This is a genomic window from Atribacterota bacterium (genome assembly GCA_028717805.1).
In the GTDB taxonomy this organism is placed as follows: Bacteria; Atribacterota; Phoenicimicrobiia; order Phoenicimicrobiales; family Stramentimicrobiaceae; genus Stramentimicrobium.
Window position 1 is genome coordinate 1 of the sequence record JAQUNC010000012.1, and the last position, 49,840, is coordinate 49,840.

The following is a 49,840-nucleotide window of genomic DNA, read 5'->3' on the forward strand; positions in this document are numbered from 1 at the left end:
TCTACGATCCTTTCTCTATTATTCTATTCTGGTTTTTCGTAATCCCCTCTTTAATATGTGTTAATATGTCTTCTAAAATATAACAGCAAGATAAAATGCCTCCTACTAGAACGGCTGAATAGACATAAGACATGCGAATATGTAGTGCGGGGCTTATCTGTCTAAGTGTTAGGTGAGACAAATAAACTCCATTAATAATCATTACATCAAAAATTAATATAAAAAGGAAAATATCCAGTGCAAATTGTAAACTCTGTTGCAATTTTGGAGGAAGTTTCTTAAAAAAAATATCAACTGTAAAATGTGATTTTCGTTTAATTCCAATTGCTGCTCCTAACAAAACAATCCATATTAGAAGAAATCTAGAGGCTTCTTCTGTCCAGGCAAGTGGAGAATTTAATAGATAGCGAAAGACAACCTGAAGCAGCACTATAACAGAGAGCAACGCTGCTTGCATGGCTATGATTGTTTCAATAATATTAGATTTCCTAAAAGCTTTTAAAATTTTTAAGATTGTTTCAATAATTATCATTTAAATGATTTTTCCTTCTAACATATATTTTCTAAATCAGTAAATACTTTTCGAAATAAAAACTTTTCTTTCTTAAAAAAGTGATTTATATTTTCCTTCCTTTTCATGTTAATGGACTATGTAGCAAGGTTTTATCTAAATTAAATACATCAATTAATGGCTTAAAGGAATAACAAAAAATACAATAATCTGAAATTACTCTACTGACATTACAAAATCGAAAAACTCATTTCCATATTCTTTGACAGCAGTTTCCCACATTGGAGTAACAGCATTCTTGAATTCTTCCTTATCAACCTCAGTAACGGTGGCACCTACTTTTTGTACCGCATCTTTTGCATCAACAGTCAATTTTGCCCAGGATTCACGTCCTGCCTCTATGAAAGCTGGTAATGTTTGCAACAATACTGTCTTATCAGCATCGGATAGTTTTTCCCAGGTTTTGGTGCTAACCAGTAATCCAGTTATATCAATAGTATGCACATCTAAAGCATAATAAGGTGCTCCCTCATAATGTTTCTGAGTATAATAAGCGCCGAAATCGTTCTCAGCCCCATCCAAGACTCCTGTTTGTAGAGCACTATAAACCTCACCGTAAGCCATAGGAACCGCTTTTGCTCCAACCATGTTCACCATATTAATATAGACATCATTTTCCATGACTCTGATTTTTAAATTAGCCAGATCCGCTATGCTATTTACCGGTTTTTTAGTATAGAAGCATCTTCCTCCTCCACATATCCAACCCAAGCTTAAAAAACCGACATTCTGTTCTTCAATATAGGCATTCATTTTGTATGATAATCCAGAATCAAGAACTCTAATAAGATGATCTACATCTTTAAATATATAGGGAAGGCTTAACACATTAATCTGTGGAGCAAAACTACCAAAAGGTCCCAAAGAGGTGGTACAAAAATCTATGGTACCCATCTGCACGCCTTCAATTAATTCTCTTTCGTATCCTAAAACTGCATTGGAATAAACTTCAAGTTTAATTTCCCCATTGCTTGCTTTATCTATTGCTTCTGCCCAGGCAGCGAAGGCTATATGATATGGGTATTCTTCAGTGCTGTCGTCACCAGAACGAAGTACCAGTCTCGGTTCTGCTAAGGCTGATAATGATACTAAAAATACCGCAACTAAACAAATTGATACTACTAATATTGATTTCTTAAAATTAATGTTAGCCATTTATGATATTGCCTCCTTATCGGACTGATATTTTTTAATTTTTAAGTTTAGTTAAACTTATTTTTAAAATACTAATGTTTTTTGTTATTGTAGTTTTTTGTTATTTTTTCAGTCTAAATTATTTTGCTTTTCCTGCTACATAGCCCATTTTAAGAAATACTTTTATTTAATTATAAAAATAGATATTTATTTAAGTATTTTAACCGATTCAATCACCCTCCTTAAAATTATATTTCAAAAATATTCAGGTATGCTATTTTCTATATAATAGAATTAATTTCTATATAATATAAGTTTATTGTATACCAGATGTCTTGGAATGTCAAATTTTACCCTGATAATTTATTGATAATATTAAAAGAATGCCTATTAATTGAGGAAACTTATTATGAACGGATTGATTACTCTTCCTTCTAAGTAAATTTATTCTCCTGATGATATAATGATGATTAGTTAATCAAAATATTGTAAACTGATATATTTTTTACAACTATCCCATAAATAAAGAAAAATTCCTCTCTTTTCCTACTATCTAGCTCTATCAAGATGGGAAAGGTCAAGACCGGTTATAAAATCAAGCACTACCGGAATCCCATCTTTATTCAGCTGCAAGGCTTTTTCCAGGGCAGGCCAAATATCCGAAGGATTGTTTACTCTTTGACCGTAACAATTACAAGCTTCAGCCCATTTTACGAAATCGGGCTGAACTTTAAATGTAGCGATATCGTTACCTTTATACTTTCTCTGGTTGTATTTAACCCAGCCAAAAGCAGAATTGTTCAGGATTACCCAAGTACAACCGGCTCGATATTGTGCTGCAGTGGGTAACTCCTTCATATACATCTGGAATGCTCCGTCCCCAGTGATGCATACCACTTTTTTCTCTGGTTTGGTGAGCTTAGCAGCGATAGCTCCTACCACTCCCATACCCATACAGGTCTGCTCGGCAACGGGTATACTGAAAGATCCTTCTTGAACTTTGTAATAAGGATAGCAATAAGACCAGGTATCCTGGGAACCATTTTCGTTTACCAATATAGTATCATTTCCAAAGACCTTACTCACCTCATGGACAATCCTTTTTGCAGGAATGGGAAGATCTTTTATCTGACACTCCTGCTCTATCTCTTCCTCATATTCTTGCTTATCGCTTATTAATTTTTTGATTCTTGATCTTTCCTTATAAATTAGATCTTCTGTCAACCAATCTTTTATGGTATAAGAAAGCTGCCTTAGCACCAATTTAGCATCTCCTATAATTGCCACATCAGGGAACCAGTTTCTGCCTATTTCAAAAGGTGCTATATCTATCTGGATGAATTTGGCTTTGGGTGGGAAGTCTTCCCAGTCATGAGTTTGAAAACTTTCATTCCTGCTACCCAGGGAGATAAGTAGGTCAGCTTGATTATAGTAGTCCTTGGCTATCTTGGTCCTGTAGATACCGCTTACTCCCAGAGCAAGAGGATGATTTTCACTAAGAATACCCCTGCCTCCCGGAGTGGTTAAAAAGGGTATACCTAATAATTCTATAAACTCTCTAAACTCCTCACTGGCTTGAGAGAGTGTTACACCATGACCGGCTATTATTACCGGTTGGCTGGCTGAAAGCAACAGTTTGGCAGCAGCTTGAATTAATTCCGGATCTCCTGCTGTTTTGATTCTTTTAATTGTTTGGTATTCAACAATTGGCTCTGCTTCAAGTTCAAAACCACTAGCTATCCTGCCTCCTACATCAAGAGGTATTTCTAAAAAGACTGGGCCTGGTTGTCCATTTAGAGCCAGGGAAAAGGCACGATTAAGGTACCAAGGAATCCTTTCCACACCAGGTATTCTGGCACTCCATTTAGTAATTGGCTCCATCATCCTTCTCTGATCACATTCTTGAAATTCTCCCATACCCTCTGTCTTTTGATTGACCGAGGGGGCAAAAATAAGCAGGGGTACACATCCTGAATATGCCTCCAGCACACCTGGTATTAGATTGGCCACTCCGGGACCCGAACTGGCACTGCATACTCCCGGTTTACCGGTTAAGCGAGAATAAGCCATAGCCATAAAAGGAGCAGAGCCTTCATACCTTAAATTAATGCCCTTAAGACCTTTTGTTTGATGGGAATACCAGTGTAAGTCAGTATCCCCTATACCATAAACATGTTCAACGCCCTGCTCCTTGATTATATTAGTAACCAGTTCCCAAGATTTCATGTTTAACATCCTCCATTTTGTATTTCATTTTAACCAGCAAAAAACAAACCCGCACGCTAGCCGGTGACTTAAAACCCTTTAAATGTGGCCAATTTTTACTTTTTATTAACTAATTTTTCTATGTTCACTTCATTTCTTAACTAGCATTATAGTTAATCTGTGAAGAAAATTTCACCACTTACTTCGGGATTCATTCAAAAATATCAAGTTTGGGTACATTTTAATCCTTATGGCTCAGTCATTTTATTCAAGCAAGATTCTTCTCAATGATGTTCTTCCCATATTTACTCAATATCTGATTTCTTCCTAAAATTATTAATCCATTTTCTGATTTTGTTTATTCATTATCTAAAATTTAAAAATATAATGGCAAGTAATTCTAATTTTATAAGATTTATCCAATCTTATCAAATATTCAATCCGTTTAAAGTTTTCATAGTCATTTCTGTAGCAGCATCCTGTTCAGGTAAAGGAAGTATTTCTGCTGAAATATGGTCATGATATTCTATGTCTTTCAATGTTAGTACTATTTCAGAAAAATCAAGATGACCGAAACCTGGTGCCCAACGATTACTGTCCGCAACATGAATATGGGTAATATATTTTTTAGCTTGTGTTAAACTTTTAATAGCGAGGATCTCTGACTGCCAATTCAACCCCATCAAAACCAAGTTGAGCAATTTTTTTAATATTTTTCTCCAAATCCTCTTGAAAGGCCAGAGCTGAAAATTTAGTCTGTTGTGTGGAGACAACAATGCTTTTTTTCATAATCCAATCCTCCAGGGTATATTAACAATTGATATTATGCAAAATAATATATCCAATTTCCTATTCTATTTAAAATAATATTGAATTGACTTAATCCAACGACTATCTAATCTACTCATTAAATATCCATGCAAATCAGTATGAGATTGCTTCGTTGCTGCGCTCCTCGCAACGACAAAAAAGAGTTCGTAATACTCAATATACACGACTGAATATTATAGACTATTTATCTGTCCAATATAGGGTAATTCAAAGACTGATTTCCAGCCTTTACTCATAGGTTCTCTCAAGAATGGTTCTATATCTTTGGGATCTCTTAAGCTAATCTTTTCCACTGGTGGCAATTTGCCAGCTGGATAGTTTTCTAAAATTTCATCATGTACCAGAGTTAGGTATTTCAAAATTGCCGCTACAGGTCTTTTGGCTTTCTCAGCAGTTGCTCTGGTTGGTTTACCTACTACACCTTCGGGAACAGCTGCTCTTTCGATAGCAGAATGGCCTTCTCCCTGTTGCCACTGCTGCGGACGACGATAGGGATCAACAGAGGTATCAAAATGTCCACCAGGTAATAAAGATTCTCCCTCGGTATCAACAGCATACTTCATATCTAACATATCCGGAAAGAGTAATAATCCCACAGAGGCTTCCGCTTCATCAGCATGAATGAAGTCAGTGGATAAACTATCTTTCCTTTTAATCGGGATAAAGAATTCTCTGATTGCTCGATGCCAATCAATCACCCGATAAATACCTGGCAATTGATAGCGCTTACAAAATTCCTGCAAAGCTGATTCTAATACCCATAATTGTCCATGATTGTTAATCCAGATTTGTTTTCTAAGGCCATCATTCCAGAGTCCTAACATAACATTAATCATGGTCTCTCGAACTACATCTTCAGGCATAATGATAGTACCAGCCATACCGCAATGATGATAGGGATGGGCACCATAATTTAAGGGAGTAAAGGCTAAACTTACCGGTTTCCCCTTCTTTTTGGTATACCTCCTGAGAGCCTCACAGATTTGAGTTACCATGAAGGTATCCAGACCAGAATTTGCATAATCACCATGACATTCGGTGCATCCTACCGGAACAAGGACAATGTCATTCTTTCTCCGCTCCTCCATAACATGCTTTCTGGGTGTATTTTGAATATAACTTCCTGCTTTCCCCAATTCCGATGGAGAAGGAATGTCATAATCCTTTAAAATTTTCTCAATTTCACTCATAGGTGCATCAAAGATCTCTTTCTTCAACTGACCTACATTGTTATTTTCAAAGAAAATATTGGGATATTCTGTTGTTAACCATTGATTTTCCATATTTTTCTCCTTAATATATATTTAGTTGACTTTTTTCACAAAAATATCAGATTACAACTAATCAAATATACAGGTAATCTTGGCTTCCTCTCTAGAGGTCCTGAGCATTATTATATGTTCTGGAACTTCTTCTAATTTTATCCTTTTAGTAATAATGGGGATCATATTCATCCCGGTAGCCATTGAACTAATTACTCTGGGGAATGTCCCGTGACCTGAATGTCCCTGGGAACCGACAATTTCTGCTCTCCTAACCTGAAATACCTCTCCGGTTAAAGGAATTTTCTTATCAGCCCGGGCTACAATAACTACGGTGCTGTTAACCATCTTTCCTTCCCAGATGCATTCTTCTATTCCTGGCCATACTTTATCCGGCAATCCAGTGGCCTCTAAATAAAGTTTGGCACCCAATCCTCCGGTAATCTCTAAAACACTCTGAGCAAAGTTCTCTCCTATCGGATTAATAATAAAGTCAGCACCCATCATTTTGGCTATCTTAGCCCTATCTACAGAAGGCTCTGAGAGAATTACCCTGGCTGCACCAGCTCTCTTTAATATCGCTACAGCGGCAAGTCCAATTGGTCCTCCACCCAGAATAACCACATTATCTCCCGGTCTGATTCCCCCACCTCTTTCGATTACTGCATTATAGGCTACTGAGGTAGGCTCTGTTAAACTACCTGCCAGGAATAAATCATCCCCTTGGTGCACTTCCCTGAGTTCTTCCAGGCTCCAGGTATACTTAGCATCAACTTTTACATATTCGGCAAAGGCACCATCAATGCTAAACCCAATTTCCTGTAATTTCTCACAATGATTGGGATACCCATCAACACAGGGCCGGCAGGTTCCACACCAGAACATCTCTTCTGCAGTTACTGCTTCCCCTTCTTCATATCTCTTACCGGTTCGTTTATTAAAGGCATTTTCTCCAGCTTTCACTACAATACCGGAAAACTCATGACCTAAAACAGCAGGAAAAGCTGTTAAACCAGGATACCAGATATAGCCATCTTCATCCAGTTGCGCCATATGCACATCGCTACCACAGATACCACAGGCTTTTACCTTGATTAGCACATCGGTTGGTCCAATTTCAGGAATATCTTTTTCCACAATCTTAAGTTGTGGGTTACGCCATACTTTACTACCCAAGTATGTTAATTTCCCTTCTATATCCTTGGAACCAATCTTAAAATCGGGCTTTGGATCCCAGGTTGCTTCCAGTACTACTGTTTTCATTTTTTTTGCCATTTTTCTTATCTCCTTTACTTCTGAAATTATTTTAGTCTATTTCTCGACATGATTTTCTTTTAATTAATTCTGGTTTTATAAGTATATTAGGATGATTCGCTTTGCGCTCTATTCTTTCTAATAGTTTGATAATTGCTAATGAGCCCATTTCTACCATAGGCTGTCGAATTGTAGTCAGAGGTAGTGATAGGTAAGATGCTAACTTAATATCATCAAATCCGACAATGGAAAAATCAGAAGGGACTTCGAAATTATGCTCACGAATTGCTTCTATGGCACCTACTGCCAGTAAATCATTGGCAGTAAATACTGCAGTAGGGGGAACTTCTAATTGCAAGAATTGTTTCATTACCTGATAACCACCTTTAATTCTAAAATCACCTTCCCCTAGGTAAAATCTTTGAAAAGGAATGCCATATTTCTGTAGCGCTTTTTGGTATCCCTTGATTCTATCCAAGGCAGCTGTAGTATTATAAGGTCCAGCAATATGAGCTATTTTTTGATGCCCCAAGCTGATTAAATACTCTGTAGCGAGATATCCTCCGGCAATATCATCAATAGAAATTGAATTTTCTTGCACTCCTTTAATATTACGAGAAAGAAGTATATAAGGACACCTAGTCCGTCCTAACTCTATAATGCTTTTATCTCTGATTTTAGCAGTTGCCATAATTACACCTTCTACACATTTTTCTGTTAGTAATCTTAAATAGTTAGCTTCTTTTTCCAAACAATCATCAGTATTACATAGAATCACATTATAACCATACTTATTAGCAGTATCCTCCACGCCTCTGGCCAAACCAGCAAAAAAGGGATTGGAAATATCAGGAATCAACATAGCTAACGTCTGGATCTTCTTAGTTTTGAGACCCCTGGCTAAGGCATTAGGAGTATAATTCAAATCTTCGATCGTAGAAAAAACCTTCTTTGCAGTCTTTTCACTGATATTAGGATTACCATTGATCACCCGGGACACTGTGGAAGGATGAACTCCCACTGCTTTGGCAATATCTTTCATTGTAGTTCTCATGGTAAAAATCTTCCTGAAATGATTTTAAAGATATTCAATAGGACCAATTATGGTCAGCAATAGTAATGAATTCTTTTTTCGACAATGATTCTTTGGCAGCATATCCCATGACCACCGCCATCTTGCCGTCAAATCCACTTACAGAAGGTTCTTTATCTTCTTTAATACATTGAATGAAATGTTTCATTTCATCAATATAGGATTCGTTGTATCTCTCTAAAAAGAAATATACCGGCTTATCGCTTTTGATATCCTCGACACCACTCACAAAAACTTCAGTTGGTTTTTTATTCCCCACCTGAATACAGCCTTGGGAACCAAATACCTCTATTCGCTGATCATAACCATAAACGGCTTGTCTACTGTTGTCAATGGTTCCCCAAGCACCATTTCTATATTGAAAAGTGACCAGGGCAGTATCGATATCATTATATTTACCTATCTCCGGATTTACCAGAGTGCTTCCCACTGCTATAAGCTCTTTTACCTCATCATCCAGAAGAAAACGTATCATATCAAAATCATGAATCATCATATCCAGGAAAATGCCGCCTGACACTTTAATGTATTCTATGGGAGGAGGGGCAGGATCGCGACTGGTAATCCTAACAATATGTGGACTACCAATCTTGCCTTCTTTCACCAGGTCTTTAGCCTTCCTAAAGCTGGGATCAAAACGCCTATTAAAACCAATTTGTAGTTTCATCCCTGCTCTCTTTACCTCTACCAATGCTTTATCAATTTGATCTATATCAAGGGCAATCGGTTTTTCACAAAAGATATTTTTCCCTGCCTGCGCCGCCTCAGTGATTATTTGAGCATGGGTATCCGTTGAGGAACAGATGATTACGGCATCGATATCCTTATTATCTAATAACATACGATAGTCACCAGTAACTACTGGTATCCCTAACTGGGAGGCAATTTCCTGTGCACTCTTTTCCAATACATCAGCAACTGCGAATAACCTTGTTCCTGGAACCCGGTATTTCAAATTCATTGCGTGCAACCTGCCAATTCTACCTGCACCAATTAATCCAATATTAACTTTTTCCATACCTCTACTACCTCCTTTTTAATGCTGTCTGCTTCATTTTTTCTTGCTATTCCTTTAAACGATTCATTGTTGAATATAATGCAATCGATAGATGCATTTTTTCTTTTATTGTTAAAATCTGAATTCCCTCACTGTTTGAAACATCGCTATCAGGTTTTCAATGGGAACTTTAGATTGAATATTATGAATGGTGTTAAAGACAAAGCCTCCGCCCTTTCCAAATATCTGGCAGCGCTCGGTGACTTCTTCTTTTACCTCTTCAGGTGTTCCAAAGGGAAGTGTTCTCTGGGTATCTATTCCACCTCCCCAGAAGACTAACTGTTCTCCATACTTTTCCTTCAACCTTTTGGAATCCATATCCTTTGCGGAGGTCTGAACAGGGTTTAAAATATCTACTCCTGCTGCTATAAAATCATCTAAAAATGCAGCAATGGATCCACAACTATGATAGAAAGTCTTCCAGGATGTGTTTTTGTGTATCCAGTCATTGATTCTCTTATGAAAGGGTTTGTAAAATTCACGGTACATATCAGGAGAAATAAAAGGGCTGTTCTGGGTTCCAAAATCGGTGCCACTGACATAAATGACGTCAATTTTATTACCAACTGCTTCATGGGCAAGTTGCAGGTTTTTCAGTGCTATTTCACATTGCAGTTCAAAGATTCCCTTGATATAATCGGGATATTCAATATGAGCCATAATCCATTTTTCTGGATCTCTGATACCTTTGGGATGTTTTACAGCCGGGCCTGGTACCTGAGAGATATCTCCAAAACTGGCATCAACAAATTCTCCAACGATGCAAAGATTGCTATTCTGATATAGGTTTTCAGCTTTCTTTTCTAAATACCGGAGTGTTTCTTCCGAAAAAATGGAGAATTGCTGATTAACCCAATCCTCAGGATTCAGATTTTGCTCATCAATCGATTCCTGACGAACTAAGAGATCAAAATAATAGCCGTCTTTGGGCATCTTTGCAACAGGAGCCACTGAGGTTTCTCCCTGGGGATAGAGAAACACATTTCCATCCTGATCATGTTCGGTGGTAAATTTTCCCGGAACCATAATCCTCGTACCATCCGAGAGGATCCATGGTTTCCAATTTTCGTTTTTAAATCCAAATGCATTGGTAGGAAGCCATAGACCGATAATATCAATCCCTAATTTCTCAATTACTTCCATTTCAACCTCTGCCAGCATCTGAAAGGGATCTACAACTCTGACTGTTTCAGCCCTCAGATTCAATGCTTGCCTTAGTTTTACGTAAGTACTAGCCTGAATACCGGTTACCAATGTGGAACCTAAGTCAATAGGAATACGATCCGTTTCCTGATGGTTAAGTGCCTTTCTTACCCGTTCTCGAGAATTCATTCAACTATCTCCTAAAAATAAAAAATAATTGCGAATTTTAAGAAAAATTCATGCTTTTTCCTCTTGTTCCATCTTCCCAGAAGCAATAATTTCGATAATATCTTCCGGACTGGAATCTTTTTTATAAACCTCTCCAATTTTAATCCCTTTATCCAGCATAACAAATCTTTCCGCAACAGGATATACATGGTACACATTATGTGTGATGAAGATGACTGAAATTCCTGACTCTCTAGTATTCTCCACCTGCCTCAATACTTCCCTGGTCTCCCTGACTGATAAAGCAACAAGCGGCTCGTCAAGAATCAGAAGTTTGACCTTGAAATGCATCGCTCTCCCAATAGAAATAGCCTGTCTTTCTCCACCAGACAAAATGGAAACAAACTCATCTGCCGATCTTACTCTAACTCCTAATCCAGTAACCGCTTTGTGGCATTCTGTATCCATTTTTTCCCGATCAAGCAAACAAATAGGACCTATTCTTTTGATTGGCTCCCGACCTAAAAAGAAATTCCTGGAAATACTCATGATATCTACCAAAGACATGGCCTGATGAACGGTTTCAATCCCTATTGTCCTGGCATCTTTGGGAGAAGAAAAATTTACCTTCTTACCTTCAAAATAAATTTCACCTTTATCAGGAGGAAAAACTCCGGCCAGAATTTTGATTAGAGTAGACTTACCTGCTCCGTTATCTCCTAACAAACCCAATACTTCCCCTTTATGGATTTCGAGATCTACCTTTTTCAAAGCCTGAAATGCTTTATAATATTTTTCAATTGCTACCATCTTTGCTAAGGGAGTAACTTCCTTCATAGAACAAGATCCTCCTTTACCGTCTATCATCGCAAACTCAAAATGATCAAAGAAAGCATTTTTAACATGATGATTTTGCATATCACTCACTTACATGTCCAAATGCCTTAATTTCAGATTAATAGTCGCAGCGATGATTAAAATGGCACCTACAAATGCCTGATACCAATAGGCAGGAGCACCCATCATGACCAGACCAGTTCTCATCATTCCCATTAAAAATGCTCCAAAGAATACCCCGATAATTGTTCCATAGCCTCCAGTTAAAAAAGTGCCTCCAATAACAGCAGAGGCAATAGCCTCCAATTCCATTCCTGTTCCGAAAGATGCATTTGCCAAATTAAATCTACTGATTACAATGCAACCAGATAATGCCGCCATCAGAGCAGAACACATAAAATTAATTAGTTTTACTTTATCAGTATTCACTCCCATTGCTCTGGCAACAACACGATTCCCACCGGTCGCAAATACCCAGTTACCGTAACGTGTTTTGGTGAGCACGATTGAAAAAATCAGAGTCAGTGCAAGGAACCAGATGTGAGAAGGCCGAAAACCAAAAGCTATAAAGCGAGTTAACATAGTTGGCATAATAGAATCGCTGGAATAGCTAACTGATTCACCACCGGTTAATGCTAAAAGTGATCCTCTCAACAGTAATTGCATACCTAAAGTAGCAATAAAAGAGGGAATCCGCATGCGCAAAGTGATTAGTCCGTTGCAAATTCCAATCAAAGCTGCTATTGCCAGAGTTAACACAAAGGATAATGGTGAATTATATTGATTAGCCAGGGTCACAAAGAGAAAGCCTGAAAAAGCGTAAATGCTACTCACCGAGAGGTCAAATTCTCCGGAAATCATTAAAAACGCCACACCAATAGCCATGATTCCTAATTCTGAAACAATAGTAAGAATTCCAGTTACATTCCGCAAGGATAAAAAATTTGACGAAAAAACTGAAAAAATAATTAATAAAACTAGGAAGGCAAGCATCACTCCGAATTCAGGTAATCTACGTATCTGAGAGAAATTAAAAGTTTGACCTTGGATTTTAACCCCTTCTTCACTCTTTATTTTTTTTATCAACTCTTCCTCCCACTAAAGCTTCCCTAATAGTCTTTTTTGTATTTGTCATACTTAGCCTATTGGGTGGCACCATTCTCAAGATACCACCCAATATATCTAATAATTACTTTCTTCAGTCACCAGAACTTATCTGAATCCATCTTTAACCAAATCCGCCAGGGCAGGAATATTTTCTGCCGTAATAACTGCCGGTCCTGTGGATACCGGAGCTGGGGGAGGTGCAAATCCATACTTGGCATTTAAATAGGCAAATACGACACCAAGATAACCCTGCAGATATTGCTGCTGATCCATGGTAAACATGACTTTACCTTCCTGAATATATTCCAGTATCTTGGAAGAGCTATCCATCTGAGCTATCTTTACATCTTTTCCGACCTTTACTCCGTCTGCTTCTAAACGCGGGATAATGGTCTCTGTACGCATGGTATTTGAGCAGAAGATTGCATCAGTGTCGGGATGTGTCTTTAAATAAGCCGCTACCATCTCAGCTCCTCTAACCGCGTCATCCGTAATATCCAGGGCTTCCACCATTACGCCGTTTTCTTTCATGGTATCGATATAGCCTCTTCCCCTTGCTTCAATATTGGTTGCACCAGGGTGATGATTCGCAAAGATTGCCCGTTTGGGAGTAAACCTTTTCAATGTCTCCAGAGCTGCCTGTTTACCAATGAAGTAACTGTCTTCGCCAACATAGGTCAGAACGGGTATCCGGTCCGCTTCGGGTTCTCTAAGATCAGGTGCATTGATGGCTACTACCGGTAAACCTCCCGCAATAGCTGCCCGGAGAGATTCATCCATCCCCTCAGGTGCAGTAAGAGTACAAACTAAACCATCAGGATTACTTGCCAATGCCGCCTCTATATAAGCCATAAATTCCTCCAGCTTAAATTCTGTTGGCCCGGTATATATAACCTCCAAATCATCATAAAGAGTCCCTGCATCCAGTGCTCCCTTCTCACAAACCTTCCAGAATGGATCTGCAATACCACCATGAACGACTACATAAATTTTATATTCTTTTTCTGCCGCAAAAGAAATCAGAGCAAAACTAAAGAACAAAAAAATTACAACAAATATCAACAAACCTGTTTTTAAATTAGATTTCATTCTTACCTCCATTAAATATTTAAATTTTTTAAAACACATATAAAAAATATTTACCCGATACCTCACCTCCCCTTATTGACTTCCTGTTATGCCAAAAAACTTCTTTCTCAACACATTTCTCCAGGTAATTTTCTGTTTTTCAAGAAGCCAAAGTTAGTAATTTGACATTCCTATGTAACTATGAAATGATTTTTAGTTATTTCTAAATAATAAATAACTGAAGCATATACTTCATTGAATCAAGCTTTTTATATTTGATTAAAAAAATAATAAATATCAGTAAAACTTTTTGGTAATCCCAAAAATGAATATTTGTAAATCAATTCATCACATATTTTTTAGTAAAAGCTTCCATAATATAACAAAACAAATTGACTGTTAAAACATTGAAAGACTTCTTTTCCTCTCTCTACATCTGAAATCTAAAGGAAACGGAATAATGAAGACTGAAACATTGTCAGAATAATCAATTGATAAGACTCTATCGGTTGGACAGCAAGTTTTCATTGTCAAAGAACAAAATTAAATTTGCTGAAACACTGCTACATCTATACCAAATTGACTAAAATTGATTAATAGGTACTGTCTATTTCATTATACTTCTGGCAGATTCGTGCAATCGGTTGCATCAATAATAATATCATATAGAATATTTTTCTTCAATGAAATTTATATCAGTAAGCCATTCTGATATGAAAAAATCAACTCAATGAAAGACAACTTCTACCGTAACTCGCTTTTGACGTAGGACAAATAGATAATCCCCAACAGAATAATAAAAAAGCCGCTGATCTGGAAGAAATCGGGAATCTCCTGTAATATAAACCAGGCAAGAATTATGGAAATAGCTGGGTAAACAGAGATAATGGCAGTCGCCTTGGATAGATTAATACGCTTAATGGATTCATAGAAGGTATAATAAGTTAATCCATAAATAACAACTCCGTAGAAAATAAGAATACCGAGAATATTCAAATCTTTTAGGTGCTCAAATTGATTTACTCCAACCAGCTGACTTAATATAAAAAGAAAAATACCACCAAATAATGTCCTTCCTGCTGCAATAAAAAGAGGGCTTATTTCTGTTTGATTCAGCAGTTGTTTACTAAAAAGATGACCAGCCTGGTAACAGAGTGGGGTTAACAGAACCAGGATATCACCCCAATTCAATTTAAAAGTTCCCTGATAAATAACCAGCGATGTTCCGAAAATGATTAGCAGGGTGGAAATCATTTGTCGTAGAGTCACTCTTTCTTGAAGCAGAAGGTATCCTATAATCAAAGCATAAATAGGTTCTACTTGTAACAAAATAGCAGAATTTATGCCACTGGTTAATCTAACACCATAAAAAAATAGAATATTAGAGAGGGTGGTCCCAAAAAATCCAATAGATAGTAGAGAAAGAAAATATCTTCTTTCCATCAATAAAAAAAGTGATTTCCTTTTCAATAAAATAATTAAAATGAGACTTGCTGCGGCAATGAGATTGGTTAAACTGGCAAAAAAAAGTGGCTGCACTAAAGAAACCCCATACTTTCCTAAGATAGGCTGGGTGCCATGAATAAATACACAGATCATTACCAGAAGAACGCCTTCTTTTTCTTTTCTATCCATAAGCACTCTCTTCCCCCAGTTTTTATTAGTAATTAATATCTTTCTGGCTCAATAGGAGGTAATTCCAAACCATCAGGTTTAATTCTTATTCGCCCCAGCTCAATTTTAGCTAAATTATCAAGTGAAATAGGAATTGGTAAATAAGCAGTAATCTTCTTCCTCTCAAAATCAATATGCTTGATTATCCCTAAACCATTGCTCAGTCCTTCTGAATTAGTAAACGACACTAACAGGTGTTGGAACCAATTAGGAAGAATAACAAGAACCTGCTTTACCTGAAAATGTTTTTTTATCCTGGCCAAAGTATCTTTATTGGAAATACTTTGTGGTTTTGATAATAACATGAACAATCTACTATCGATTACTTCAGCCGAGATTGTCTCCAACTGAAACTCTTTCCAACATAAGCTAACTATATTTTTTTCTAAAAATAAACTAAAGCCAAAATTAAAATCTTTTATCTCTATTGCTGAGAAATCAATATCTCTTAACTGTGAATCTTTAAAATATATACTGAATTGTCTTCTCCTCCTTGCTTTCCTCTCCTTCCAATTTTTAGTGATAATGTTCTGATATGGTTTAATACGGTATGTTTTAATGGAAGGTTGGGCTTCTAATTCCAATAAAATTGGTTCTAACTCTTCATCAAATTGAAGTGCCACTAAAATAGCAGGATTAACCTTCTTAATCAAATTATTCTTTAAGTATACTCCGATTCTTCCCATTACCAATCCAGTAGTATCAATTAAAAGAGTATCTACTTTTATCTTTTGAGCAATAATATAGAGCTGACAAATTTTCTCCAGAAATATAGTAATACACTGCTCAGGAGATATAGCCCCAATGAAAAGCATACAGTCAATCGGGACAATACCATCTTCTACTCTTTTTTTATCAACAATACACATTCCAATGGTACCGGGAGGACCCAGGATTGATTGTCCAATATCAACATCAATTAGACCAATCTTTCTATTTCTCCTGCCAAGATAATGAATTAACAATTTAATAAAACTTGTTTTTCCGGAATCTGTTTTTCCTAAAACCATTACCGTCCCATCTTGACTCTGGATCTTCTGGACAATGGGCATCCAGTCTCCGGGCATGATTAATTCATTATCAGTTAAATTCAAGTTAGCTATCATTTGTTCCTCAGTCTAATTTAATAAAGGTTTAATAATTATGTTATAATAATGTTATCACAAATAATGGTAAAGAAAAATTATGTTATCTTTAAGCCATTACTCAAATTGTAAAAGACTATATAGACAAATAAAGCTTTTTATAATAATTGTGAGTATATTTATATTAAACTCTTCTATCAACCTGGTTTCTTCACAATCTTCCTCGGCAATTTATTCTTTAAAATTAGAGGGGACTATAAATCCCATTACCGCCCAATACATTATAGAGGGAATTAAAAAGGCAGAGGCAAATCAAATAGAATGTGTCGTCATTCAGATAGACACTCCTGGTGGTCTGGATGATTCTATGCGCAAGATTATTAAAGAGATGCTCAATACCCATATCCCAGTTATAATATATATTGCACCACAGGGGGCTCGGGCAGCTTCAGCTGGGGCTTTTATTACCATAGCCGCTAATATTGCCGCCATGGCTCCCGGAACCAATATAGGAGCTGCTCACCCCGTTGCTATGGGTGAGGAGCAGATTGATGAAGAAACAAAATCAAAAATAGTGAATGATGCTGCCGCCTATATCAAAACTTTAGCTAATAATAGAAACAGAAACGAAGCAATGGCTGAGAAATTCGTCAGAGATAGTATCTCTATAACCGAACAGGAAGCGCTGGAGAATAATATTATTGAATTTATTGCCCCAAGTCTGGAAGATTTAATTTTTATGATTGATGGGGTCAAAGTAACTACTGCCGAGGGGGACAAAAAATTAAATACCCTGGGCAAGGAAATCATTGAATATAAAATGTCCCTCAAGGATTTATTTCTTCATAATCTTAGCAATCCCAATATCGCTTATATCCTTTTATTTTTAGGTATTTATGGTATCCTGGGAGAATTCAGTAATCCAGGAACATTATTCCCCGGCATATTTGGTGGTATCTGCCTGATACTCGCCTTCGTTGCCTTTCAGATGATACCCATTAATTTTGCTGGTTTTATTTTAATCGCTTTAGGAATTATCCTTTTAATTTTTGAAATTTATACTCCCACCTTCGGTTTACTGACCCTGGGTGGAATAACCTCTTTAACCCTCGGTTCCTTTATGTTAACCAAGGATATGGCTCCCTTTTTAAAAATTTCAACTGGTATTATTCTTTCCATGGTTGTTGCCACGGGAGCCTTTTTCGTTTTTGCTGTAACCAAAGGCATCAGAATACAATGGAAAAAACCTATTTCCGGCAAAGAGAGTATGATTGGGATGATTGGTGTCGCCAGAACAAATTTAAATCCTGATGGACAAATCTTTATACACGGGGAAATCTGGCAAGCTACTATTTTAGATGAAAAACCCATTAAGAAGGGAGAAAAGGTCATTGTTGAATCTTTAGATGGACTTCGTCTAATCGTTAAAAAAACTGATAAAAAGGGGGAATAAAAATGAATCTTATCACGTCAACGAGTCTCTATCTGGGAATCCTGATTATAATATTTATCATACTATCTCAAGCAATAAGAATTGTAAGAGAATATGAAAGAGGTGTTGTCTTCCGTTTAGGAAGAGTAGTCGGAGCAAAAGGACCTGGTCTTATTTTGCTTATACCGATTGTAGATCATATGGTTAAAGTAAGTCTGAGAACAATCAATATGGATGTACCGGCACAGGAGGTAATAACCAGGGATACGGTTCCTATAAAGGTCAATGCAGTAATTTATTTTCGGGTAATTGATCCGGTAAAAGCAGTTATATCGGTAGAAAACTACATCTCTGCTACCTCTCAAATTGCCCAAACTACCCTGAGAAGTGTCTTGGGAGAAAGGGATCTGGATACCTTTTTATCTCAAAGAGAAAAAATAAATCAAACATTACAACAAATTGTTGATGAACAGACTGATCCTTGGGGAATTAAAGTTACTACTGTAGAAACAAAAGATGTGGAATTACCTGAAAATATGAGACGAGCAATGGCCAAGCAAGCAGAAGCAGAAAGAGAAAGAAGGGCAAAGGTAATACATGCAGAGGGTGAATTCCAGGCATCAGAAAAACTGGTGCAGGCAGCAGAAAAAATGAGTAAGCAACCGCTATCCCTGCAATTACGTTACTTGCAAACTCTGGGAATTATTGCTGCTGATAAAAATACCACTACTGTCTTCCCCTTCCCTCTGGAATTGGTTAAACCATTTGTGGATTTTTATGAAAAACAAAAAGAAAAAGTTTCTAAAACACCCGAAGAAAAGACCAAAAAATAGGATAATCAGGGGAAGTACCCCTGATTATCCTCCTTATTATTATAATAACTCCTCAATTTTATCCAAAGCAGATTTAATAAAAAATATTTCTGGTTTTTGTATAAGTTAGGCCATAAAAAGGATTGATATCACCTTATTATTTATTGATTATCTTATATACTTCGTCCCCGTCTCTCACTCTCTCTTTTATCCTGATACCGACAGAATCTCCGGCCTGTGCTGAATTTACTGGTTCCCTGTCAATTTGCATTGATTCAATTTCTTGCTCAAAATCGGTAGTATGACCACTAAAATATAGCGTATCTCCTACTTTAATTTCTCCTGAATCAATATCAATAGCAGCCACACCAATTTTGGCAAAATAATCAATAACGCGGCCAATTAATATCTTTTCCATTTTTAAAATCCTCCTTTTCTAACTAATTTTTTCTTTATTATAAAATACAAAAATAGAATTCCTCCAATTTCTGCAATCATGTATTATGCTAATAAGCCCTGCCAAAATATGCTATAGTTGAAGATTCTGTGCCACAAAAGATGCATTTCCCTTTTTCCTCATTTTGTTCCAGCGGTATACATCGAATAGTGGCTTTAGTATCTTTTTTAATCTGATTTTCACATTCCTCATTTCCACACCAATAAGCTGTTATAAAACCACGTTTCTCTTCTATTATCTGTTTAAAATCTTCATAATTTTCAGTAAATCTAATATTTTCCTCTAAGCGTGATCTGGCTTGCATGTATAGATTGTTTTGAATATCGGGCATCCATCTCTCCAAAGTAGAAACTAATTCCTTCTCTGATATAAATACTTTTTCCCCTTTATCCCTTCTTATCGCTGTAATTTGATTCTGAGCAAGGTCGCGTGGTCCGATTTCTAATCGAACAGGAACTCCTTTCATCTCCCATTCATTAAATTTCCATCCCGGCGTATAAGCATCCCGGTCATCCAGTTCAACCTTAAATTTTTCTTCCAACAATTTCTTGTATTCTTGAGCTTTATTCATTACTTCCTGTTTAGATTTATCAAAGAAAATGGGAACAATGACGATATGTATTGGGGCAACTTTGGGAGGTAATTTCAAGCCTCTTTCATCTCCATGAACCATAATTATCCCTCCAACCAGCCTAGTAGTAGTTCCCCAGGAGGTAGTCCAGGCCAACTGCTCTTGCTGATTTTCATCTAGAAAATGAATATCAAAAGCCTTAGCAAAATTTTGACCTAGATTATGGGAAGTGCCTGCCTGTAAGGCTTTACCATCACCCATTAAAGCTTCCAAAGCATAGGTATGCACGGCACCAGCAAACTTTTCCTTATTGCTTTTTCTCCCAATAATTACCGGAATAGCGAGGTCCTGTTCTATATAATCCTTATAGACAGTCAATATTTTTAAAGTCTCCTCTTCAGCCTCTTCCTTACTTTTATGTGCTGTGTGTCCTTCTTGCCATAAAAACTCTGTAGTTCTTAAAAAAGGACGGGTTACCTTTTCCCATCGAACGATGTTAGCCCACTGGTTGATTAAAATCGGTAAATCTCGCCACGATCGAATCCATTTAGAATAAAGACTACCAATAATGGCTTCCGAAGTTGGTCTTACCGCCAATCGTTCTTCCAATTTTTGATTACCGCCATGGGTAACCCAGGCAACTTCAGGGGCAAATCCTTCTACATGTTCTGCTTCCTTCTTTAATAAGCTCTCGGGAATAAAGAGAGGGAAATAAGCATTTTTATGACCGGTAGCCTTAATTCTTCGATCTAAACATTGCTGCATATTTTCCCATAATGCATATCCGTAAGGTTTAATAACCATACATCCTTTTACTAGTGTATAGTCTGCTAAATCTGCCTTCAAGACTATATCGATATACCACTGAGAAAAAGCTTCTTCCTTAGATGCGATTTCCTTTACAAATTTTGTCTCATCCATAACTATTCTCCTCTGTCACAAAGCATAAATAAGATAAATCAATTGCCAAAATTCTATCACATTTTACTCAAATTGTCTAAAGGTTAAACCCTACAAACAGGTAAGGGTATAATGGTCATATTAATGAAATATTTAAAAAGTTTTATCTACTTGAAAATATTCAAATTAGTTGTCTATACCTCAAATCTAGTATATATCAGTCAATCTCTAATTATCAACGTCTCAACAAAAAATATACTAACTAGACCACCACCATAATCCTTACCAACAATTTTTTATCTTAAAAATGGGATGCTTGCACAACTATTGGTAATATTCTATAATATTAATCATGAATATAAACAGATCGATTATGCCAATTTTAACTATCGTTTTTTTTATTACCTGTGTTATTTTCTCTTCTGCTCAGAATGAACCAAAAATAGGTTTAGCTCTAGGAGCCGGGGGACCTCGTGGATTTGCCCATATCGGCGTATTAAAAGTACTGGAAAGGGAAGGAATTAAAATCGATTACATTGCCGGAACCAGTGTGGGTAGTTTAGTTGGAGCCTTTTATGCCCTCGGTTTTGATTTAAAGGACATAGAGGATTACATTTTAGAAGAGAATTTTACAAAATACCTATCTTTTAAAAATATTACCTTTGAATTAGAAGAGTATCAGGATAAGAAAATATTGGGAATTTCAATAAATCTACCCAAAATGATAGCCGATGCAGCCTGGCCTAGAGGCTTGCTTTCTACTATTGCCATAAGAGACAAATTTGACCAGCTTTCTAATTGGGCACATTTTGAACATGATTTAAAGATTCCCTACAAAGCAGTGGCTACGGACTTAATAACCGGAGAGAAGATTATTATAGATAAAGGAAAGGTCTCTAATGCTGTAGCTGCCTCCATTTCTATTCCTGGCTTATTTTACCCCTTTGAATGTGAAGATGGAATTTTAGTTGACGGTGGTTTAAAGGACCCTGTTCCGGTGGATGTGGTACGGCAGATGGGTGCTGATATTGTAATTGCCGTAAGCTTACAGGAAATGACTGGAGAAAAGAAAGACCCTAATAATGTTATTTCTATTGTTGAAAGAAGCATGGATATTATGATAGAAGATTTAACTAATCTCTCTCTAAGAGGTGCTGATTTGATTCTCAAACCCCAATATCAAGGTGAGGTATCTTACTTTCTAAAGAAAAAAGAGCGAGTAGCAATTATTAGACAAGGAGAAATTGAGACAGAAAATAAAATTAATGAATTAAAAGAAATGATTAGAACTTTTTAGATACCCTGAATCAAACACATTAATTTCTTGACAAAAAAATATTTATTACTTAGTATTATTATACTAACAAAAATTCGCACATTTAATAATTAAATAAAAAAATCTAAATCAATGGCAAAGTAGGTTGAGTCAAGTATTTCAGAGAAAGGTATAGCAGGTGTAATTACCTTAATTGACTTTTAACCCAAATAGAGTCCATTGGTAATAAAAAAGGTTGGTTGCCTTTAAAATTACAATGAGTGGGAAAAATGATTCTTCGTTTTTCCAATCAGGGTGGCACCACGGGAGCATTATCTCGCCCCTCTTTCTTGATAGATTCAATATCAAAAAGAGGTAGCGAGATTTTTTATTTTTGCCTGCTTGTTATAAAATATAATTAGAATTGCATGAACTACAGGAGTATGTCATTATCATGGATCAATTATATATAATCTGGAAGGGTATACCCTCCCTATTGACAGGAACACTGGTTACCATTAATCTAACCTTATATTTTTTAGCACTGGGTTTTATACTGGGAATTATTTTAGCACTGGGGCGTGTTTATAGCCCTCCTGGCTTACAATTATTAATTATTTTACCCTTTGAACGTTTTTTTAGAGCTGTTCCAGCTCTTGTCCTATTATTTTTATTCTATTTTGGTTCCTCATTCTTTCATATTAATATAAGTGCTTTTATGGCTGCTGTCCTGGCTATGGGTTTACGCTCTGCTGCCTATCAATCTGAAATATTTAGAGGAGCAATTCAATCCATTGGGGAAGAACAGATGAAAGCAGCTCGTTCATTAGGTATGAATACACTGCAGTCAATCAGGTATGTAATATTACCTCAAGCTTTAAGGCTTTCTATCCCTTCCTGGTCTAATGAATATGCTGTTGTTCTAAAAGACAGCTCCTTAGCTTATGCGGTAGGAGTAACAGAGCTTTTAAGACAGGGTCGATACATTGTTGCACGTACCTTCGGTAATGCTCTGCTGGTTTATACCGTCTGTGCTCTAATATATTTTATCCTGGTTTTTAGTGGAAACCAGCTCTTAAGGATTTTGGAAGAAAAATACAAAATCCCCGGTTATGAAATAAAACAAAGTAGAAAGCAATCTGTCTTGGAAAGGATTTAACATGCCTAAAGTTATTCTAAAAGTAGAAAATTTACACAAAAGCTATGGAAAGTTAACAGTTTTAAAAGGTATCTCATTTCAGGTCAACCAGGGAGAAACTACTGTTATTATCGGTCCCTCCGGTACCGGTAAAAGCACCTTACTGACCTGTATTAATAAACTTACTCCACCTGACAAAGGTCGTATCTGGTTAGAAGAAATTGAAATAACCAATCCTAATACGGATATTAATATAATCCGTTCCTCTATTGGTATGGTCTTTCAACATTTCAATCTTTTTACCCACCTCACCGTTTTAGATAATGTTCGCTTAGGATTAACAGTGGTGAAAAAAATACCAAAAGATAAGGCAACTAATATTGGTATAGAAAAATTGAATCTGGTAGGATTGGCAGACAAACTAAATTCCTATCCTGCTGAACTATCCGGTGGACAGCAGCAACGTGTTTCTATTGCTCGTGCCCTGGCAATGAATCCCAAACTCATCTTATTTGATGAACCGACCTCTGCCCTGGATCCCGAATTAATTGGAGAGGTTTTAAATGTAATGATTAAACTTGCAGAAAGTGGAATGACCATGGTGGTGGTTTCTCATGAAATGGGATTTGCCCGATCAGTAGCTAACGACATTATTTTTATGGAAAATGGTGTAATTGTGGAAGAGGGTAAACCTGATACTATGTTCCACCATTCCCAGAATCCCAGAACCAGAGAATTTTTATACAAAATTACCGAACTTTATGGAGGAAGGTCAGAGTGAGGTTTTTAGAACTAACCTGGAATATTTTGCCAAAATTATTGGGAGGTACCGTCATCACTATAGAACTTACCATTATTGCCATCACCACAGGTGTCTTACTGGGAATCCCGGTTGCTCTGGGAAGAGTATATGGCTCTAAGTTAGTTTATACTATTTCTACATTTTTTGTGGAAATTATTCGTGGTACACCTTTACTTACTCAGCTTTTTATTCTCTATTTTGGTCTACCCTCTGTGGGTATAATGCTCTCACCATTGGTAGCAGCTATGATCGGAATGGGTATAAATAGTGCTGCCTATCAAGCCGAATATTTTAGAGGAGCGATTCAGGCTATCAGGAAGGAACAATTAATAGCTGCTTATTCTCTGGGGATGAAACAAATTCAGGTTATTAAACATATTGTCTTGCCACAGATGTTCCGATTGGCAATCCCTTCCTGGTCTAATGAACTGATCTATTTATTAAAATACTCTTCTATGGCATATATGATTCAGGCACCAGAAATTATGTCTCAAGGAAGGTTAATCGCCTCACGAAATTTCAGAACTTTTGAAGTTTTTATTGTAGTTGCCCTAATTTACCTTATTTTAGTTTTAGTTCTTTCCAAACTACTAGACCTGATGGAAAAAAGATTTCACATTCCAGGTCTATAAACTATGGAATACTGGGGGGGATGAAAACAAGCATTAACTGTTAAAAATGGAAATTTGTAAAAATTGTTAAAAAATATTCCTTAAGGAGGAAACAAAAATATGATTAAACAATTAGCTAAAAAAACAATTAGTTTCTTATTTATTCTTATTATGTTAGTAGCAGTCAATATGTTATCTTCTTCGGCTGCCTCAGAGAAAATTATTGTAGGAACTTCGGCAGACTGGCCACCTTTTGAATGGGTTGATGCAAACAATAATTTTGTGGGATTTGATATGGACTTAATGAAAGTAATCGCCAAAATTCAGGATTATGAAATAGAAATACAGGATATCGGTTTTGATTCACTTATTCCTGCCCTTCAATCTGATAGAATTGACCTAATGGCTGCTGGTGCAACCTTAACCAAAGAACGTCTAGAAGTTGCTGATGCCTCTAACACTTATTGGTCAGGTAGCCAAGGGGTAATGGTTAAAGAAGATTCAAAATTAAATATTGCAACTGCCTTGACTGGCGGAAATGCAATTGGGGCTCAAAGAGGAACAACACAGGCTGATTGGTTGGAAGAAAACGTGGTTCAAGCAAATGTAGATATTAAATTAGAGTTATATGAAACAAATGACTTGGGAATCATGGATTTAGTCAATGGACGTATTGATGTTTTTGTTGCTGATACTCCAGCAGCCGAAGCATTTGTCAAAAATAATCCCATCAAAATCGTCGGTACTATTAATACTGAAGAAGAGTATGTTTTCTATGTCCAAAAAGGTGATCCAAAAGGAATTCTTCCGGTAATCAATGAAGGATTAGCAAAAATTCAACAGACTCCAATCTGGGATAATTTAGTCAATGCTTACTTCATGGGAGATTTAAACAAAATTTCTGATTGTTATGCCCAATTTGGTTCATTGTTAGAGAAAGATGTAGAGGCTTTTGCTCAAAACTTGGCTGAATGCATGATGTCTGATTAAAAAAATTTCATGGTAAAGAGATTAAAAAATTATTAAGATGTTGAAAATGATTACACTCACTTCGGAATCGTTAAATCTATTTCAAAGTGAGTGTAATTTTATAAAAAAGAGTACTATAATTTCTGATAACTATCAGGTTAATTCCTCTACCAGCCAGTCTAAATCCAATTCAATCAGTTTTCCTATACTTGGTTTCCCTTCTTTGTTCCATCCCATTAATTCATAGCGTAATTTTTTGGCCTCTTCAAAATCCTTTCGCTGTAATGCTCCTTTGCCCTTAAGAGGTCCATCGGGGAAATTAGAAAAAAATATTTCTGGTAAAGTGTCATCATCTGCAGTAAATCCTTCTCTAATATTATATACTCTAGCCATATTTATAGTTCTTTCTCCTAATTTCATCAGTTCATACCAGGTAGTCTGCCAGCTGGTTGTAGCACGAACAATCGCCAGTAATTCATCCATAGTGCCCAGACTTCTAGGTACATAACCAAAGTCACATATACCTAAAATATCAAAAATAGTCCAGTAAATATCCAGCATCTTAAACAGAGCTACCTTTCGATAACTCAAATCCGTTGCGTCCAGCGGTTTTAAGATACCAAGACCGCTCATTTCCTTTAAACCAATGGAGTCTTTGCTGGAAAAGAAAGGATCATGCGGAGCTTTCATGTGATCTGCTCCATAATCAGAAAAAGCAAACTGTAGGGCAAGACTAGCTTTGGCTCTCGGATCGTGCATAGGAACTTCCTGTCCTTTAACCTCTTTTAAATATTTCTCAGAGCCCCGGCCAATTTGGCGGGATAATATACGTGAACCCTGGGCTAACAACTTGCCAAATCCCTCTTTTTTAGCAATCTTTTCAATTAAAATAAGCAAGGCTTCTTTATTGCCAAAATGCAAATCTATACCATCTGCATCTTCCCTATTTAATATTCCCTCTTCATAACATTGCATAGCGAAAGCAATAGTCATTCCTGCTGAGATGGTATCTATACCCCATTTGTTACATAATTCGTTGGCTTTAGCCACATAGGGCAAATCAGCAATACCACAAATAGAACCAAGGGCTACAACAGTTTCGTATTCTGGTCCCCCATAAACAGGATTTATTTCTATTTCTCCATTATTAAACTCTACTACTCTTTTACAGCGAATCGGGCAGGCATAACAGCTATCCCTCCCTTTTAGAATTGTTTTATTATAAATTTCAGCAGTAAGATTTTCACCATCCCGAAAATAACCGGTAGTCCAGTTTAAAGATGGAAGTGAGCCTGATTCGTAAAACCCCCTTACTGTAGCAGGGGTACCATATTCCCTTAAAGCTCTGCTCAAAGGATTTTCCATAACTCTTCGGGCAATATTCGCAGATATTTCTTTCACTCTTTCTTTATCATAAAGGGTAACAGGATTGTTACCTCTTACCACAATGGCTTTAAGTCTTTTAGAACCCATCACAGCGCCTAATCCGTTTCTACCATTAAAATGAGTTAACTCATTAACAATATTGGCATATAAGACCTGATTCTCTCCAGCCAGGCCAATCTGACATATTCTGATATTTTTATCTCCCAGTTCTTCCTTGATTATTTGTTCTACTTGATAGGTTTCCTTACCCCAGAGATTGGTGGCATCTTTAAATTCGACCTGTCCGTCTTTAATCCAGATATAGCATGGTTGTTCAGCAATGCCTCGAATAACTATGGCATCAAAACCAGCCTTTTTTAGTTCCGGTCCCCAATAACCGCCTGCTTCAGATTCTCCCTGTGCTCCAGTTAAAGGAGATTTAGTACAAACTGTATAACGGGGCATTGCCGGAGCTGCATTCCCTAAAATAACACTGGTAGAAAAAATAAGTAAATTATCCCCTGAAAAAGGATCCACACCTGGTTTCATTTCTTTTAACATATAGTAAAGTCCAAATCCTCGGCCCCCCCAGTAGGTACGATAAAAAATTTCATCAGGCTGTTCAATCTGATAACTTTTTTTATCGAGGTCAATTCTTAAAATCTTACTGTTATATCCAAATGGCATTAATAAGCTCCTTCCTATTAATATTTTATATTCTAAATTTTTTGTTTTTATTTTTCTTCCTGCTGAATAGGATACTAAATACTATTCTCTATATTAATGAACAAATTTGATTTTAGCAAATAATATCTGGATAATTACTTAGCACGAATTACTATTTATTTTTGCAGAATTTTGTTATAATGGAAAAGTTTAAAAAATGGTAAACGGATCTGAGCATGAATAATAGAAAAGTTGTTTTTATACCCTGTAAAACATATCAGCAAAATGAGGTAAACAGAGCAATCCAGCAATTGTTTACCGAGTTAGGTGGTCTCAATCAATATATCCAGCCTGGGCAAAAGGTACTGTTAAAAGTCAATCTATTGATGAAAAAATCTCCAGAAGCAGCGGTTACCACTCATCCTGCTTTAGTAGAAGCCATTGTTAATCAAATTCATACTCTTGGTGCAAGGGCTATAATAGCTGATAGTCCCGGCGGACCTTTCACCAAATCCTGGTTAAAAGGTATTTATCGGGAAACCGGTATGGAAGAAGTTGCTGCTAAAACAGGTGCTCAATTAAACTGGAATTTCCAGCAACAGGAATTCTCTAATCCAGAAGGAAAAATTCTTAAACAGATTACCGTAGCAAAGATCATTAAAGAAGTTGATGTGGTTATTTCTCTGGCTAAACTAAAAACACACGGTTTTACCATCTATACTGGTGCGGTAAAAAATCTTTTTGGCACCATACCGGGTCTCTTAAAAGCGGACTATCATTTAAGAATGAGCGACGTCAGGGATTTTTCCAATATGCTGGTTGATGTTACCGAATTTGTAAAACCACAATTATCAATTATGGATGCAGTAATAGCTATGGAAGGTACCGGTCCGTCAGCCGGTGATCCAAAGCAGGTTGGTCTTCTGGGTGCTTCGACTAATCCTCATGCCCTTGATCTTGCTTGTTGTTATCTAATTGACCTGGCTGCTGAGCGAATATTTACTTTACAGAAGGCCATAGAGAGAGGACTGATACCAACAAATATCCAGGAGCTTGATATTAAGGGAATAAATAGAGAAAAGTTTGAGCCAATCCCCTTTAAAGTTCCGACAACGTCACGGAGCAGACATATTCCCATTCCCTTACCTCCTCGCCTGGATGACTTCTTTTACAAAATATTACGTCCTAAACCTGATTTTAGACACAAAAAATGTGTGGGTTGTGGCTTATGCGCCCGGCATTGTCCTGCCAAATGTATTGAAATGATTGAAAATAGACCGAAAGCCGATCTTACTCGCTGTATTCGATGCTTCTGCTGCCAGGAGTTATGCCCTTATCAGGCAGTTGAAATAAAAAGAAGTAGATTATCACAATTAATATTCCGATAATCAATCTTTTTTCTAAATATTAATAATAAACATTGGGTATCGCTTTTTTCCATCCGATCTAATTTTTTAATTACCGGCCTACCATTCTCTCACCGGGCAGGAATTTATTTGAAACCTTTTTGATAAATCTTTACTTTTTTTCTGTTAGATAGAACTATGTATCTATTGCTGGCTCTATAGTTTATAATAAGGATTATTTTATTAGCCATTAAGGGGTTGCTTTGAAAAGCACCTTTCTAATTATTTTATAAAAATGGAGACCAGGCTCTTGTTTTATTTTAGAATAGTGTTACAATTATTAAAAAAGTAACACGATTTCTAATAAAAATGGGGGTTTCAATGTTTATTAAAAACAAATTATTTATTGTTTTTTGGAGTCTACTACTTGTCAGTATCTTTACTTCCTATTGTTTGGCGTCTGATATTCAAATAACCGATACCTTAGGTAGGGAAGTGGGTATACCACAGGAGATCAACCGAATTCTGGCAGTAGGGTGTTCTCTTAGGGAGGTTCTTTCTTTTGATGTAGTAGATAAGATTGTGGGGATTGAGTACCGGGAGAAAGCCAAAACAGATGAAAAGGGAGCTCCCCAGGGCTCTGATTTGCCCTATATGCTTGCTTTCCCTGAATTGTATAATTTACCGGTAGTCAATATAGGAGCAGGTGGAAGCGGATATAACCATGAAGTGATTATACAATTAAATCCCGATATTATATTCATGGGTGCAACTGATACTCAGAAAGTTGATGATTTACAGAATAAGACCAGGATCCCGGTTATTGCAGTATATACTAATCCTATTGGGACACTCAAACAAGACGAAATGTTTTACCAATCTTTAAAAATTATTGGTGAAGCATTAGGTAAAAAAGACCGAGCCGAGGAGTTAATCAATGCAATTGAAACTTATAAAAAAGACCTCAGTAATCGAACAAAAGATATTTCTGATGAGCAAAAATTAACTGCCTATATTGCTGGAAGGGCTTTTTATGGTTCTCATGGCTTAACTTCTACTGATCCGCAATGGCCTCCCTTTAATTGGCTCAATATACTGAATGTTGCCTATGAATTGTCTGAGTTGAGTTCCGGAGTTAATATCGATAAAGAAGCACTGATCGGTTGGAATCCTGAGGTGATTTTTATATCTCCTGTTTCATTGTCTATTATAGAAAACGAGTTACAAACCAGTCCCTTCAAAGAGCTTAAGGCAATCCAGGAAAATAAAGTATACTATGTCTTACCTTTTTGCTGGTATTCCTATAACAAGGAAAACGCAATCATTGACGCCTATTATGTGGGGAAGACGATCTATCCAGATATATTTCAGGATATAAATATTGATCAAAAAGGAGTAGAGGTCTTTAAGAAATTTTACGGAGGGAGCGGTGAAAGTGCTTATTATACTCTAAAAGATAGATTTAAAGCGTTCAGTCAATAATGGAGTATTATATATTATAATACATCATATTTACTAATTGGTGAAAAAATTTGAATAAAAATGTAGTCCAAAAATATACTCAATTGAATAGAAAAAAAATAGTTATGGGAGGTATCCTAATTATCTTTTTACTCTTGTTTGGTCTATTTTCCCTATCCATAGGTGGACATAAGCTCTCTTTATCCACAATTTATCAAGCCTTAATAGGCAAAGGAGGGAACACAGCGGAGTTAATCATTTGGAATATTCGTCTTCCTAGAATATTAGCAGCTATCATTGCCGGTATTTCCCTGGCAGTTTCCGGAGCAGTGATGCAATGTACCTTAAGAAATCCACTGGCTTCCCCTTATACCATAGGAATATCGCATGGGGCAATGTTTGGAGCTGCTGTTGCTATTATCCTGTTTGGTATTGGTGGTGCTGAGAGTACCGGAAAAATATTTATTAACAGCCCCTATCTGATAACTGTTTTTGCCTTTTTAGGTTCCTTTGTGGCTGTTTTAGTGATCCTGCTACTGGCAAAGTTAAAAAATTTTGCTCCAGAAACCATTATACTGGCTGGAGTAACTATGAGTTCTTTATTCACTGCCGGAACTATGGTCATGCAATATTTTGCAAATGACCTGCAATTAGCAGCTATGGTTTACTGGTCTTTTGGAGATCTGGGAAGACCACATTGGGTAGAGGTAGGTATAATGGCAGTATTTATGATTTTATCTGTTGCTTATTTTATTTACAAACGCTGGGATTATAATGCTTTAGAAAGTGGAGAGGAAAGTGCCAAATCATTAGGAGTCAATACCAAAAAAACCAGATTATTAGGAATGTTGGTTGCCTCCCTCCTGGTATCGGTCAATGTGGCCTTTTTGGGTATTATCGGTTTTGTTGGATTAATATGCCCTCATCTGGTAAGAATATTAATAGGTGGAGATTATCGCTTTATCATCCCTATCTCTGCCTTAATTGGAGCATTATTATTACTCATTTCCGATACTGTTGCCCGTACTATTATTTCACCTATTATATTGCCGGTAGGAATATTAACCTCTTTTCTGGGAGCCCCGGTCTTTCTTTACTTGCTTATTAAAAGATATCGGTGATAAAATAAATTCTAAAGATTAAGAGGTAATAAAGCTTATTATTTTTACCTGAAGCCCGAGAATTGGTAATATTCAATTCATTAAGAGGATTCAGTAAAAAATGGAAAGGGATGAATAGAAAAAGAAGAATAAGGGAGATAACAAATGATTCTTCAAGTAGATGGAATGGAATTCTCTTACCCGAGTAAAAGTGTTTTAAAAAATATAGTATTTCAGGTAAATAAAGGAGAGGTTGTTTCTGTCCTGGGAATAAACGGAGCAGGCAAATCTACCCTGTTAAGGTGTATCAATAAGATATTGAAGCCACAAAAAGGAACTGTATTAATTGATAGATTTAATTTAAAACAATTAGATGATGTGGGGATTGCCCAAAAAATGGCTTATGTTCCTCAAAATACTATCAGTAATTATATGACCGTTTTTGATACAGTGCTCTTAGGTAGAAAACCTTATATTAAATGGGAAGCCTCTAAAAGGGATCTTGAAATTACCAGCAATATTTTAAAGCTAATGCAGTTAGAAAAATATGCCTTGCGCAACACCAATGAGTTAAGTGGTGGTGAACTGCAAAAAGTTATTATTGCCAGGGCTCTGGTTCAGGAACCTAAAGTTCTTTTGTTAGATGAACCGGCTAACAATCTAGATTTAAAAAATCAGATAGAAGTGATGAAAATCATTAGAGATATTTCCAGAACTCAAAATATTTCTGCTATTGTAGTTATGCATGACTTAAACCTAACTTTGAGATTCTCCGATAAATTTATTATGTTAAAAGATGGAAAAATCTTCTCAGAAGGGGGTAGCAAAGTAATTAACTCCAGAAATATCCGGGAAGTTTTTGATGTAAACGCCTATGTAGATAATTATAATGGTATTCCCATTGTAGTATTAGAGTAATGTGGTGGTTAAAATATTTTTACTTAATCTATATAAATTATTAATTGCCTTTTTTACCAATATCAATGGTTGAATAAATAATTTTACCAAAAAGATTGAGTTAGAAACGCCTGCCATTTGTATATTTAGTGAAGTCCTAACTTGACAAATCGGATAGACAAAATATAATACTAGGTAAAAAGAGAATAGAAAAAAATAAATAGAGTTTTAACATTCATGGTTCAGAAGTGATTAAAAAGGAAAACGGTGCAAGACCGTTGCTGTCGTCGCATCTGTAATCAGCATAACCCGGTATTATTCACTGCCCAGCAGGTGGGAAGGATAATACTAAAAGGAGCTGGGAGCCAGAAGACTTGCCATGATTGTCTGCTTGGGAGACCTCCGACATAGAGGGAGAGCAGGAGTAAACAAATAGTGGTAAGTTTATTAAGCTGCCTTCTTGGAAAGAGGAGGCAGTTTTTTTATTTACCAGGGGGAAGGAAGGGGGGAACAACTGTAAAATATTTTATTTGATAAGAGCATTAATAATAGAAAGGGAACGAATAATAATGTCCAAAAAATTTTATTTTATTCTTATAGCACTACTTATTTTCGTAAATATACCTTTGCTTTGTACTAATATTTTTGCAACCGAATTGCAGGATTCTCTTTTTACATTGGAAGAAATTGTGGTTATTGCCTCAAAATACCCGCAAGAATTACTTACCTCAATAGCTAGCGTTGAAATTATTAACAAAAAAGATATAGAGATCTCTAAATCTGAGAATTTATCGGGAATAATAAAAAATATTGCTGGGCTTGAAATAACAGATTATGGTTCTCCCGGTGATATTAAATCGGTTAGCATTCGCGGTTCTTCTCCTGAACAAGTCTTAATCATGATAGACGGGAAGGTTGTTAACGATCCCCAAACCGGTAAAATAGATCTGGGCTTAATCCCGGTCGGTATGATTGAAAAAATCGAAATTTATCGAGGACCGGCATCAGCCCTCTATGGAGCAAATGCCTTAGGTGGGGTTATTAATATAATAACTCAAGGTGGGGGAGAGGAAAAAAAAGGAACGGCAGGAGTTTATTTCGGGAGCTATCATACCCAAAAATACCAGGCTTCTTATCAAAATCGAAGCAATGATTTTGACTATTTTTTTACTGGTGAATATTACCAAACAGAAGGTGACCGAGAAAACAGTCAATTGGATAAGATTTCTTTGCTGGGCAAGATTTCCAAGGAGATAGATCAAAAAACTGATTTGGATTTATCTATTCGTTATCATGATTATCAAAGAGGATTGCCCGGTTCTTTGGATTACCCTACTCCCAATGCCCAGCAAAATGACCGGAATTTCAATCTGAATTTAAAATGGCAGAAAAGAGAAGAGAATAAAGATATCAATATAATAGCCTGGTATGATTTTCACCGTCTTTATTATAACAATCCGGATGAATGGGAACACACCGGTGCCAGTATTCATAAAACCTATACTGCCGGGTTATCTTTTGATAGCACCCATTATAACTTCAGTTTTGATGATGACCATATAGAAAGTGACCATACTCTAACTTGGGGTGGAGATATTAAATACCATTGGATAGATAGTACAGATATCGGAAAACAACAAGATCTAAACAGTGCAGTATTTATTCAGGATGTCTGGCAGCCGGCAGAATTAGAAAAGCTAAGTATAACAGCTGGAGTACGTTATGATTACCATCAAATCTTTGGTGGACAGTTTAACCCTCGGGTAGGGATTTCCTATCGTTTGCAAGATGAGCTCAGTTTTCATGCTTCTGTAGGCCGTGCTTATCGTGCACCCACTTATGATGATCTTTACTGGCCGGAAGATGGCTATGTTGGCGGTAACCCGGATTTGTTACCAGAAATCGCCTGGGCTTATGAAGCAGGATTACGCTTTATAAATGAAAAAGGAGACGCTCAGGCTGAGTTAAATGTCTTTCAAAAAAATGTAAATGACTTAATTAATTGGACAGCTGATCCTGACGGGGTATGGAGACCTTCTAATATTGGCTCAGCACGTATTGTTGGAACAGAGGTTATCCTAAAGAGAGAATTTAATGACCACTTTATTGGAAATCTGAATTATACCTATGTAAATGCCACTGACCTTGATACAGGCAATCCATTAAAACCAAGACATAAGTATGGGCTTGGTTTGGCTTACTTAAATCAGTTTGGAGTAAATAAGGATGACTTTACAATAGGATTGAATGGATACATAGTCACAGGCCGACCTGATAATTTAGATAATTATTATCTTTTTGAAGCAAATATTGATAGAGATTTTACTGTTAATAAAGAAAAGGACCAGAAAATTAAATTAAGCCTCTCCATCAAAAATTTATTTGATCAAAGACCTGAATTAGTCAGTGGATATCCAGTTCAGGGAAGAACATTTCTATTGGGAATTAGTGCTGATTTTTAAAATAGAAAATAATAGGGATGGACAAACAAAATATAGTACATCCCTATTATTTCCCTAGCTAGAAAGAGTATAAAGAAAAAATGAATAATAAATTTTTTATTATTGCCTTAATTATTTCAATATTTTTTCACTATTGGATTATTAATATTTTTTCTGACCAATCTGATAAGTGGAAATATCCGGAAGAAAAAAAAGAAACAGTTATTTCTGCCAGGCTGGAATTTCTTGCATCCGATTCTTTTTCTCTGCTTATAGAAGAAAATCCTAATCAAAATTTAGATAAGCATAATACGCCTCTAGAGACTATTTCTACAGAGAAAGAGATGATTACACAAAAAGACCTTCCCTCAGAAAATATCAGCAAAGAAGAGCAATATGGTATTGAATATAATTTATCAGAAATGAAAGAAATAATAGATGAACAATTACCTTCTTATAAGTATAAATCAACAGAACAAAATGGTACATCAAATAGTCAAGAAATAGAAAATAGGCAGAAAACACCTGATAACATTTTAACTGACAATAAGGTTGATCAAGATAAAGAATACTACAAAGAAGTTACAAATCAGGATTCTCTTCTGTTAAGAGAAGAAAGGGGGATTAAATCCATTCAGAAATATTTTCCTCTCGACTTAACAAATTCTAATCTAATAGATAATCTGGTAACCATGCCGCAAATTATTTCTTATCATCCACCAGAATATCCTGATAATTTAAGAAAAAGAAATATTGAAGGACAGGTCCAATTAAAAGTATTGGTTGACAAAGAAGGTAATGTTAGTGAAGTGCTTATAGATACTTTCTCCGGTTATCGAGGTTTTGATCAGGCTGCTTTCGAGTCAATCTTTCACTGGAAATTTAAACCAGCAAAATATGATGATGAGGAAAAAGATAGCTGGGTATTGATCCCTATCATTTTCAAACTGAAATAAATTTAGAAAGAGGTATAAAAATGAGAATATTAATTGAGCAAGGGGGAGTTGTTATTTATCCTCTTTTGGCTGTTTCCGTTATTGCTTTAGCTATAATTATGGAACGGTTTTTTTATTTTAGTAGAATTAGACGGGAAGTCCCGGAAAATATTATTCAGCAAGTCAAAGAGAGTCTAAAGCAAGGAAAAACCCAGGAAGCTCTAAAAATATTAAAGAAACCATACAATCCTATATATAGTGTATTGTATAAGGGAATTCTGGTCTGGGAAGAAGGTTATATAGAAACAGAAAGAGCAATGGAAGAGTTAAAGATGATTCTATTTCCCAGAATGGAAAGACATCTGGGGATGCTCCATTTTATCGGAAAGATAAGTCCTTCATTAGGATTATTGGGAACAGTTACCGGAATGATAAAGACTTTCCATTTTTTATCTTTGAATGTTGAATCACAACAATTAGCTCAGGGCATATCTGAAGCACTAATAACAACTGCCTTTGGACTTAGTATATCAATTCCTGCCCTGGCTACTTACTATTATTTTATGAATAAGCTGGAGCATGTGGTAAAACATACTGAAAAAAGGGAATTAGAATTAATTCATTATATTCAGAAATTAGGTGACCAGCATGCGCAAATACAAGATTAAAAAACTTGATATGGAAATAAATATCGCTCCGCTCATTGATGTTGTATTCCTTTTATTACTTTTCTTTATGCTTGCCTCTACCTTGGATACAAATGAGATTAGAGCAACAATTCAGTTACCACAAGCAGAAGGGGAAATAAGCAGAGAAAAAGATAAATCCATTGCTTTATATTTAGATAAAAATGGGATGATTTATGTAGGAAAGAATAATATTCCCTGGGATATATTGCCATATTATTTAAAAGAAAAATATAAAGATTTTTCAGATGGCATCGAAGTATACGCTGATAAAGAAGTTGATTTCGAATATATTGCTAAAATGATGGTAGTGGGAACTAGATTAGAGATTGATATAATTTCTTTTCTTTTAGAACATGAATATTTAAATTAAAAATTTTTCTCATCATAATAATGTTCAAAAATAATTCATATTCATCCACATTAGGTGGTTGGCAATATACTATGTTCACTATTTTAACTTTCCTGACATTCCTATCCCCAGAATATTTTCCCCACAGAAAGGACAATTACCATCTTTTATCATATTCTCCGTAGAAAAATATTTGCGATGAATTACAGTTTTACCACAGGAAGGACAATTGGTGTTCTCTCCCTCTCCTACATTACCCTGATATACATAGTGTAGTCCTTTTTCCCGTCCAATTTGATAAGCTTTCTCTAAAGTAGACAATGGCGTGGGAGGTGCATCATTTAACTGATAAGTAGGATAAAATGCCGTAATATGCCATGGTATATTTTTATCAATATCAGCAATAAATTCGGCTATTTTCCCTAATTCATCCTCACCATCATTATATCCTGGAATAATCAGGGTAGTTATTTCAATCCAAATACCTAATTCAAAGTATTCTTTGATCCTTTCTAACACCGGTTTTAACTTAGCACCACAAATCCGTTTATAAAATGCATCGCTTATCGCTTTTAAATCAATATTAGCCGCATCCAAATAGGAAGCAATGTAATGGAGAGCTTCCGAACTGATGTAACCATTGGTAACAAAAATATTCTTTAATCCCTTTTGTTGGGCAATCCGAGAAACCTCTAAAGCTGTTTCAAAGTAAATAGTGGGCTCAGTATAAGTATAAGAAATGGACAAACAGCCACTGTTTAATGCGTTTTGAACTACCTTCTCGGGAGTAGTAATCTCTCCATCTATAATATCTCTTCTTGCCTGGGAAATAGACCAATTCTGGCAGTGCAAACAATGAAAGTTGCACCCCATTGCTGCAATGGAATAGGATTGTGAACCGGGATAAAAATGAAACAAAGGCTTTTTCTCAATAGGATCTATATGAGCAGCAATTAATCGTCGATAATTCAAACTGTACAAAACACCTTCCTTATTTTCCCTTACCCGACATATTCCCTTGTTACTTGATGATATTTTACAGTGATGAGAACAAAGCAAACATTCTACTTTATAATCTTCTAATTTCTTATAAAATAATGCCTCTTGAGTCATTACCATCACCTATGATTTTTTATTAAATCCCTATTGCCAATCGTTCTGCTAAAAACTTAGGAAGGCCAGCTTTAATTATCTTAGCCTGGGCTTTACTAATAGGGTAACTTACCCGCCTGATAAAAACCATCTCTTTTTCAGTATCAAAAATGATAAAACTTGCCTGAGGATTACCATCTCGGGGCTGACCAATACTACCGCTATTAATGATATAGCTATGATTGTTTTCTAAAATAATCTCAGCTCCGACAGTTGCATCAAAATAACGAACTAACTTATTTTCCCGATGAAAGGTAAAATATCCGGCAACATGGCTATGTCCAACAAAATAAACTTTGAAATCAAACTCAATAAATATTTCTTCTGCAGTCTGTTTGTCCAGAATATATTCCCACAGAGGTTGACGAGGACTACCGTGCACTCCCAATATATCTTTAGCAATAGTAATTCTTCTCCGTAAACCATTGAGGTAATTAAAGTTTTGCTCATTTAACTGTTTCTTAGTCCATTGAAGGGATTGTTTTGCATCTTCATTAAAATAATACAAATCTAATTCCCCAGTTATGGCGCCCTCATGATTTCCCTTTAAGCACAACCAATCCAATTCTCTCATCTTTTCAATACAGTAAACCGGATCAGCCCCATACCCTATGATATCTCCTAAACAAAAAATGCGCTCTACATTTTTTAACTCATTTAGTACTGCATTTAAAGCCTCGGCATTGCCATGAATATCAGAGATGATTCCCATTTTCAAGGTAGACAAACCTCTCTCTCTGGAAAACAATAGAATATTCAAGGGGAATTCTTCCTCTTGAGAACCCCTGAAATACCTCTTTTAAATTGAGAAGGTAAGCAACATAGTAATGTTATTTTTATGATCCTGAGGAATCATAAATATAGTAATCAAATATTTTATATTTAAAATCTAATTTAACACCATCTTCCTTGTTTAATAATTATTCATCATTAAGAGGTTAGGGAGTAAACTCCCCTTTAGCCTATTTATCAATGTCTGGTTAAATAAAGCTAAAGCAGGTAGGAAAAGAATTGCTCCAGCAGATTACTATGCCAACCCTTACATATTAATTGATGATTGGCTATTGATTTGTCCAAAAAGTCAAGAACTGGTCTTTTTAGTAAAATCTGTAATTGTGTACGACACATATTTGGTGATTCTAAATTACTTATCAATTCTCCTTCTGAAATAAAATATCTTTCTATATTCCCATCCATTTTAAAAATGGTCACTGGACCTTCTTGAACCTTACCGCTCACAGCAATTCCCATACCAGATTCAAAATGACTTTTCCAATGAAAGCTTTTACACATGTTAAGCGGAATAGTGCAATGAGAAAAGATTACCTCATTTTTTTTCTCGTCAATACAGGAAGGATTAGCCATAAAAACCGGTTCATCAGTTAAATGATGTAGAAGAATCATTGAAATTAACGCAGGTAAGTCACCTTCACACCCAGCAAGTAAACCTTCCCGATTCAATAAAGACAAGGATAGACACCCTGTATTTTGATAGAAATCTAATAATTCAAAACAACGAACAGTGATGGCATTAAAATTATATTCCATCATTAAATTCTTTAAACCTTGATATATTCGCAGTGATTGATTAAGAGTATTACGGTCAAATCCTGAAACAGCTACTATATTAAGGGGAATATCTATGTCTTTAACCTGATCTATGTGTCTAACCATTTCTTCTATAGGGATATCATATATTTTCATTCCCAGTTTTTTTCTAATGGCATTATAGTCTGCTTTACTGGCAATTAACCACTCAGATGGCTCACCTAAAACACCAATGCAGTATTTGCTACAGATTTTTTTTGTTTCAATTACTTTTTTTATCAACTTTAACCTTTGGGCAATCCACGCTTCTGAACCATGTAAGATCTCTACCTTTTCACTTCTTCTTTGTAAATAGGTCTTAATCTCCAAAGCTGCGGGTAAAGAATTATACAAGCAACTAGTCAAAAGCAAATATGGTGGAGGGAATTGCTGATAAATCCGCTTAAATTTTTCTTCTACTCCACCAGATTTAATTAGAATGACTGGCAGGATATCTCCCTTCTTAACTTCTGCAGGGCTAATAGATAATATTTTTTCTCCCAGGTATTTTTCAACCGATGTTAAAAAGGGCTGAAGAGAAAAGTCAATATTCTGTTTTTCCATAATATTGGAAACTAAATGATAACAGCCTATTTTCAATATCATCCACCACTAATAAAAACATTTTTACCATTCAAATTATAAATATTCTATTAACCACCCATCACCGCTATGGCAGTGCCACCTCTACCTATGTGTACACTGAGAGCAGGTGATCCCTCCGCAATATATATTTCAGCTTGAGGAAAACGATTTTTTAATTCCTTCTGGTACCATTTTGCCAAATTAATATCCTGAATGTGAGCAATAGCAAAATAGGGATTCTTCTCTCCTAAAGCAAATTGACTAGCTAATTCTAAAGTCTTATCCCATAAACGACGCAAACCAACCACTTTAGCCGCTTCTTCAAAGGCGCCCTCCTGATCTAAGGTAATTACTGGCTTTAAATGTATCATAGAACCTATGAATCCCTTTATTCTATCCAGACGCCCACTTCTAATTAGATATTTTAAGGTTGGAATACTAACAAATATTTTACAATGCTGAATATGATTATTTATTCTTTCTATTAACTGATTGAGTGGAATCCCATTCTCAACCAGGCGAGCAACCTGCAACACAATTAATCCCAGACCAACTGAACTGGTCTTAGCATCAATTACCTGAATTTTATCCTGATATTTACTTTGTTTACTAGCAACACATGCTGCCTGAAAAGTACCACTTAACTTTCCTGATATATGAATAGAAATAATAGCCTCATTTTCTTCCCCAACTTTCTGGTAAATATCCTCAAAATACTGGTAAGGGGGTTGAGAAGTTGTTACATGTTGCTCGGGGTTTTCTAGAAAATCCAAGACTTCTGTGGTAGAAATATTAACCCGATCTAAAAAACTCTGTTCATTAACCTGAACAGCTATAGGTACTATTTTAATATTATATTTTTCAATTAATTCATCTGGCAAATCACAGGTTGAATCAGTAACTAGGGCAATCTTTGGTAATTTTATGCTTCCCTTAATATCTCCTGTCTGCTCCCACATATCATCTACTTTGGTTTGCACAATTGTACCAAAAGAACCTATCTCAGAGAAAACTAAATCAGGTTGATTAGTATGAATATGGATTTTCAACTGTTCATCAGATCCAGCTACTACCTGGGAATCACCCAAACTGGTTAATCTATCTCTGATAAGATTTCTGTTTAAATTATTTCCTTCTAGTAGGCATTCAGTGCAAAAACGAAATCTTGATTTTTCCAGGGAACGAAGAAAAGACTGCTCTTGTGAACTAATTGAGGATCTTTTTTCATCGTGTTTCATCATCCTTAATCGGCCAAATTCAATAAAATCAACAATTCCTTCCAATAAATTTACAAATCCTTCTGCACCAGCATCCACTACACCGGCTTGTTTCAAAATTGCCAATTTTTCTGGGGTTTCTAATAATGAAACTCTGGCCTTTTTTAGAGATTTTTTAAATAATTCTACAAAATCGGGTGTTCTATGAGCCAATTGATTGACATGATTCGCCCAATCTCTCATAACAGTAATAATTGTGCCTTCACAGGGTTCAGCAATAGCCATAGCTGCCTGCTCCACTGCTTTTACAGCTGCTTGAGAAAAGGCTACCGTCGTTAGGCGATTCATACCCCGAGTTGCCTCAGCTAATCCCTGGAAAAACTGAGCTAGAATAGCACCAGAATTACCCCTGGCACCCTTAAGAGCAGATTTAGCAATGCGCTGAATCATAAGCTCAAAAGAAGTCTGGCGAAAATCCTGAACCCCTTCTACAATATTATTCATAGTTATAGCTAAATTAGTACCGGTATCTCCATCAGCGACTGGAAAGACATTAATATCATTGAGATGATCTTTAGTCTGACCAATTCGCTGAGCTGAGGTCATTATAAATCTCTTAAAACGAATTCCGTTAATATACTTAATCTGTATTTTCATAACTTCACTCACCTTATGATCAATAATTAAATACTACAGGGTAATGGGGTAGGGAATTTCTTCCCCTTGATAACTCCTTTATAATATAAATATACCGTATATGGTATTGTTTTATACTTAAAGTTTATTGTCTTCTTGATCAAGCTAGTAATGGTATGAATGAAACATTCTTAAAATCTAATTTAGCATATCATACGTTTTCTTTATTAAAAATATTATTTTAATCTTATTATATATCTAATAACAGGTTTTTTCTAATCTTTATTGGAATTATATAGCTATTATATAAAAAACAGGCAGGATAAAGCTTTTATTGTATTATATTAAGCTTTCCTGCCTGTAGCTTTATTTTTAATTCCAATGTAACCTTATTAGTAATTAGCAAGGTATTGTTCTAACTCCCAGGGAGACACTTGTAGGCTATACAACTCCCACTCCTTATATTTTGCCCTTAAATAATTAGTGATAATATGATCAGTAAGCCCTTGGTGCAATACTTTATCCTTTTGGAATTCTTCTAAAGCCTCTTTTAAATTGGTTGGTAAACATTCAATACCGTATTTTTTTAATTTTTGGTCATCCATAGCGTATATATTTTCATTGATAGGGTCAGGTGGCATAATCTTTTTTTGAATTCCATCTATACCTGCAGTAAGAATAACGGCAAATGTCAGATAGGGATTACAGGATGGATCAGGACAACGAAATTCTATCCTGGTATTGCCATCTCTCACCACCGGTATTCTGATTAAAGGGCTCCGATTACGATGTGACCAGGCAATATAAACTGGAGCCTCATACCCTGAGATTAAGCGCTTATAAGAATTTACTAGTGGATTAGTGATAGCAGCCAGTCCTTTGGCATGTTTCATTATACCACCAATAAAATAAAGTGCCTCTTTGCTCAAGTCATATTTAATATCAGGATCATAAAAGGCATTCTTGCCATTTTTAAAGAGGGAAATATTGGTATGCATTCCTGATCCCGCAATACCATAGACTGGTTTGGGCATAAAGGTTACATGCAGATTGTGCCACATTGCAATAGTCTTACTGGTTAATTTTAATACCATAATGCGGTCAGCCGTAGTAATGCCATCAGAATATCGGAAATCTATCTCGTGCTGACCCGGTCCTACTTCGTGATGAGAAGCTTCTACTTCAAAACCCAATTTTTCTAAGGTGATAGCCATATCTCTGCGTAGTTCTTCTCCCAAATCTATGGGAGAAAGATCGAAATAACTAGCCTGGTCATTAGTTTTAGTTGTGGGTTTGTTTTGTTCATCCCTACCAAAGATGTAGAATTCCATTTCTGGTCCAAAATTAGCAGTATAGCCCATTTTTTTCAGATCAGCTAATACCCTTTTCAGATTAGTTCTAGCACAGCCAGCAAAAGGTGTCTTATCTGGATTAACAATATCACAGATAATCCTGGCTACATACTGTTCTTCTTCCCAGGGATTAACCATAAAGGTATCCAAATCAGGCTGTAGATACATATCTGATTCCTCAATCCGACAAAAACCCTGTACCGATGAACCATCAAACATAATGTTTCCATCTAACACTTTTTCCAGGTCTCGTATTGGTACCTCTATGTTCTTGGGAATCCCCATAATATCAGTAAACTTAAGCCGTACAAACCTTATCTTTAATTCCTCTGCCTTTTGTAATATCATTTTTTTTGTTGTCTCAGACATATATTACATCTCCCTCATTCTTAGTTTATTAAAATAGAACCTTACAAAAAAATAATTTAACTATACAAGTAATTTTTTTAGCTTTTTGGAAACCAATTTTTTTAATTTTTTTATTAGGGATTTATTCGTAATAGAACTGGTACTTCTGCCTTATCTTTCTGCGCATTTTTGAAACCATAGTATGTGAAATACCAAGCTCTTTGGCAATTTCGCGATCAGTAAGGCCTTTCATACGGAAATCCAGCAATACCTTCTCTTTTATAGATAATTCTTTGCTAAATTCATCCAAGTATAAATACTCATCCAAGATATAATTATTGCCATACTTGTTTATTAGTTTTGTTTCATCCTTTATTTCCCGACTTAGTGCTTCACGATCGGGATAAACTTTATTCGGATATTCAGTTACAGTTTTAAGGTTTTTTCTGATATAATTTTTTAGATAATAATAACAACCCTGTAAGATATAACTATCATTTTTATCTTTTAACTGTCCCTTTTCTTTCTCTTGCCACAAGTATAATAGGATTTCTTGGTACAGATCATCACTATCTATATACTGATAATTGATATTTATCTTCCGAATAATAGCTCTAATCTGGTATTTTATGCTATTAACTATTTCGCTTAGTTCTCTTTCTTTTTTCATAAGCCATTTATATTATTTTTATCGTCAGTAAATATATTTATAATAATAAAAATATCCTTTGATAGATATAATTTATACTATTTAGGAATTATCCCTGGCGGTAAGAATCAAGTACTTTCAAATAGTTAGCCCTCTCCCAGAGAGCTGCCTGAGGAGTTGTTCTATGACTCATAATGCCATGAATCTCTTGTAATGACTGATATTTGTTATTTTCCAACCATTTTTCTATCTCTACCAATAAAGACTGGAGATAACCAATTCCTCTTTCCAGTAATACAGAAGCAATCATGGTTACCTTAGCACCAGCCATGATACTTTTGATAACATCCTCTGTAGCATGTATTCCTCCAGTAATAGCAATGTCTGTCTCAATTTTGCTAAATAAAATTGCTGTCCATCTTATTCTTAGCAATAATTCTTCAGAGGTACTTAACTTAATCATTGGTTCGATTTTCATCTTTTCCAGGTCAATATCAGGCTGATAAAAACGATTAAAGAATACCAGGGCACTGGCACCAGCATGTACTAATTTGCTACTCATATTTGGTATGGAACTAAGATAGGGATGAATCTTCACAGCTACGGGTATAGCAACACTTCCGGTAATTTCATCAACCAGTTTTAGATAATGTTCTTCTATTTGACGACCATCCATTTCAGGATCGGTCGGCAGAAAATAAATATTTAATTCTAAGGCATCGGCACCGGCTTCTTCCATCGCAATAGCATTATTTATCCAACCACCGACTGAGATGCCATTAAGACTTCCGATTACAGGTATATTTACTTTACTCTTAGCCTCTTTAATAAAACTCATATATTTTTCAGGAGTTAACTTGTTACGAGCTACGTCAAAATAGTAATCGAGATATTTACGATAACCATCCTTTTCATATAATAAGGAATAGCTGAGCTCACTCTGAATTGCTTGTTCTTCAAAAAACGAAGGCAATACAACAGCTGCAGCTCCATTCTCTTCTAATAACCTCATCCTTTCAATGTTCTCTCCCAGGGGAGAGGAAGCAATAACAAGAGGGTTTTTTAATTTCAGACCCATATAGTTTACCCGTAAATCAACCATATAAATTTCCTCCTTGAAAAGTTATCAATAATTACTCTAAAATATAGTTAAAATTTACCCTTACCTCAAATCTTCCGAACGATCAGATAATATTCGATAAATTTCTAAGATTTCTTGATGGCTGTCTTGTGCCTGAGCTCTGTTAATAACTACTTGCCTATTGTATTGATCTTCCAGAATAATAAATGGTTCCTCACAACTCTCAATTCTTTCAACCAGATCCCGCATATTCCATATTTTTTCCCCATTTACCCGATCCACTACCCAGTTACCTATATTTTGATAACCCTGGTTCACATCTGCAGCCAGTGCTTTTAATAAAACTACAACCTGTTGGTCTTCTCTTTCGGGAATATTATTTAAGATACAACATACTAGCTCTCTGGGAGCAGATTGATACCATTGTGCACCCCAAATATTCAATAAATCTTTAGTTAAGGGGCAGAATACCAAACCACCATATATATAATAAGTGGGAAGAGTTTCATATTGTTCCATAGGTACTAGACGATCTTTAATTAATGAACGAAAGAGATTAGCTCTTCTTTCTATTTTTTCTCCTTCCCGCAAAATAGTTAAGTTTAGATCTTCGCCAATCTGCTTTTGTTGAATAACATAATTTAAGTGCGTTCTTTCATTAAGGCGAAATTCGACAGTTCCATCATTGCCAATGGAAAAATCTTCAACTGAAAGCAATACATCGCCAATTTCTAAATTACCATCAGCTGGAGAACCAGGAACAATCTGGTTAATGAGAACTCCGCTTATGCCATCCTCCATTTGATAGTATCTTCTTAAACCTTCATTCTCCATATCCTGTATACTTATACCCAAACTGGGGTATCCATCCAGAGTACCATCTTCTAAATCAGCAAAGAAATGGCGAATAACAGGAATAGGCACCATATAACCAATATTCTGAGCAGAGGAAATTCCCTGCATTACCACTCCCACAATTTTATCATCTACTAATACCGGACCACCGCTATTACCAGGATTAATTGCTGCATCAATTTGTCCCGCTAAAAAAACAGAGGAACTGTGTACATAGGGTTGATGTTCAATACGGGAAATCACTCCTTTAGTAATGCTTAACATATCCCCACCTATGGGAAATCCATAAACCATTACTTCCTGTTGTGTTTCTGGTAGTTCACCAAAAGATAGAGCCGGTGTTCCGATAAAAAATTCGGATTCTTCTACAGTTAATAAGGCTAAATCAGTTAAATGAGAAACAGCCGCCACTTGTGCCCGATACCGTTGTGTATCTCCATATTTTCGCACTTGCAGAAAAGTTTGATTACTTACCACATGGGCATTAGTCAAAATTAGATTATGTTCTATTATACATCCTGAACCAGAACTGGCTCGTGGTCCCTGCATACTCCAAGGATTGTAATAATCCGGATAATTGCTAACCGTATAAACCTTAACAATGGCCTCACGAACATCTGTAGCCGCCAGAGAAATATAGTATGGCGAAATAAACATTAAAAAAACAATAATCAATATCTTAATGAGCAGTTTTCTCTTATTACTATTTCTTAATAAACTTCCTCTAAACATTATTTTCTACCTCACTTCAAACTTTATATAATCATTTTACACTATAAATCAATCTTATCATCAATAGTAACTCTAGAAAGTTGCAGAAATTCTGTGCAGTAGCAGTAACTAAGTTAATAATCTGTTTACCAAGGCGGGCTCATTGCATAAGAAACAGTTTTAGGTATTATCTTCAATACCGATATAAAAACTACCATTACCAATCGGATGATTTCTTGCTACCAGAAGAATATTTCTTACCTGATGCAGTTTTTTCCTGCTAATGAATAAAGAAGATATTATCAATTTTGGTCAGGTAACTTCAGGAAATCTATTTACCAGAAGAAATATAAAATACTGTAACTAAGACCAGGAGAATCAATCCTTCTTGACAGTGCCAGTTTCTACACCAATATTTACCCATAACATCTTTCCATCATCAAATATTGGTTTTATCATATGCTTATCGTTTAAATAACTCAAATGAGCTGCAACGGTAATATGGGTTAAGACAAACTGAACACTGGAAAGCTGTAGATGATAATCATTGACCAAAAGCTGTAATATTCTTTCTCTAGAGACCGGCTGGTAACAGTAAGTTATAATTTTCTTATTAATTTGCTCTACCTGATCTCTATTTACCCGAATCAAATCACCAATATCTCCTGTAGGCTGAGCATGGGCAGGGATAAATAATTTTGCTGAAAGTTTTTCTAACCAGGAGAAGGTATTAAGAGCTTGTTCAATATTGCTCTTTACGGTTAAGCCATATTTGTTAATTATTTCGAGTGAAAATAGACTATCAGCAATAAACAATACATCATCAGGAGTCTTTATGCCAATCATCTGAATGAAATGTCCTTTCAGTGGGAAAGCCTGTAAAGGTGTATCCTTAATCATTCCTTCGGTATTGATAATATGAGTTACTTCAGAAGGCTGTGCCTGTAAAAATTTATTTCTCATTGCCTTAAAGGGAAATGCACCCCACAATAAAAAAGGTTCTAACCATGGCTCACTAATAAAGATCGATTCTACGGCTGTAGCTAAAATATCACAACCGGTCTTTTTCTGTAAATAGGCATTTCCGCCAATATGGTCAGCATTGGAATGTGTATTAATAATTTTACTCAATTGCCATCCTTTCTCTTCCAGAAGTCGGAATATTTTTCTACCAGCTGACTCATCATTCCCGCTATCAATTAAGATAGCCTTTTTATCTTCCACAAAAAGACCAAGATTGGTCGGTCCAGGGATATAGTAAGTATTCTCAGTAACTTGCCTTAATTCCATATTGCACTCCAATAAATTATTTATTATCCCAGCAGATTTATTTGAAGAATCATTTCATCAGACAGTTATTTTCATTTGGTCATATGCCAAAATACTTTCAGGATATAATCTGGGAAAATCATTTTCTCTATTCATAGTATCCTTACCAATATGAGTAAAAATAATGTTGTTAATTCCATATTTTTTACACCAGTTAATCTGAGTTGGTATTTTGGTATGCCCAAGAAGTATTTTCCCTTCTCTTCTTAACAGGTTTGCCTTTGCTGTTGAGCCATCACCAATGTAATAATCAGATCCTGGTAAAATTTGTTCCTTAGCAATTATATCAACCAGGTCAGGATTATATATCAGAACTTTATAGTCTGGCAACCGAATTTTAAATCCAACTGCAGGACAACAAATGGAATGAATTACTCTATATGGTAATATCTGAAAAGGACCTAAAGATAATCTTTGATAAGGAATAAAAATGCAGGAATTAACAGGACTAAATTTGCCATAATCAAGCGTTTCCTGAGTCAGATATATCGGAATAGCAGAATTAGCTTCTTCCAAAGTCCAGAGATAATGATCAGTATGAGCATGGGTAATTAGTATAGCATCGGGTTTCAGAATGCTCAAATCATAAGCATGGATATGACCATAATCGATAAGTAGACGAAAGGGATGGGCATCAAAGACCTGCAATAATAAAGAAGAATGGTAAAAGTGTTTTTCGGTTCTTTCTTCCACCTCTGCTCGGGTACCTAAAAATGTCAACCTAGTCATATTAATTCCTTAACTGCTTCTTAATACAGGATTATTAAGGGGAATCCTTCCCCTTGATAATCCCCTAATTAGTATATAGTATACCAGTATAAAGTATACCGTATAACGTCGTAGAGCGTTGAGCGTATTGCGTAAATCATAGGCCACAGTTCAATAGCATATTTTATAAGAAATAGAAAGAATTTAAATATTTATCTTTAATACCTGCTGATAAAACTGTAAAATCTGCTCATAGGCAGAATCCGAGCTGCTAATACTGGAAGTTAATTTCTCTAAGGGACATTGGTCAGTCTGGTTACGATTTTTAATATAGGGAACACATTGCCCAAATTGATAAAAAACAGAATTATTATCCAATATTTCTCTGGCATTCTCACTAATTGTCCCAGCATATACTGCTTTCACTTGATAATTAGCCACTAAAAGAGCTGCGGCTCGACCAATCACCTTATCAGCTATAATTGCCTTATTAAGGACTTGATCATCACCATTGATAACTTCCAATAAAGGAAGAACACCTTTTTTATAGGATGTTTTTATTAATTTACCTCTTTTTATTAATACAAAAGTATACTTTTCTTTCTGTAAGATTTCTTTTGCTTTGTTCAAATCATCCATATTTGTCATACTTTTTACTTCTTTGGCATATTTTCCTTCTCATCTATTGTTCATATTATATACATCTTTTTACTCACTTATCAAGTTGTTAGAATTTTATTTATCATATGGTAATGCATAACCAAAATTGCACTAAATTTGTTCTTTGACAATGAAATTCTGTTGATTCAGAAACCTCCTTAATAGGATAACAAGGTTCTCATTACGGTGGTTGAATCCCCATTCTACTTCTTTTAAGTAAAATGGGAAATAGACACTTGAGATGCCACGGTAATGGTACAACCAATGCTTGGCAAAAGACCAGAA

General features: G+C 35.8%; 44 protein-coding genes and 1 riboswitch. Of the genes, 15 read left to right on the forward strand and 29 right to left on the reverse strand.

Annotated elements, in window-relative coordinates:
* Position 1 precedes the first annotated feature (1 nt).
* The 15 genes from PHD84_04030 to PHD84_04100 all read right to left on the reverse strand — a co-directional run bounded on the left by PHD84_04030 (position 2) and on the right by PHD84_04100 (position 16,510).
* Positions 2–532, reverse strand: coding sequence for a TRAP transporter small permease (locus PHD84_04030; protein MDD5636975.1), 531 nt, complete (start codon positions 530–532; stop codon positions 2–4).
* 195 nt (positions 533–727) lie between these two features.
* Positions 728–1,726: a TRAP transporter substrate-binding protein gene (locus PHD84_04035; protein MDD5636976.1), complete on the reverse strand. Its 999-nt coding sequence runs from the start codon at positions 1,724–1,726 to the stop codon at positions 728–730.
* Positions 1,727–2,254: 528 nt separating this feature from the next.
* Positions 2,255–3,931 carry a thiamine pyrophosphate-binding protein gene (locus tag PHD84_04040; protein ID MDD5636977.1) on the reverse strand — a complete coding sequence of 559 codons (1,677 nt, stop codon included), beginning with the start codon at positions 3,929–3,931 and terminating at the stop codon, positions 2,255–2,257.
* A 407-nt stretch (positions 3,932–4,338) separates the two neighbouring features.
* On the reverse strand, positions 4,339–4,587 hold the full coding sequence (locus PHD84_04045) for a hypothetical protein (GenBank protein MDD5636978.1): 249 nt from the start codon (positions 4,585–4,587) through the stop codon (positions 4,339–4,341).
* Positions 4,556–4,699: a hypothetical protein gene (locus PHD84_04050; GenBank protein ID MDD5636979.1), complete on the reverse strand. Its 144-nt coding sequence runs from the start codon at positions 4,697–4,699 to the stop codon at positions 4,556–4,558. The genes PHD84_04045 and PHD84_04050 overlap by 32 nt, the downstream gene beginning before the upstream one ends.
* A gap of 215 nt (positions 4,700–4,914) precedes the next feature.
* Positions 4,915–6,024, reverse strand: coding sequence for a 3-dehydro-scyllo-inosose hydrolase (iolN, locus tag PHD84_04055; GenBank protein ID MDD5636980.1), 1,110 nt, complete (start codon positions 6,022–6,024; stop codon positions 4,915–4,917).
* Between the two features lie 57 nt (positions 6,025–6,081).
* Positions 6,082–7,278: a scyllo-inosose 3-dehydrogenase gene (gene iolM, locus PHD84_04060; protein ID MDD5636981.1), complete on the reverse strand. Its 1,197-nt coding sequence runs from the start codon at positions 7,276–7,278 to the stop codon at positions 6,082–6,084.
* 31 nt (positions 7,279–7,309) lie between these two features.
* Positions 7,310–8,311, reverse strand: coding sequence for a LacI family DNA-binding transcriptional regulator (locus PHD84_04065; protein ID MDD5636982.1), 1,002 nt, complete (start codon positions 8,309–8,311; stop codon positions 7,310–7,312).
* Positions 8,312–8,345: 34 nt separating this feature from the next.
* A complete protein-coding gene (gene iolG, locus PHD84_04070) occupies positions 8,346–9,368 on the reverse strand; it encodes an inositol 2-dehydrogenase (GenBank protein ID MDD5636983.1) in 1,023 nt (340 codons plus the stop codon).
* Positions 9,369–9,479: 111 nt separating this feature from the next.
* Positions 9,480–10,739 carry a uroporphyrinogen decarboxylase family protein gene (locus PHD84_04075; GenBank protein MDD5636984.1) on the reverse strand — a complete coding sequence of 420 codons (1,260 nt, stop codon included), beginning with the start codon at positions 10,737–10,739 and terminating at the stop codon, positions 9,480–9,482.
* 48 nt (positions 10,740–10,787) lie between these two features.
* Positions 10,788–11,555 carry an ATP-binding cassette domain-containing protein gene (locus PHD84_04080; protein ID MDD5636985.1) on the reverse strand — a complete coding sequence of 256 codons (768 nt, stop codon included), beginning with the start codon at positions 11,553–11,555 and terminating at the stop codon, positions 10,788–10,790.
* Positions 11,556–11,645: 90 nt separating this feature from the next.
* Positions 11,646–12,641, reverse strand: a complete 996-nt coding sequence (locus PHD84_04085; GenBank protein MDD5636986.1) for an ABC transporter permease — start codon at positions 12,639–12,641, stop codon at positions 11,646–11,648.
* A 126-nt stretch (positions 12,642–12,767) separates the two neighbouring features.
* Entirely contained in the window at positions 12,768–13,751 is a 984-nt protein-coding gene (locus PHD84_04090) for a sugar ABC transporter substrate-binding protein (GenBank protein MDD5636987.1), read from the reverse strand.
* A 723-nt stretch (positions 13,752–14,474) separates the two neighbouring features.
* Positions 14,475–15,365 carry a DMT family transporter gene (locus tag PHD84_04095; protein ID MDD5636988.1) on the reverse strand — a complete coding sequence of 297 codons (891 nt, stop codon included), beginning with the start codon at positions 15,363–15,365 and terminating at the stop codon, positions 14,475–14,477.
* A 32-nt stretch (positions 15,366–15,397) separates the two neighbouring features.
* A complete protein-coding gene (locus PHD84_04100; protein MDD5636989.1) occupies positions 15,398–16,510 on the reverse strand; it encodes a Clp1/GlmU family protein in 1,113 nt (370 codons plus the stop codon).
* A gap of 148 nt (positions 16,511–16,658) precedes the next feature.
* Between PHD84_04100 and PHD84_04105 the strand changes: the two genes are divergently transcribed.
* Positions 16,659–17,942 (forward strand): nodulation protein NfeD, encoded by a 1,284-nt coding sequence (locus PHD84_04105; protein ID MDD5636990.1) that lies wholly within the window; start codon positions 16,659–16,661, stop codon positions 17,940–17,942.
* Between the two features lie 2 nt (positions 17,943–17,944).
* Positions 17,945–18,754, forward strand: a complete 810-nt coding sequence (locus tag PHD84_04110) for a slipin family protein (protein MDD5636991.1) — start codon at positions 17,945–17,947, stop codon at positions 18,752–18,754.
* A gap of 136 nt (positions 18,755–18,890) precedes the next feature.
* Here the strand turns inward: PHD84_04110 and PHD84_04115 are convergent, their stop codons facing one another.
* Positions 18,891–19,151: a translation elongation factor-like protein gene (locus tag PHD84_04115; protein ID MDD5636992.1), complete on the reverse strand. Its 261-nt coding sequence runs from the start codon at positions 19,149–19,151 to the stop codon at positions 18,891–18,893.
* A gap of 88 nt (positions 19,152–19,239) precedes the next feature.
* The gene (proS, locus tag PHD84_04120; GenBank protein MDD5636993.1) at positions 19,240–20,682 is read right to left on the reverse strand and encodes a proline--tRNA ligase; all 1,443 of its coding nucleotides are present in this window, start codon (positions 20,680–20,682) and stop codon (positions 19,240–19,242) included.
* Between the two features lie 352 nt (positions 20,683–21,034).
* Between proS and PHD84_04125 the strand changes: the two genes are divergently transcribed.
* From PHD84_04125 to PHD84_04145, 5 genes are all read left to right on the forward strand, one after another.
* The gene (locus tag PHD84_04125; protein ID MDD5636994.1) at positions 21,035–21,958 is read left to right on the forward strand and encodes a patatin-like phospholipase family protein; all 924 of its coding nucleotides are present in this window, start codon (positions 21,035–21,037) and stop codon (positions 21,956–21,958) included.
* A gap of 412 nt (positions 21,959–22,370) precedes the next feature.
* Positions 22,371–23,075 (forward strand): amino acid ABC transporter permease, encoded by a 705-nt coding sequence (locus tag PHD84_04130; GenBank protein MDD5636995.1) that lies wholly within the window; start codon positions 22,371–22,373, stop codon positions 23,073–23,075.
* A 1-nt stretch (position 23,076) separates the two neighbouring features.
* Positions 23,077–23,835 carry an amino acid ABC transporter ATP-binding protein gene (locus tag PHD84_04135; GenBank protein MDD5636996.1) on the forward strand — a complete coding sequence of 253 codons (759 nt, stop codon included), beginning with the start codon at positions 23,077–23,079 and terminating at the stop codon, positions 23,833–23,835.
* A complete protein-coding gene (locus PHD84_04140; protein MDD5636997.1) occupies positions 23,832–24,488 on the forward strand; it encodes an amino acid ABC transporter permease in 657 nt (218 codons plus the stop codon). The genes PHD84_04135 and PHD84_04140 overlap by 4 nt, the downstream gene beginning before the upstream one ends.
* 99 nt (positions 24,489–24,587) lie before the next feature.
* A complete protein-coding gene (locus PHD84_04145) occupies positions 24,588–25,457 on the forward strand; it encodes a transporter substrate-binding domain-containing protein (GenBank protein MDD5636998.1) in 870 nt (289 codons plus the stop codon).
* Positions 25,458–25,589: 132 nt separating this feature from the next.
* On the opposite strand, the gene PHD84_04150 is transcribed toward PHD84_04145, so the two are convergent.
* On the reverse strand, positions 25,590–27,488 hold the full coding sequence (locus PHD84_04150) for an aldehyde ferredoxin oxidoreductase family protein (GenBank protein MDD5636999.1): 1,899 nt from the start codon (positions 27,486–27,488) through the stop codon (positions 25,590–25,592).
* Positions 27,489–27,703: 215 nt separating this feature from the next.
* Here PHD84_04150 and PHD84_04155 point away from each other — a divergent pair, with 215 nt between their 5' ends.
* From PHD84_04155 to PHD84_04190, 8 genes are all read left to right on the forward strand, one after another.
* The gene (locus tag PHD84_04155) at positions 27,704–28,855 is read left to right on the forward strand and encodes a DUF362 domain-containing protein (protein MDD5637000.1); all 1,152 of its coding nucleotides are present in this window, start codon (positions 27,704–27,706) and stop codon (positions 28,853–28,855) included.
* 339 nt (positions 28,856–29,194) lie between these two features.
* Positions 29,195–30,295, forward strand: coding sequence for an iron ABC transporter substrate-binding protein (locus PHD84_04160; GenBank protein MDD5637001.1), 1,101 nt, complete (start codon positions 29,195–29,197; stop codon positions 30,293–30,295).
* 104 nt (positions 30,296–30,399) lie between these two features.
* Positions 30,400–31,395 (forward strand): iron ABC transporter permease, encoded by a 996-nt coding sequence (locus tag PHD84_04165; GenBank protein MDD5637002.1) that lies wholly within the window; start codon positions 30,400–30,402, stop codon positions 31,393–31,395.
* A gap of 144 nt (positions 31,396–31,539) precedes the next feature.
* The gene (locus PHD84_04170; protein MDD5637003.1) at positions 31,540–32,292 is read left to right on the forward strand and encodes an ABC transporter ATP-binding protein; all 753 of its coding nucleotides are present in this window, start codon (positions 31,540–31,542) and stop codon (positions 32,290–32,292) included.
* A 200-nt stretch (positions 32,293–32,492) separates the two neighbouring features.
* A riboswitch (cobalamin riboswitch) is annotated at positions 32,493–32,668 on the forward strand.
* A 172-nt stretch (positions 32,669–32,840) separates the two neighbouring features.
* The gene (locus PHD84_04175) at positions 32,841–34,733 is read left to right on the forward strand and encodes a TonB-dependent receptor (GenBank protein MDD5637004.1); all 1,893 of its coding nucleotides are present in this window, start codon (positions 32,841–32,843) and stop codon (positions 34,731–34,733) included.
* Positions 34,734–34,813: 80 nt separating this feature from the next.
* Entirely contained in the window at positions 34,814–35,668 is an 855-nt protein-coding gene (locus PHD84_04180; GenBank protein MDD5637005.1) for an energy transducer TonB, read from the forward strand.
* A gap of 20 nt (positions 35,669–35,688) precedes the next feature.
* The gene (locus PHD84_04185; GenBank protein ID MDD5637006.1) at positions 35,689–36,315 is read left to right on the forward strand and encodes a MotA/TolQ/ExbB proton channel family protein; all 627 of its coding nucleotides are present in this window, start codon (positions 35,689–35,691) and stop codon (positions 36,313–36,315) included.
* The gene (locus PHD84_04190; protein ID MDD5637007.1) at positions 36,296–36,706 is read left to right on the forward strand and encodes a biopolymer transporter ExbD; all 411 of its coding nucleotides are present in this window, start codon (positions 36,296–36,298) and stop codon (positions 36,704–36,706) included. The genes PHD84_04185 and PHD84_04190 overlap by 20 nt, the downstream gene beginning before the upstream one ends.
* Before the next feature lie 78 nt (positions 36,707–36,784).
* Here PHD84_04190 and amrS read toward each other — a convergent pair whose 3' ends face one another.
* The 11 genes from amrS to PHD84_04245 all read right to left on the reverse strand — a co-directional run bounded on the left by amrS (position 36,785) and on the right by PHD84_04245 (position 49,543).
* On the reverse strand, positions 36,785–37,804 hold the full coding sequence (gene amrS, locus PHD84_04195) for an AmmeMemoRadiSam system radical SAM enzyme (GenBank protein MDD5637008.1): 1,020 nt from the start codon (positions 37,802–37,804) through the stop codon (positions 36,785–36,787).
* Positions 37,805–37,820: 16 nt separating this feature from the next.
* Positions 37,821–38,597 (reverse strand): metallophosphoesterase family protein, encoded by a 777-nt coding sequence (locus tag PHD84_04200; GenBank protein ID MDD5637009.1) that lies wholly within the window; start codon positions 38,595–38,597, stop codon positions 37,821–37,823.
* 230 nt (positions 38,598–38,827) lie between these two features.
* The gene (locus PHD84_04205) at positions 38,828–40,024 is read right to left on the reverse strand and encodes a hypothetical protein (GenBank protein MDD5637010.1); all 1,197 of its coding nucleotides are present in this window, start codon (positions 40,022–40,024) and stop codon (positions 38,828–38,830) included.
* 53 nt (positions 40,025–40,077) lie between these two features.
* Positions 40,078–41,883: a DegV family protein gene (locus PHD84_04210; GenBank protein ID MDD5637011.1), complete on the reverse strand. Its 1,806-nt coding sequence runs from the start codon at positions 41,881–41,883 to the stop codon at positions 40,078–40,080.
* 371 nt (positions 41,884–42,254) lie between these two features.
* The gene (gene glnA / locus PHD84_04215) at positions 42,255–43,583 is read right to left on the reverse strand and encodes a type I glutamate--ammonia ligase (protein ID MDD5637012.1); all 1,329 of its coding nucleotides are present in this window, start codon (positions 43,581–43,583) and stop codon (positions 42,255–42,257) included.
* Positions 43,584–43,704: 121 nt separating this feature from the next.
* Positions 43,705–44,232: a sigma-70 family RNA polymerase sigma factor gene (locus tag PHD84_04220; protein ID MDD5637013.1), complete on the reverse strand. Its 528-nt coding sequence runs from the start codon at positions 44,230–44,232 to the stop codon at positions 43,705–43,707.
* A gap of 88 nt (positions 44,233–44,320) precedes the next feature.
* Positions 44,321–45,313, reverse strand: coding sequence for a dihydroorotate dehydrogenase-like protein (locus PHD84_04225; protein MDD5637014.1), 993 nt, complete (start codon positions 45,311–45,313; stop codon positions 44,321–44,323).
* 60 nt (positions 45,314–45,373) lie between these two features.
* Complete coding sequence (locus PHD84_04230) at positions 45,374–46,879, reverse strand: serine protease (GenBank protein MDD5637015.1); 1,506 nt, start codon at positions 46,877–46,879, stop codon at positions 45,374–45,376.
* Between the two features lie 357 nt (positions 46,880–47,236).
* Positions 47,237–48,148, reverse strand: coding sequence for an MBL fold metallo-hydrolase (locus PHD84_04235; protein MDD5637016.1), 912 nt, complete (start codon positions 48,146–48,148; stop codon positions 47,237–47,239).
* A gap of 57 nt (positions 48,149–48,205) precedes the next feature.
* Positions 48,206–48,916 (reverse strand): MBL fold metallo-hydrolase, encoded by a 711-nt coding sequence (locus PHD84_04240; protein MDD5637017.1) that lies wholly within the window; start codon positions 48,914–48,916, stop codon positions 48,206–48,208.
* 183 nt (positions 48,917–49,099) lie between these two features.
* Entirely contained in the window at positions 49,100–49,543 is a 444-nt protein-coding gene (locus tag PHD84_04245; GenBank protein MDD5637018.1) for a DUF1893 domain-containing protein, read from the reverse strand.
* Between the last annotated feature and the right edge of the window lie 297 nt (positions 49,544–49,840).

Coding starts and splice junctions, on each gene's coding strand:
- PHD84_04180 (MDD5637005.1), top strand. CDS start 34,814: ATGAATAATAAATTTTTTATTATTGCCTTAATTATTTCAATATTTTTT.
- PHD84_04125 (MDD5636994.1), top strand. CDS start 21,035: ATGCCAATTTTAACTATCGTTTTTTTTATTACCTGTGTTATTTTCTCT.
- PHD84_04100 (MDD5636989.1), bottom strand. CDS start 16,510: ATGATAGCTAACTTGAATTTAACTGATAATGAATTAATCATGCCCGGA.
- PHD84_04175 (MDD5637004.1), top strand. CDS start 32,841: ATGTCCAAAAAATTTTATTTTATTCTTATAGCACTACTTATTTTCGTA.
- PHD84_04065 (MDD5636982.1), bottom strand. CDS start 8,311: ATGAGAACTACAATGAAAGATATTGCCAAAGCAGTGGGAGTTCATCCT.
- PHD84_04190 (MDD5637007.1), top strand. CDS start 36,296: ATGCGCAAATACAAGATTAAAAAACTTGATATGGAAATAAATATCGCT.
- PHD84_04030 (MDD5636975.1), bottom strand. CDS start 532: ATGATAATTATTGAAACAATCTTAAAAATTTTAAAAGCTTTTAGGAAA.
- PHD84_04075 (MDD5636984.1), bottom strand. CDS start 10,739: ATGAATTCTCGAGAACGGGTAAGAAAGGCACTTAACCATCAGGAAACG.
- PHD84_04220 (MDD5637013.1), bottom strand. CDS start 44,232: ATGAAAAAAGAAAGAGAACTAAGCGAAATAGTTAATAGCATAAAATAC.
- PHD84_04115 (MDD5636992.1), bottom strand. CDS start 19,151: ATGGAAAAGATATTAATTGGCCGCGTTATTGATTATTTTGCCAAAATT.
- PHD84_04235 (MDD5637016.1), bottom strand. CDS start 48,148: ATGGAATTAAGGCAAGTTACTGAGAATACTTACTATATCCCTGGACCG.
- PHD84_04245 (MDD5637018.1), bottom strand. CDS start 49,543: ATGACAAATATGGATGATTTGAACAAAGCAAAAGAAATCTTACAGAAA.
- PHD84_04135 (MDD5636996.1), top strand. CDS start 23,077: ATGCCTAAAGTTATTCTAAAAGTAGAAAATTTACACAAAAGCTATGGA.
- PHD84_04090 (MDD5636987.1), bottom strand. CDS start 13,751: ATGAAATCTAATTTAAAAACAGGTTTGTTGATATTTGTTGTAATTTTT.
- PHD84_04230 (MDD5637015.1), bottom strand. CDS start 46,879: ATGTTTAGAGGAAGTTTATTAAGAAATAGTAATAAGAGAAAACTGCTC.
- amrS (MDD5637008.1), bottom strand. CDS start 37,804: ATGGTAATGACTCAAGAGGCATTATTTTATAAGAAATTAGAAGATTAT.
- PHD84_04185 (MDD5637006.1), top strand. CDS start 35,689: ATGAGAATATTAATTGAGCAAGGGGGAGTTGTTATTTATCCTCTTTTG.
- PHD84_04225 (MDD5637014.1), bottom strand. CDS start 45,313: ATGGTTGATTTACGGGTAAACTATATGGGTCTGAAATTAAAAAACCCT.
- PHD84_04170 (MDD5637003.1), top strand. CDS start 31,540: ATGATTCTTCAAGTAGATGGAATGGAATTCTCTTACCCGAGTAAAAGT.
- PHD84_04110 (MDD5636991.1), top strand. CDS start 17,945: ATGAATCTTATCACGTCAACGAGTCTCTATCTGGGAATCCTGATTATA.
- PHD84_04130 (MDD5636995.1), top strand. CDS start 22,371: ATGGATCAATTATATATAATCTGGAAGGGTATACCCTCCCTATTGACA.
- PHD84_04160 (MDD5637001.1), top strand. CDS start 29,195: ATGTTTATTAAAAACAAATTATTTATTGTTTTTTGGAGTCTACTACTT.
- PHD84_04155 (MDD5637000.1), top strand. CDS start 27,704: ATGAATAATAGAAAAGTTGTTTTTATACCCTGTAAAACATATCAGCAA.
- proS (MDD5636993.1), bottom strand. CDS start 20,682: ATGGATGAGACAAAATTTGTAAAGGAAATCGCATCTAAGGAAGAAGCT.
- PHD84_04050 (MDD5636979.1), bottom strand. CDS start 4,699: ATGAAAAAAAGCATTGTTGTCTCCACACAACAGACTAAATTTTCAGCT.
- PHD84_04240 (MDD5637017.1), bottom strand. CDS start 48,916: ATGACTAGGTTGACATTTTTAGGTACCCGAGCAGAGGTGGAAGAAAGA.
- iolM (MDD5636981.1), bottom strand. CDS start 7,278: ATGGCAAAAAAAATGAAAACAGTAGTACTGGAAGCAACCTGGGATCCA.
- iolN (MDD5636980.1), bottom strand. CDS start 6,024: ATGGAAAATCAATGGTTAACAACAGAATATCCCAATATTTTCTTTGAA.
- PHD84_04145 (MDD5636998.1), top strand. CDS start 24,588: ATGATTAAACAATTAGCTAAAAAAACAATTAGTTTCTTATTTATTCTT.
- iolG (MDD5636983.1), bottom strand. CDS start 9,368: ATGGAAAAAGTTAATATTGGATTAATTGGTGCAGGTAGAATTGGCAGG.
- PHD84_04150 (MDD5636999.1), bottom strand. CDS start 27,488: ATGCCATTTGGATATAACAGTAAGATTTTAAGAATTGACCTCGATAAA.
- glnA (MDD5637012.1), bottom strand. CDS start 43,583: ATGTCTGAGACAACAAAAAAAATGATATTACAAAAGGCAGAGGAATTA.
- PHD84_04040 (MDD5636977.1), bottom strand. CDS start 3,931: ATGAAATCTTGGGAACTGGTTACTAATATAATCAAGGAGCAGGGCGTT.
- PHD84_04095 (MDD5636988.1), bottom strand. CDS start 15,365: ATGGATAGAAAAGAAAAAGAAGGCGTTCTTCTGGTAATGATCTGTGTA.
- PHD84_04210 (MDD5637011.1), bottom strand. CDS start 41,883: ATGAAAATACAGATTAAGTATATTAACGGAATTCGTTTTAAGAGATTT.
- PHD84_04035 (MDD5636976.1), bottom strand. CDS start 1,726: ATGGCTAACATTAATTTTAAGAAATCAATATTAGTAGTATCAATTTGT.
- PHD84_04080 (MDD5636985.1), bottom strand. CDS start 11,555: ATGAAGGAAGTTACTCCCTTAGCAAAGATGGTAGCAATTGAAAAATAT.
- PHD84_04165 (MDD5637002.1), top strand. CDS start 30,400: ATGGGAGGTATCCTAATTATCTTTTTACTCTTGTTTGGTCTATTTTCC.